The organism is Edaphosphingomonas laterariae, from assembly GCF_900188165.1.
Classification (GTDB): Bacteria; Pseudomonadota; Alphaproteobacteria; order Sphingomonadales; family Sphingomonadaceae; genus Sphingomonas_E; species Sphingomonas_E laterariae.
This window is the reverse complement of record NZ_FZOS01000024.1, coordinates 1-55,448: the sequence shown is the minus strand read 5'-3', so window position 1 is coordinate 55,448 and position 55,448 is coordinate 1. Positions and strand designations below refer to the sequence as shown.

At 65.0% G+C, this 55,448-nt stretch carries 52 protein-coding genes and 1 tRNA gene; 26 read left to right on the top strand and 27 right to left on the bottom strand.

The genetic code is table 11. The features are described from left to right. Positions 1-128: 128 nt before the first annotated feature. The 11 genes from CHB74_RS16630 to coxB form a co-directional block, all read right to left on the bottom strand. On the bottom strand, positions 129-998 hold the full coding sequence (locus tag CHB74_RS16630) for a class I SAM-dependent rRNA methyltransferase (protein WP_089220720.1): 870 nt from the start codon (positions 996-998) through the stop codon (positions 129-131). Beyond that, complete coding sequence (locus tag CHB74_RS16625) at positions 995-2,224, bottom strand: M16 family metallopeptidase (protein ID WP_089220719.1); 1,230 nt, start codon at positions 2,222-2,224, stop codon at positions 995-997. Before CHB74_RS16625 ends, CHB74_RS16630 begins: the two co-directional genes overlap by 4 nt. Further along, a complete protein-coding gene (thrC, locus tag CHB74_RS16620) occupies positions 2,221-3,621 on the bottom strand; it encodes a threonine synthase (RefSeq protein WP_089220718.1) in 1,401 nt (466 codons plus the stop codon). Before thrC ends, CHB74_RS16625 begins: the two co-directional genes overlap by 4 nt. A 111-nt stretch (positions 3,622-3,732) precedes the next feature. Further along, positions 3,733-3,981 carry a hypothetical protein gene (locus CHB74_RS16615; RefSeq protein ID WP_089220717.1) on the bottom strand — a complete coding sequence of 83 codons (249 nt, stop codon included), beginning with the start codon at positions 3,979-3,981 and terminating at the stop codon, positions 3,733-3,735. Between the two features lie 20 nt (positions 3,982-4,001). Continuing rightward, a complete protein-coding gene (locus CHB74_RS16610) occupies positions 4,002-4,586 on the bottom strand; it encodes an SURF1 family protein (RefSeq protein ID WP_089220716.1) in 585 nt (194 codons plus the stop codon). Next, positions 4,583-4,966 (bottom strand): DUF983 domain-containing protein, encoded by a 384-nt coding sequence (locus CHB74_RS16605; protein WP_089220715.1) that lies wholly within the window; start codon positions 4,964-4,966, stop codon positions 4,583-4,585. The genes CHB74_RS16610 and CHB74_RS16605 overlap by 4 nt, the downstream gene beginning before the upstream one ends. Before the next feature lie 78 nt (positions 4,967-5,044). Beyond that, entirely contained in the window at positions 5,045-5,890 is an 846-nt protein-coding gene (locus CHB74_RS16600) for a cytochrome c oxidase subunit 3 (RefSeq protein ID WP_089220714.1), read from the bottom strand. A 36-nt stretch (positions 5,891-5,926) separates the two neighbouring features. After that, positions 5,927-6,481, bottom strand: a complete 555-nt coding sequence (locus CHB74_RS16595) for a cytochrome c oxidase assembly protein (protein ID WP_089220713.1) — start codon at positions 6,479-6,481, stop codon at positions 5,927-5,929. A 118-nt stretch (positions 6,482-6,599) separates the two neighbouring features. Next, positions 6,600-7,511: a heme o synthase gene (locus CHB74_RS16590; protein ID WP_089220712.1), complete on the bottom strand. Its 912-nt coding sequence runs from the start codon at positions 7,509-7,511 to the stop codon at positions 6,600-6,602. Between the two features lie 92 nt (positions 7,512-7,603). Beyond that, on the bottom strand, positions 7,604-9,262 hold the full coding sequence (gene ctaD / locus CHB74_RS16585; RefSeq protein ID WP_089220711.1) for a cytochrome c oxidase subunit I: 1,659 nt from the start codon (positions 9,260-9,262) through the stop codon (positions 7,604-7,606). Positions 9,263-9,274: 12 nt separating this feature from the next. Next, a complete protein-coding gene (gene coxB / locus CHB74_RS16580; RefSeq protein WP_089220710.1) occupies positions 9,275-10,336 on the bottom strand; it encodes a cytochrome c oxidase subunit II in 1,062 nt (353 codons plus the stop codon). 180 nt (positions 10,337-10,516) lie between these two features. Between coxB and pyrE the strand changes: the two genes are divergently transcribed. The 6 genes from pyrE to CHB74_RS16550 all read left to right on the top strand — a co-directional run bounded on the left by pyrE (position 10,517) and on the right by CHB74_RS16550 (position 15,574). After that, complete coding sequence (gene pyrE, locus CHB74_RS16575; protein WP_089220709.1) at positions 10,517-11,101, top strand: orotate phosphoribosyltransferase; 585 nt, start codon at positions 10,517-10,519, stop codon at positions 11,099-11,101. After that, the gene (locus tag CHB74_RS16570) at positions 11,098-12,183 is read left to right on the top strand and encodes a serine hydrolase domain-containing protein (protein WP_089220708.1); all 1,086 of its coding nucleotides are present in this window, start codon (positions 11,098-11,100) and stop codon (positions 12,181-12,183) included. The genes pyrE and CHB74_RS16570 overlap by 4 nt, the downstream gene beginning before the upstream one ends. Before the next feature lie 13 nt (positions 12,184-12,196). After that, positions 12,197-12,925 carry a pyridoxine 5'-phosphate synthase gene (locus tag CHB74_RS16565; RefSeq protein WP_089220707.1) on the top strand — a complete coding sequence of 243 codons (729 nt, stop codon included), beginning with the start codon at positions 12,197-12,199 and terminating at the stop codon, positions 12,923-12,925. A gap of 112 nt (positions 12,926-13,037) precedes the next feature. After that, positions 13,038-13,439, top strand: coding sequence for a holo-ACP synthase (acpS, locus tag CHB74_RS16560; protein WP_089220706.1), 402 nt, complete (start codon positions 13,038-13,040; stop codon positions 13,437-13,439). Between the two features lie 79 nt (positions 13,440-13,518). After that, the gene (gene lepB / locus CHB74_RS16555) at positions 13,519-14,478 is read left to right on the top strand and encodes a signal peptidase I (protein WP_089220729.1); all 960 of its coding nucleotides are present in this window, start codon (positions 13,519-13,521) and stop codon (positions 14,476-14,478) included. A 13-nt stretch (positions 14,479-14,491) separates the two neighbouring features. After that, the gene (locus CHB74_RS16550; protein WP_089220705.1) at positions 14,492-15,574 is read left to right on the top strand and encodes an AI-2E family transporter; all 1,083 of its coding nucleotides are present in this window, start codon (positions 14,492-14,494) and stop codon (positions 15,572-15,574) included. Between the two features lie 265 nt (positions 15,575-15,839). Here the strand turns inward: CHB74_RS16550 and CHB74_RS16545 are convergent, their stop codons facing one another. After that, a complete protein-coding gene (locus CHB74_RS16545) occupies positions 15,840-16,454 on the bottom strand; it encodes an FKBP-type peptidyl-prolyl cis-trans isomerase (protein ID WP_089220704.1) in 615 nt (204 codons plus the stop codon). Between the two features lie 67 nt (positions 16,455-16,521). Further along, positions 16,522-16,728, bottom strand: coding sequence for a 30S ribosomal protein S21 (rpsU, locus tag CHB74_RS16540; protein WP_025295445.1), 207 nt, complete (start codon positions 16,726-16,728; stop codon positions 16,522-16,524). A gap of 236 nt (positions 16,729-16,964) precedes the next feature. On the opposite strand from rpsU, the gene CHB74_RS16535 reads away from it, so the two are divergent. The 7 genes from CHB74_RS16535 to CHB74_RS16505 all read left to right on the top strand — a co-directional run bounded on the left by CHB74_RS16535 (position 16,965) and on the right by CHB74_RS16505 (position 23,796). Then, positions 16,965-17,726 carry a class II aldolase/adducin family protein gene (locus tag CHB74_RS16535; RefSeq protein ID WP_089220703.1) on the top strand — a complete coding sequence of 254 codons (762 nt, stop codon included), beginning with the start codon at positions 16,965-16,967 and terminating at the stop codon, positions 17,724-17,726. A 122-nt stretch (positions 17,727-17,848) separates the two neighbouring features. After that, the gene (locus tag CHB74_RS16530) at positions 17,849-18,451 is read left to right on the top strand and encodes a DUF4129 domain-containing protein (protein ID WP_089220728.1); all 603 of its coding nucleotides are present in this window, start codon (positions 17,849-17,851) and stop codon (positions 18,449-18,451) included. After that, a complete protein-coding gene (locus tag CHB74_RS16525) occupies positions 18,448-19,656 on the top strand; it encodes a DUF4350 domain-containing protein (protein WP_089220702.1) in 1,209 nt (402 codons plus the stop codon). Before CHB74_RS16530 ends, CHB74_RS16525 begins: the two co-directional genes overlap by 4 nt. After that, positions 19,646-20,602, top strand: a complete 957-nt coding sequence (locus CHB74_RS16520) for an AAA family ATPase (protein ID WP_089220701.1) — start codon at positions 19,646-19,648, stop codon at positions 20,600-20,602. The genes CHB74_RS16525 and CHB74_RS16520 overlap by 11 nt, the downstream gene beginning before the upstream one ends. Further along, positions 20,599-21,912, top strand: coding sequence for a DUF58 domain-containing protein (locus CHB74_RS16515; protein ID WP_089220700.1), 1,314 nt, complete (start codon positions 20,599-20,601; stop codon positions 21,910-21,912). The genes CHB74_RS16520 and CHB74_RS16515 overlap by 4 nt, the downstream gene beginning before the upstream one ends. Then, positions 21,909-22,937: a stage II sporulation protein M gene (locus CHB74_RS16510; protein ID WP_425442303.1), complete on the top strand. Its 1,029-nt coding sequence runs from the start codon at positions 21,909-21,911 to the stop codon at positions 22,935-22,937. Before CHB74_RS16515 ends, CHB74_RS16510 begins: the two co-directional genes overlap by 4 nt. Then, entirely contained in the window at positions 22,930-23,796 is an 867-nt protein-coding gene (locus CHB74_RS16505; protein ID WP_089220699.1) for an RDD family protein, read from the top strand. Before CHB74_RS16510 ends, CHB74_RS16505 begins: the two co-directional genes overlap by 8 nt. A 45-nt stretch (positions 23,797-23,841) precedes the next feature. Here the strand turns inward: CHB74_RS16505 and CHB74_RS16500 are convergent, their stop codons facing one another. Both CHB74_RS16500 and CHB74_RS16495 read right to left on the bottom strand, forming a co-directional pair. Continuing rightward, positions 23,842-24,144 carry a hypothetical protein gene (locus CHB74_RS16500; RefSeq protein WP_089220726.1) on the bottom strand — a complete coding sequence of 101 codons (303 nt, stop codon included), beginning with the start codon at positions 24,142-24,144 and terminating at the stop codon, positions 23,842-23,844. 117 nt (positions 24,145-24,261) lie between these two features. Continuing rightward, positions 24,262-27,123, bottom strand: coding sequence for a M16 family metallopeptidase (locus CHB74_RS16495; protein WP_089220698.1), 2,862 nt, complete (start codon positions 27,121-27,123; stop codon positions 24,262-24,264). 203 nt (positions 27,124-27,326) lie between these two features. Here CHB74_RS16495 and clpB point away from each other — a divergent pair, with 203 nt between their 5' ends. Next, entirely contained in the window at positions 27,327-29,909 is a 2,583-nt protein-coding gene (clpB, locus tag CHB74_RS16490) for an ATP-dependent chaperone ClpB (protein WP_089220697.1), read from the top strand. A 57-nt stretch (positions 29,910-29,966) separates the two neighbouring features. Here the strand turns inward: clpB and CHB74_RS16485 are convergent, their stop codons facing one another. Next, positions 29,967-30,221, bottom strand: coding sequence for a hypothetical protein (locus tag CHB74_RS16485; protein ID WP_218821452.1), 255 nt, complete (start codon positions 30,219-30,221; stop codon positions 29,967-29,969). Positions 30,222-30,353: 132 nt separating this feature from the next. Beyond that, positions 30,354-31,643, bottom strand: coding sequence for an aspartyl/asparaginyl beta-hydroxylase domain-containing protein (locus CHB74_RS16480; protein ID WP_089220695.1), 1,290 nt, complete (start codon positions 31,641-31,643; stop codon positions 30,354-30,356). A 140-nt stretch (positions 31,644-31,783) separates the two neighbouring features. Here CHB74_RS16480 and CHB74_RS16475 point away from each other — a divergent pair, with 140 nt between their 5' ends. Continuing rightward, positions 31,784-32,818, top strand: coding sequence for a hypothetical protein (locus tag CHB74_RS16475; protein WP_245842984.1), 1,035 nt, complete (start codon positions 31,784-31,786; stop codon positions 32,816-32,818). Positions 32,819-32,907: 89 nt separating this feature from the next. Here the strand turns inward: CHB74_RS16475 and CHB74_RS16470 are convergent, their stop codons facing one another. Then, positions 32,908-35,823, bottom strand: coding sequence for a TonB-dependent receptor domain-containing protein (locus CHB74_RS16470; RefSeq protein WP_089220725.1), 2,916 nt, complete (start codon positions 35,821-35,823; stop codon positions 32,908-32,910). 264 nt (positions 35,824-36,087) lie between these two features. Here CHB74_RS16470 and CHB74_RS16465 point away from each other — a divergent pair, with 264 nt between their 5' ends. Next, the gene (locus tag CHB74_RS16465) at positions 36,088-36,636 is read left to right on the top strand and encodes a hypothetical protein (protein WP_089220724.1); all 549 of its coding nucleotides are present in this window, start codon (positions 36,088-36,090) and stop codon (positions 36,634-36,636) included. Between the two features lie 16 nt (positions 36,637-36,652). Here the strand turns inward: CHB74_RS16465 and CHB74_RS16460 are convergent, their stop codons facing one another. From CHB74_RS16460 to CHB74_RS16450, 3 genes are read right to left on the bottom strand one after another with little or no spacing between them, the layout of a single operon-like run. Next, positions 36,653-36,862, bottom strand: a complete 210-nt coding sequence (locus CHB74_RS16460) for a Trm112 family protein (protein ID WP_089220693.1) — start codon at positions 36,860-36,862, stop codon at positions 36,653-36,655. Next, positions 36,859-37,509 (bottom strand): LON peptidase substrate-binding domain-containing protein, encoded by a 651-nt coding sequence (locus tag CHB74_RS16455; protein ID WP_089220723.1) that lies wholly within the window; start codon positions 37,507-37,509, stop codon positions 36,859-36,861. Before CHB74_RS16455 ends, CHB74_RS16460 begins: the two co-directional genes overlap by 4 nt. Next, a complete protein-coding gene (locus CHB74_RS16450) occupies positions 37,509-38,405 on the bottom strand; it encodes a tetratricopeptide repeat protein (protein ID WP_089220692.1) in 897 nt (298 codons plus the stop codon). Before CHB74_RS16450 ends, CHB74_RS16455 begins: the two co-directional genes overlap by 1 nt. Positions 38,406-38,602: 197 nt before the next feature. Here CHB74_RS16450 and CHB74_RS16445 point away from each other — a divergent pair. Beyond that, a tRNA-Gly gene (locus tag CHB74_RS16445) sits at positions 38,603-38,677 on the top strand. A gap of 614 nt (positions 38,678-39,291) precedes the next feature. On the opposite strand, the gene CHB74_RS16435 is transcribed toward CHB74_RS16445, so the two are convergent. Continuing rightward, positions 39,292-40,224 (bottom strand): ArdC family protein, encoded by a 933-nt coding sequence (locus CHB74_RS16435; RefSeq protein WP_245842983.1) that lies wholly within the window; start codon positions 40,222-40,224, stop codon positions 39,292-39,294. 342 nt (positions 40,225-40,566) lie between these two features. Here CHB74_RS16435 and CHB74_RS21700 point away from each other — a divergent pair, with 342 nt between their 5' ends. Further along, positions 40,567-40,755 (top strand): hypothetical protein, encoded by a 189-nt coding sequence (locus tag CHB74_RS21700; protein WP_144033829.1) that lies wholly within the window; start codon positions 40,567-40,569, stop codon positions 40,753-40,755. 80 nt (positions 40,756-40,835) lie between these two features. Here CHB74_RS21700 and CHB74_RS16430 read toward each other — a convergent pair whose 3' ends face one another. Continuing rightward, entirely contained in the window at positions 40,836-42,011 is a 1,176-nt protein-coding gene (locus CHB74_RS16430) for a helix-turn-helix transcriptional regulator (protein WP_089220721.1), read from the bottom strand. 194 nt (positions 42,012-42,205) lie between these two features. Between CHB74_RS16430 and CHB74_RS16425 the strand changes: the two genes are divergently transcribed. From CHB74_RS16425 to CHB74_RS16415, 3 genes are all read left to right on the top strand, one after another. After that, positions 42,206-42,790 (top strand): hypothetical protein, encoded by a 585-nt coding sequence (locus CHB74_RS16425; RefSeq protein WP_144033828.1) that lies wholly within the window; start codon positions 42,206-42,208, stop codon positions 42,788-42,790. Between the two features lie 150 nt (positions 42,791-42,940). Continuing rightward, entirely contained in the window at positions 42,941-43,333 is a 393-nt protein-coding gene (locus CHB74_RS16420) for a hypothetical protein (protein ID WP_245842982.1), read from the top strand. A 282-nt stretch (positions 43,334-43,615) separates the two neighbouring features. After that, positions 43,616-43,804, top strand: a complete 189-nt coding sequence (locus CHB74_RS16415; RefSeq protein WP_089220688.1) for a hypothetical protein — start codon at positions 43,616-43,618, stop codon at positions 43,802-43,804. A gap of 573 nt (positions 43,805-44,377) precedes the next feature. On the opposite strand, the gene CHB74_RS16410 is transcribed toward CHB74_RS16415, so the two are convergent. The 4 genes from CHB74_RS16410 to CHB74_RS16395 form a co-directional block, all read right to left on the bottom strand. After that, positions 44,378-45,784, bottom strand: a complete 1,407-nt coding sequence (locus tag CHB74_RS16410) for a relaxase/mobilization nuclease domain-containing protein (protein ID WP_245842981.1) — start codon at positions 45,782-45,784, stop codon at positions 44,378-44,380. Between the two features lie 87 nt (positions 45,785-45,871). Next, positions 45,872-46,399 (bottom strand): plasmid mobilization protein, encoded by a 528-nt coding sequence (locus CHB74_RS16405; protein WP_089220686.1) that lies wholly within the window; start codon positions 46,397-46,399, stop codon positions 45,872-45,874. A gap of 543 nt (positions 46,400-46,942) precedes the next feature. Further along, positions 46,943-49,327 carry a type IV secretory system conjugative DNA transfer family protein gene (locus CHB74_RS16400; RefSeq protein WP_245842980.1) on the bottom strand — a complete coding sequence of 795 codons (2,385 nt, stop codon included), beginning with the start codon at positions 49,325-49,327 and terminating at the stop codon, positions 46,943-46,945. Further along, positions 49,327-49,812 (bottom strand): hypothetical protein, encoded by a 486-nt coding sequence (locus tag CHB74_RS16395; protein WP_089220685.1) that lies wholly within the window; start codon positions 49,810-49,812, stop codon positions 49,327-49,329. Before CHB74_RS16395 ends, CHB74_RS16400 begins: the two co-directional genes overlap by 1 nt. Before the next feature lie 190 nt (positions 49,813-50,002). On the opposite strand from CHB74_RS16395, the gene CHB74_RS16390 reads away from it, so the two are divergent. The 5 genes from CHB74_RS16390 to CHB74_RS16370 all read left to right on the top strand — a co-directional run bounded on the left by CHB74_RS16390 (position 50,003) and on the right by CHB74_RS16370 (position 55,357). Further along, on the top strand, positions 50,003-50,404 hold the full coding sequence (locus tag CHB74_RS16390) for a hypothetical protein (RefSeq protein WP_245842979.1): 402 nt from the start codon (positions 50,003-50,005) through the stop codon (positions 50,402-50,404). Positions 50,405-50,555: 151 nt separating this feature from the next. After that, positions 50,556-50,879: a HigA family addiction module antitoxin gene (locus CHB74_RS16385; protein WP_089220683.1), complete on the top strand. Its 324-nt coding sequence runs from the start codon at positions 50,556-50,558 to the stop codon at positions 50,877-50,879. A 46-nt stretch (positions 50,880-50,925) separates the two neighbouring features. Continuing rightward, entirely contained in the window at positions 50,926-54,126 is a 3,201-nt protein-coding gene (locus tag CHB74_RS16380) for a helicase-related protein (RefSeq protein WP_089220682.1), read from the top strand. Beyond that, positions 54,123-54,893, top strand: a complete 771-nt coding sequence (locus CHB74_RS16375) for a DUF4391 domain-containing protein (protein ID WP_089220681.1) — start codon at positions 54,123-54,125, stop codon at positions 54,891-54,893. The genes CHB74_RS16380 and CHB74_RS16375 overlap by 4 nt, the downstream gene beginning before the upstream one ends. A 23-nt stretch (positions 54,894-54,916) precedes the next feature. Continuing rightward, the gene (locus CHB74_RS16370; protein WP_245842978.1) at positions 54,917-55,357 is read left to right on the top strand and encodes a hypothetical protein; all 441 of its coding nucleotides are present in this window, start codon (positions 54,917-54,919) and stop codon (positions 55,355-55,357) included. Positions 55,358-55,448: the final 91 nt, after the last annotated feature.

The following is a 55,448-nucleotide window of genomic DNA, read 5'->3' as shown; positions in this document are numbered from 1 at the left end:
CAGCACTTCCCCTTCCACGCCAACCTCCAAAAGTCAGCGTTGAATCAGAAATCCAGTCCAACGTGAATCCCTAAAATGTCACTACAGCCTAGAGCATTCGAGCCGACGTAGTCGGATCGGAAACTGCTCTAATCCCGCACCCACCGCGCGAAGATCGCCGTCGGCAGCAGCAGCCCGCGCGCTTCTTCGCGCACGGCCATTTCGCCCACTTCCACGCGGCCGCCGAGATGCGCGGTCGCCTGTTTCAGCAGTTCGCCGATCGCCAGCGCCGACATGCGCACGGCGTAAACCGTCAGCACGAGGAACTTGGACTTCTCGTCGAGCAGGTTGACGCAATGGGTGATCAGCCCGGGCAGATGCTCCTCCAGCCGCCAGACCTCGCCATCGGGGCCACGGCCGAATTTAGGGGGATCGAGCATGATGCCGTCATAGCGGCGGCCGCGCCGCACCTCGCGCGCGGCGAACTTCACCGCATCGTCCACCATCCAGCGGATCGGCCGGTCGGCCATGTCGGACAGGAAGGCGTTGGCCTTGCCTGCCTCGACCGATTTCTTCGAGGCATCGACATGCGTCACCTTGGCGCCCTTCGCCGCCAGCGCCAGCGTGCCGACGCCGGTATAGCCGAACAGGTTGAGCGCCTCGTCCCCCTCGTCGATCCGGTCGCGCATCCACGCCCATTGCGGCGCCATGTCGGGGAAGAAAGCCAGGTGGCGGAAGGGCGTGTTCTGGGCGAGGAAGCGCACCTCCTCCCACTTCAGGTGCCAGCCGCCGCGCGGCACATCGCGCGACAAATGCCATTTGCCGCCGCCATCTTCGTCGGACGCGGCGATGAAATCGCCATCGGCTTCCCAATTGGGATCCGCCGGCGCCCACATCGCCTGCGGTTCGGGGCGGATGAAGCGGAAACGGCCATAGCGTTCCAGCTTGCGGCCATGGCCCGAATCGACCAGCCCGTAATCCGGCCAGGCTTCGGTTATCAGGGTGATCAGATCGTTCATGCCGCCTTCGCCAATTTGCCGCCCACGGTGGCGATCGCGCGGCCACCGCCAAGCGCCCGCTGCCCCGCCGCCCGCGCATCCGCCAGCGCCACCGCGTCGATCGCGGCCACGGTTTCGCTGGCCGGGACGATCCGGCCGTGGACGTGAATCTGCCGCGCGAGATGGTCGCACCGCGCCGCCGGGCCTTCCAGCCCCATCAGCAGCCCGGCCTTGGCCTGCACGCGCGCGCGCTCCAGTTCCGTATCGGTCATGCCCTCGGCCGTGCGGGCCAGCACCTCTTCGGCCAGCGCCAGCGCCTCGGCGCCCTGTTCGCGCCCAGCGGCGCAATAGACGCCGAACAGCCCGGTATCGGCATAGCTCTGCGCCCAGGCATAGACGCTATAGGCCAAGCCCCGCTGCTCGCGCAGTTCCTGGAACAGGCGCGATGACATGCCGCCGCCGGCGGCCTGCGTGAACAAGGCCAGCGCATGCACTGTCGGATCGCGATAGCCGACACCCTGCCAGCCGAGCGCGAGGTGAATCTGATCGAACCGCCGGCGATCATGCTTGCCGCCGATCGAGAAGCTGGCGCCCGCCGCCGGCGCCGCGCTGCCGGCGACCATGTCGCCGAAATGCGTCTCGGCCAGTCGCAGCAGCTCGTCTTCATCCACCTTGCCCGCCGCGGCCAGCACCAGCCCGGCCGGGCGATACTGATCCGCCACCCAGCGCTTGAGCGCGGCGATGTCGATCGCGGCAATGCTCGCCTCGTCGCCCAGCACGGGCACGCCCAGCGGCTGGCCGGGGAAGGCCGCCGCCTGCAGGTGATCGAACACGATATCGTCGGGCGTGTCGCGCGCCTCACCCAGTTCGGACAGCACGACCTGCTTTTCCCGTTCCAGTTCGTCCGCGTCGAAATGCGGCGCGCGGACGAGATCGGCGATCATGCCGGTGCCGAGCGCCAGATCACCGGCCAGCAGGCGCGCATGGAACACGGTGTGGTCGCGCGCCGTCCAGGCGTTCAGCGATCCACCGACATCCTCGATATCCTCGGCGATGGCGCGGGCATCACGGGTGCCGGCGCCCTTGAACACCATATGTTCGACCATGTGGGCGAGCCCGCCCAGCCCCGCCGGTTCGGATCGCGCGCCGACATCGGCATAAAGGCCGACGGCCAGCGTCTCCACCCCGTCCATCGGCTCGACCGCGACGGTGAGCCCGTTCGCCAGCCGATGGAGGCGGGCGGTCATCGCGCGGGGGTCGCCCGTTCCGCGATATACCCCTGGATCGCGTCGAGCGTCGCGGGAAGCGTCGCATAACGCTCTTCCCGTTCGAACAGATTGCCCACCCGCGCCGGCAGATGCGGGCGATTGCCGGTCGCGCGTTCCACCGCGTCGCGGAACTTGGCGGCATGCGCCGTCGCCAGCGTCACCACCGGCACGTCGCGGCCAAGATCGGCGCGGTGCGCGGCGGCAAGGCCGATAGCGGTGTGCGGATCGATGATCTGGCCGCTCTTTTCGGCGGCGCGGCGCATGGCGAGCGCCATGCCATCGGCATCGATGCGGGCGCTGGTGAACAGGTCCGCCGCCTGTGCGCGCATCGCCTGCGGGATCGCCAGCGTCTTCGACGCCTCGAAACCGGCCATCGTCGCGGCCAGCGCCTTGCCGTCGCGGGCGTGAAGATCGAACAGCAGCCGTTCGAAATTGGAACTGACCTGGATGTCCATCGACGGCGCCGCCGTCGGCGTGACCGTGCCCACCGAATAGTCGCCGGCCGAAAGCGCGCGGTGCAGGATGTCGTTGACGTTGGTCGCGACGATCAGCTTGGCCACCGGCAGGCCCATCCTGGCCGCCGCATAGCCCGCGAACACATCGCCGAAATTGCCCGTCGGCACTGAGAAGGCGATCGAACGGTCGGGCGCGCCCAGCCGCACGGCCGCGTAGAAATAATAGACGATCTGGGCCATCAGCCGCGCCCAGTTGATCGAATTGACCGCGCTCAGGCGGAAGCGGCCGGCAAAGCCCTGATCGGCGAACATCGCCTTCACCAGCGCCTGCGCGTCATCGAAGCTGCCTTCGATCGCGATATTGTGGACGTTGGGCGCCAGCACCGTCGTCATCTGCCGGCGCTGCACGTCGGACACGCGGCCCAGCGGATGGAGCATGAAGATGTCGACCTTGGCGCGCCCGGCGAGCGCGTCGATCGCGGCCGAACCGGTATCGCCGGACGTCGCGCCGACAACCGTCAGATGCGTGTCGCGGGTCGACAGGAAGCGTTCGAACAGCAAGCCGAGCAGCTGCAGCGCCACATCCTTGAAGGCCAGGGTCGGGCCGTGGAACAGTTCGAGCAGCCAGTTGGTCGGATCGAGCTGGACGAGCGGCGTCACCGCCTCATGGTCGAACCGGCCATAAGCGGCGGTGCAGAGCGAACGCAGTTCCTCGCGCGTCAGCGAATCCCCGACGAACGGCGCCATCACCTCGACGGCGGTGTCGACATAGGACAGGCCCGCCAGCTTGCGGATCGCCTCGGCCGAGAAGTGCGGCCAGCTTTCCGGCACATATAGCCCGCCATCGGCGGCAAGGCCGGTCAGGGTGACGTTCTCGAAATCGAGCGCGGGCGCGGCGCCCCGGGTGCTGATATAGCGCATAGTGCGCCGCGCTTAGCCGCGTGGACGCCCCGGGGCAACTTTTCTGGCACATCGCCCCGGATTGGGGCACGAAAATAACAGCTGGCGGCGGCAGGTGCCGACACCGATCAATCAGAGATCGGCCACGCCCTCGACGATCTTGCCGCCAAGCGCGCAGCCACCTTCGACGATGGCCGATCCGCATTCGAGCGCAGCGCCGGCCACGTTGGTCGCGACGTCCATCGCGCCGGCCGCCGCCTGCCACGCGGTTTCGATCACGGCGTCCACCGCGATCTCGATCGCGACATCCCCGGCGAGTTCCTTCACCTCGCCTATCGCGTCGGACTTGCGCTTGCCCGTATCGCCGGTCGATCCCGCCATGTCGCTCACCCCCGCCCCGACTACGCCGCCTTCCGCGTCCTGAGCGCGATAACGTAGATCACCAGCGCCACCGCCGCGAACAGGAACCATTGCACGGCATAGCCGCGATGATTGTTGGGGATATTGGCGGGCGACGGCTTCTCGCTCGCCTCCAGCCCCGGCGCGGCCTTGTCGGCGACGAGGATGAACACGCGGTCGCGATCGAAATCGATCACGCCGTCCACCGCGCCGGCGAGGTTGGCGGCCTTGGGCGCGTCCGAACTGCGCGACCAGCCATAATCCACCGCCATGCCCGGCCCTTCGCCGCCGCCGGTGCGGCACGATGCGATGTGGCGCCAGCCCTGTTCGCCCTGCCGGTTGCGCCCGGCCCGCGCATCCCACTTCACCACTTCGAGGCAATGGCCGGTCGCCCGCCGGAAGACGAGCGCCTCGTCCGGCACCGGCACCGCCGGGAAGGCCGTCGGCGGCAGCTTTTCGGCCGCCGCATATCTGGCGAGCAGCCCGTCCTTCCAATCGGCCCGATGGAGCTGCCAGATGCCCAGCCCCACCATCACCGCGACGGCGACGAGCACCAGCAGGGTCGGCCAGAATGGCAATCGCTTCATGGCTGCGTCCCTTCCTCGACATCCTCGACCAGCCGGCCCTCGCGCGCGGCGTTGCGATATTCGAGCGCCAGCAGCATGCCCTTGGCGAGGCGCAGCGTGCCCAGCACCGCTACGGCCGTCACCGGCACCCACAGCAGCAGGTGAACCCAGAAGGGCGGCTGGACCGACAATTCCAGCGTGATCGCCAGCACCGTCACCAGCGCGCCGACGCCCAATGTCAGAAAGGCCGCCGGGCCATCGCCGACATTGAAGCTGGCGTAGGACAGGCCGCAGGCGCGGCAGGCCGGCGCGAAATTCGCGATTCCCGCGAACAGCGTTTTCGCGCCGCAGCGCGGGCACAGGCCGTGCAGGCCGGATTCGAAGGGCGTGGGCGTTTTCATTGCAGTCCCGCCATAGCACAAGCGCCGCCCCGGCCTAGCCGGAGCGGCGCTTGCATCACCTGGATTTCCCCCGGCCTATCAGCCGTGGACCGGCGCGCCCCAGCCGCCCCAGACATAGACGGCGACGAAGAGGAACAGCCACACCACGTCGACGAAGTGCCAGTACCAGGCCGCCGCTTCGAAGCCGAAATGCTGCTTCGGCGTGAAGTGGCCCTTATAGGCGCGGATCAGGCAGACGATCAGGAAGATCGTGCCGACCAGCACGTGGAAGCCGTGGAAACCGGTCGCCATGTAGAAGGCCGCGCCATAGTTCAGGCCTTTGAAGGCGAACGGGGCATGGGCATATTCATAGGCTTGGATGCAGCTGAACACGAGGCCGAGGATGACGGTGAGCCACAGGCCCGTCTTGAGGCCCTTGCGGTCGCCGTGCAGCAGCGCGTGGTGCGCCCAGGTGACCGTCGTGCCCGAGCAGAGCAGGATCAGCGTGTTGAGCAGCGGCAGGTGGAAGGGATCGATCACTTCCAGGCCCTTGGGCGGCCAGATGCCCGCCGCCTGGGTGAGCGTGACCGCGCCTTCGCTGACTTCGACCGGGGCCGGGAACAGCGAGAAATCGAACCACGCCCAGAACCAGCCGACGAAGAACATCACTTCGGACGCGATGAACAGGATCATGCCGTAGCGCAGGTGCAGCTGGACCACGGGCGTGTGATCGCCGGCATGCGCCTCGCGGATGACATCCGACCACCAGGAGTAGAAGGTGAAGAGCAGCGCCGCAACGCCCGCGAAGAACACATAGCCACCATAAGCGGCTTCGTGCATCCACATGATGCCGCCGGTCGCCATGATGAGCGCCGCCAGCGATCCGACCAGCGGCCAGATGCTGGGCGGAAGAATATGGAAGTCGTGAGTCTTGGCTCCAGCCATCTTTCTCGTCCCCTGGGTATTCCCTTTGCCTGTCCCTTAACCCTCGTCGTCGGCGGAATCCACCGGGAAGAAGGTGTAGGAAAGGGTGATTTCGTTGATATTCTTGGCGTCTGGATCCTGCAGGATCTTCGGATCCACATAGAAGATCACCGGCATGCGCATGGTTTCGCCGGGCTGCAGCACCTGCTCGGTAAAGCAGAAGCACTGGATCTTCGTGAAATACTGCCCCGCCTGGCTTGGCGTGACGTTGAAGGTGGCGGTGCCCTTGATCGGCTTGTCGCTCAAATTCGTGGCGTTGTAGAAGGCCATGTCCCTTGCGCCCACGGCCACGCGCTGCACATGCTCCTCGGGCGCGAACTTCCACGGCATGCCGGGCTTCACATTGCCGTCGAAGCGGACGTTGACGATCTTGCCGACCACCGCACCCGGCGCCTTCGCACCTTCCGCCTTCTGGATCGTGCCGTTGAAGCCGGTGACCTGGCAGAACAGCCGATAGAGCGGCACGCTGGCGAAGCCGAGGCCGATCATCGCGCCCACCAGCGCCATGGCCATCAGCCCCACCCGGCGGTTGCGTTCGGCCAGCGTCGTCATGGTCAGGCCATCTTCGCGATCGAGATCGCGTAGAACAGGATCACCAGCGCGCCGAGGATCAGCGCCATCACCAGGGCACGGCTGCGCTGACGGCGGCGGATTTCATCATCGGGCAGATTCATGCGAGCACCATCCGGTCGGCGACGAGCGCGCCGAACAAAACGAAGAGATAGACGATCGAATAAGCGAAGAGCTGCCGTTCGGGCTTCATCTTCGCCTGGTCGGTTTCATTGTTGAAGCACACCCGCGCCGAAAGCAGCAGGAAGACGCCCGACAGGACCACGGCAGCAATGCCGTAGATCGCGCCGGTCATCCCCAGCGGCCAGGGCGCCACCGCGGCGGCGGCCATCGGCAGCGTGTAGAGCAGCACCTGGTTGCGCGTCGTGCGCGTGCCCGCCACCACCGGCAGCATCGGCACGCCGGCATTGGCGTAATCGGTACGCACGAACAGCGACAGCGCCCAGAAATGCGGCGGCGTCCACAGGAAGACGATGGCGAACAGCAGCACCGGCAGCAGATCGATCTGGTTGGTCGCCGCCGCCCAGCCGATCAGCGGCGGGAAGGCGCCCGCCGCGCCGCCGATCACGATGTTCTGCGGCGTCCGCCGCTTGAGCCACACCGTGTAGATCAGGACGTAGAAAAGGATCGAGGCGGTGAGGATGGCCGCCGACAGCACGTTCACCGCCAGCCCCATCAGCAGGACCGAGAAGGTGCCGAGGCCGACGCCGAAATGCAGCGCGGACTGGCGGTCCATCCGCCCGGCCGGCAGCGGCCGATTGGCGGTGCGCTTCATCTTCGCGTCGAGATCGGCCTCATACCATTGATTGAGCGCACCCGCCGCCGCCGCCCCGAGCGTGATGCACAGGATCGCAGTGAAGCCGATCACCGGATGGATCGAAACCGGCGCAGCCAGCAGCCCGCACAGCCCCGTGAACACGACCAGCGTCAGCACCCGCGGCTTGCACAGGGCAAGGAAGTCGCGCCAGTCCGCCGGTGCTGTGACCGTGCCGTTCATCGTCGTGCTGTTCATCTCAGTCCAAACGTCGCTGGCCGATTATACTAGGCCGCCGCCCCGGAAGATACCGGAGCGGCGGCGATCGTGGTTCAAGCTGCCGTCCGGTCTCAATCGACCTTCGGAAGCGTCTCGAACTGGTGGAACGGCGGCGGGCTGGACAGCGTCCATTCCAGCGTCGTGGCGCCTTCGCCCCACGGATTTCCTTCCGCCTTCTTGCCCGCGATCAGCGACCAGATGACGTTGATGAAGAAGATCACCATGCCCACGGCCATCACCTTGTAACCCAGGGTCGCGAGGTGATTGTACTGGCCGAACGCATCCGGATAGTCCGGGTAGCGGCGCGGCATGCCGTCGAGGCCGAGGAAGTGCATCGGGAAGAACAGCAGGTTCACGCCCACGAAGAACACCCAGAAGTGCAGGTGGCCGAGGAACTCATTATACTGCTTACCCCACATCTTGCCGAACCAGTAATAGAAGCCGGCGAAGAGACCGAACACCGCACCCAGCGAGAGCACGTAGTGGAAGTGGGCCACGACATAATAGGTGTCGTGCATATAGTTGTCGACGCCGCCATTGGCGAGCACGACACCCGTCACGCCACCGACGGTGAACATGAAGATGAAGCCCAGCGACCAGACCATCGGGGTCTTGAAGGTCATCGAACCGCCCCACATCGTGGCGATCCACGAGAAGATCTTGATGCCGGTCGGCACCGCGATCACCATCGTTGCGGCGGTGAAGTACATCTTGGTGTTCACGTCCAGGCCGGTCGTGAACATGTGGTGCGCCCACACGATGAAGCCGACCACGCCGATCGCGACCATGGCATAGGCCATGCCGAGATAGCCGAAGATCGGCTTCTTCGAGAAGGTCGAGATGATGTGGCTGACGATGCCGAAGCCCGGCAGGATCATGATGTACACTTCGGGGTGGCCGAAGAACCAGAACAGGTGCTGATAGAGGATCGGATCGCCACCACCGGCCGGATCATAGAAGGTCGTGCCGAAGTTGCGGTCGGTCAGCAGCATCGTGATGGCGGCGGCGAGCACCGGCAGCGCGAGCAGCAGCAGGAAGGCGGTGATCAGCACCGACCACACGAACAGCGGCATCTTGTGGAGCGTCATGCCCGGCGCGCGCATGTTGAAGATGGTGGTGATGAAGTTGATCGCGCCCAGGATCGAGCTCGCGCCCGCAATGTGGAGCGACAGGATCGCCATGTCGACCGACGGCCCGGGCTCACCATAAGTGGAAAGCGGGGCATAGACCGTCCAGCCCGTGCCGGCGCCGCCGAAGAAGGGCGAGGCGAGCAGCAGGATGAAGGCCGGCACCAGCAGCCAGAACGACACGTTGTTCATGCGCGGGAAGGCCATGTCCGGCGCGCCGATCATGATCGGCACGAACCAGTTGCCGAAGCCGCCGATCATCGCCGGCATGACCATGAAGAACACCATGATCAGGCCGTGCGCGGTGACGAGCACGTTCCACAGGTGGAGCGCCTCGTCGAAGGTGCCCGGGCCATGGAGCATTTCCAGCCAGGTCGGCAGATACTGGATCCCCGGCTCGGCCAGCTCGACGCGCATCAGGCCCGAAATCGCGCCGCCGATGATGCCGGCGATGATCGCGAAGATCAGGTAGAGCGTGCCGATGTCCTTGTGGTTGGTGGACATGAACCAGCGGGCGAAGAAGCCCGGCTTGTGATCCGCGTCGTGGTGCGCATGATCGTCATGCGCCTGGAAATGCGCGGGCGCTGCGGTTGCGTCTGTCATTATCTGTCAGCCTTAGTTCGTCGGCGCCGCAGCGGCGGCGTTGGCGTTGGCGACCGGGGCGGCGGCCGGCTCCTCGGCGGGAGCGGCGGCAGCCGTGGCGGCGGGTTCGGCAGCGGCGGACGCGGCAGCCTCTTCGGCCGCCTTTTCACCCGGCATCGTGCCGCCCTTCAACTTCACCCATTCCGCATAGCGGGCGGGTTCGACCACTTCGACGGCGATCGGCATATAGGCATGGCGCGCGCCGCACAGTTCCGAACACTGGCCGAAATAGACGCCGACGCGATCGGCCTTGAACCAGGTTTCGTTGAGACGGCCGGGAACGGCGTCCATCTTGGCCCAGAAGGCGGGAACCGCGAAGCTGTGGATCACGTCGTTCGAGGTGACGATCAGCTTCACGACGGCGCCGACCGGCACCACGATCCGTTCGTCGACGGCAAGCAGGCGGGGGCCGTCCGCATCGGTGCGGAAACGCTCGCCTTCCTTAACCTCGTCCTTCTCCTTCAGCATGTTGGAGACGATTTCGAAGTCGCCATTGTCCGGATACTGATAGGTCCAGTACCACTGGTTGCCGATCACCTTGATCGTCACATCGGCCTTGGGCTGATTATACTGGGCGGCGAGCAGCCGGATCGACGGCACCGCGATCACCAGCAGGATCAGCACCGGAACCAGCGTCCAGATCACCTCGATGAAGGTGTTGTGCGTGGTCTTCGACGGCACCGGGTTGGCGGCCGCGCGATAGCGGAACATCGCCCACAGCATCAGGCCGAGCACGAAGACCGAGATCGCGACGATGATCGGCACGAGAATCGCATCGTGGAGCCACTGGCCGTCTTCGCCCAGCTCGGTCACCTGCGGCTGGATCTTCCAGCCACCGGGAATCGGCTGGCCGATTTCGGCTTCCGGCGCAGCATGTTGGAAAACGGGCTTGGCGGCTGCATCGGCCGAATCCCCGGCGGCAGCGGTTGCCGCCGGCGCCGCGGACGCGGCGGGGGCTGTGGCATTCTGAGCCAGTGCGGCTGCGGGTGCAGCGGCCAGCGTCAGCGCCATCATCATGGTCTTCAATGTTCTCATCTCACCCCCGTAAGCACCGCTTCCCTTGCGGCTGTTCGTTTTTAGGGCCTCTCGCGATCGCGGCGCTTATAGTGTCGGGTGGCGCCTGCCTCAAGCACTGGAATCGCATAATCTCCAGCAGTTGATGCCAGCGCCGCGCAAGCCTATCTGGCACGGCAATCAACCGCCAGGAGGACCAAGATGACCGAAGAAGAGATACTGGCGGAATTCCGCGCTGCGGAGGCCCTTTTGGAGGGTCATTTCATTCTTTCGTCGGGGCTTCGTTCGTCGCGTTATTTGCAGTGCGCGCGCGTGTTGATGAACCCGGCTCGAGCGGCCAAGTTGGCAGAAGCGGCCGCTTTTCAAATCCCCGACAAGGTGAAGATCCAGCTCGGCGCGGTGGTATCGCCGGCGATGGGCGGCGTGATCATCGGGCATGAGATGGGCCGCGCGCTCGGCCTCGACGCGATGTTCGTCGAACGCCCGACCGGCACCTTCGAACTGCGCCGGGGTTTCCGCCTCCACCCCGGCCAGAAGGTGCTGCTGGTCGAAGACGTCGTCACCACCGGCCTGTCCTCGCGCGAGGCGATCAAGGCCGTCAACGCCGCCGGTGGCGAGGTGATTGCGGCGGCCGCCCTGGTCGACCGGTCGGACGGCAAGGCCGATCTCGGCGTGCCCTTCTACCCGCTCATCCGCCTGTCGGTGCCGACCTACGATCCCGAAAACCTGCCCCCCGAACTCGCCGCCATTCCGGCGATCAAGCCGGGAAGCCGGGCCGCCGCATGAAGCTGGCCGTCGCCGCGATCGCGCTGCTGTTCGCGGCCGGCGCGGCGCAGGCGGCGGACGGAGCCCGCGCCGATCAGGCGATCGCGGCCTCGGGCTTCCAGGGCGTCGCGCTGATCGGCGAAGGCTCCGCGCTCGTCTATGAGCGCGCGGCGGGCGAGGTCCGGCCTGGCGAACCGCATCGGATCGATTCGGTGTGGCGGCTCGCGTCGGTCACCAAGCAGCTCGCCGCGCTGATCATCCTGCAGGAAGTGGCGGCGGGCACGATCGACCTTGAGGCACCGGTGCGCACCTGGTGGCCGGAATGGCCCGCCCCCCATGCCGACAAGATCACGGTGCGGATGCTGCTGCGCCACGAAAGCGGCCTGCCCGACCCGTCGGCCGGCATGCCCGGCGGCGACGACGACGTACCTGCCTTCTACCGGCAACAGGGCGTGGCGGCCGATCCGGCCGCGGCCGCGTCGGGCTTTTGCGCGGGCCCGCCACGCACCCAGGCGCCAGCCGGATTCCATTATAATAATTGCGATTATCTGGTGCTCGGCGCGCTTGCCGAGAAGGTGACGGGCAAGAGCTTCGCCACCCTGCTCGACGAACGGATCGCCCGGCCGCTCGGCCTGGCCTCGCTTGGCCTATTCGCCTTCGCCGGGCCGCCCGCGCCGCATGTTTCCGGCCTTATCGCAAAGTATGTGGCCGAACCGGCGATCAATCTCGGCAGCTATGGCGCGGCGGGCGCCGCCTTCATGCGCCCGCGCGACCTGTGGCTGTTCGATCGCGCGCTGATGGAAAACCGGCTGCTCGATCGCATCCAGACCGCCGCGATGTGGACGGGCGATCCCGGCCTCGGCTTCGCCGCGCTTGGCGCATGGAGCTATGCCGCGTCGCTGCAGGGCTGCCCCGACGAAGTGGCGCTGGTGGAACGACGCGGATCGATCGGCGGCGTCCAGATCCGCAATTTTCTCGCGCCCCACGCCCGCGTCGCCGTGATCCTGTTCACCAATCGCGGCGATTTCGACTATGGCGAGGTCGGCGATCGATCGGGCTTCGCGCACGACATGCTCGCCGCCGCTCTGTGCCCTGCCCCATGAGGTTCGCTACGTGATGACCGACCGTCTCCGCCTCGGCGTCAACATCGATCATGTCGCCACCATCCGCAACGCGCGCGGCGGGGAACATCCCGATCCGGTGCGCGCGGCGATCATAGCGGCCGAAGCGGGCGCCGACGGCATCACCGCCCATCTGCGCGAAGATCGCCGTCATATCACCGATGGCGATATCGATCGGCTGATGGCGGGCATCGCGCTGCCGCTGAACCTCGAAATGGCCGCCACCGACGAGATGCTGGCGATCGCGCTCCGCCACCGCCCGCATGCCGCCTGTATCGTGCCCGAACGGCGCGAGGAACGGACCACCGAAGGTGGGCTCGACGCGGCAGGGCAGTTCGATCATCTCGCGCCGATCGTCGGCCGGCTGGCGGACGCCGGCATCCGCGTCAGCCTGTTCATCGAACCCGATCCCCGCCAGATCGAGGCGGCGATCCGCCTGAAGGCACCCGTCGTCGAATTCCACACCGGCCGCTACGCCCATGTCGCGGGCGAGGCGCGCGCCACCGAATTGCGCCGCATCGCCGATGCCGCGGCACTTGCCGCCAAGAATGGCATCGAGCCCCATGCCGGCCATGGCCTCACCTTCGACAATGTCATGCCGGTCGCCGCGATCCCGCAGCTGAAGGAACTCAATATCGGCCATTTCCTGATCGGCGAGGCGATCTTCACCGGGCTCGCCGCCAGCGTCGCGCGGATGCGCGAACTGATGGATCAGGCACGATGATCCTTTTCTACGCCCGTCACCCCAGCGCAGGCCGGGGTCGCAAGGTGGCTGGGCGCGCCCTTGCCGCACACGATCCCAGCCTGCGCTGCGATGACGGTTTGGGGAGGCAGCCATGATCGTCGGTATCGGTTCCGATCTCTGCAACATCGCGCGGATCCAGAATTCGCTCGATCGTTTCGGCGAACGCTTCGTCAACCGCGTCTTCACCGATGTGGAGCGGGCCAAGGCGGAACGCCGCACCCTCACCCGCGCCGCCACCTACGCCAAACGCTTCGCCGCCAAGGAAGCCTTTTCCAAGGCCGTCGGCACCGGATTTCGCGCCGGTGTGTTCATGAAGGATATCGGCGTGGTCAACGCGCCGTCGGGCGCGCCGACACTCGCGCTGACCGGCGGGGCCAAGGCAAGGCTTGACGCGCTGACGCCGGCGGGCCACGCCATCGAAGTGCATCTGACGCTGACCGACGACCACCCCTGGGCGCAGGCGTTCGTCATCCTCTATGCCCGCGCCCTGTGATCGCCAAGGATGCGATCGGGGCCCGTAACTGGCGTACCCATTTCAAGGAGTGGATCGCGTGAGCGATCGTGATGTGCTGATGAGTATCGAAGAGACCGTCCCCCCGGCCCCCGAAACGCCCGGCCCGACGCCGGGAAAGAGCGAGGCCGAGGCCAAGCCCGGAACCGACTGGTGGGCCGAAGCCAAGGGCGTGTTCTGGCTGGTGCTGGCGGTGCTCGGCTTTCACAGCTTCCTCGCCAAGCCGTTCTACATCCCGTCCGAATCGATGATGCCGACGCTCATCAAGGGCGATCGGCTGGTGGTGACCAAATATCCTTATGGCTGGTCCTACGTGTCGCCCAGCATCACGCGCATTCCGGGTGCGCCGGGCGAATGGCTCGGCCGGCTGACGGGGCAGGATTATCTGTCGATCCCCTTCATCCCCGGCCGCCTGTTCGGCCATCTGCCCGAACGCGGCGACATCGTGATCGCCAAGCCGCCGACGCAATATACCGATTATATCAAGCGCGTGATCGGCCTGCCGGGCGATCGGATCGAACTGCGCAACGGCGTCGTCATCCTCAACGGCGTGCCGGTGAAGCGTGATTTCCTGGCGCCGGCGATGATCCCGATCGACGCCAACATCCCGTGCGATTCCGACGACGTCTATCGCCTGCGCGTGACGGGACCGGACGGGCGCGAATATTGCCAGATGCCGCGCGTGCGCGAAACGCTGCCCAACGGCGTCAGCTACGACACGATCGACCTTGGCCCCGGCGGACGGACCGACGATTATCCGGCGCTGACCATCCCGGCCGGCCATGTCTTCCTGATGGGCGACAATCGCGATCAATCGGCCGACAGCCGCGTCGCTTCGGTCGAAGGCGGGCTCGGCGGGCCGGTGCCGGTCGAAAATCTCGGCGGCAGGGCGGAATTCATAACCTTCTCGCTGGACGGCACCTCGTCCTTCGTGAACCCGATCAGCTGGTTCACCGCCATGCGTGGCGGCCGGGCCGGCACCAGCCTGCGGCCCGAAAAGGCGGCACAACCCAGCGAATAAACGAGGCGGCCGGATGAGCGATCCCGCAGATTTTGCGCCGGAACAACCCGGCCCCTCCGACTTCCGCGATCCGACGACGGCGCGCGAGCTGAAACGCGCCGCCGTCTGGCTAGGCCTCGGCGTCGCCATCATCCTCGTCTGGTTCCTCGCCCAGCCGCTGCTCCTGATCGTCGCGGGCCTCGTCTTCGCCTCGATGCTCGATGGCGGCACAAGGCTGCTCGGCCGCGTGCTGCCGATCGGGCGCGGCTGGCGGCTGGCGATCGTTTGCCTGGCCACCATGTCGTTCCTCGTCTGGACCGTCTATTTCGCCGGCGCGTCGATCGCCGCCCAGTTCGAAACGCTGCAAAGCGTGGTCACCACCCAGTTCCACCACATCACCGAATGGGCCCATTCGATGGGCATGCTGCCGCACAACGGCGCCGCCATCCGCGATCAGATGCTGGGATCGATCGGGCAGGTCACCATGGCCGTCGGCTCCGCCTTGGGCGCGATCTCCAGCCTGGCGATGATCGTCGTCATCGGCATCTTCGTGGCGATCGAACCCCGCCTCTACGAACGCGGCGTCGCCTGGATGCTGCCGATGTCCAAACGCCGCGAATTCTACCAGACGTCGGCCGAACTCGGCTCCACCATCCGCCGGCTGATGGCCGGCCGCCTGCTCGGCATGGCGGTGGAAGGCGTCGGCACCTGGATTTTGCTGATGGTCGGCGGCGTGCCGATGGCGGCACTGCTCGGCATCCTCACCGGCCTCCTTGCCTTCCTGCCCAATATCGGCGCGATCATCTCCGGCGTGCTGCTGGTGCTGGTCGGCTTTTCCGCCGGCGTGGAACAGGGCCTGTGGGCGATCGGCGTCTATCTCGTCGTCCAGATCGTCGATGGCTATGTGATCGTGCCGATGGTCGCCAAGCGATCGGTCGATCTCGCCCCGGCGCTGGTGCTCGGCGCGCAGATCCTGTTCGGCGCACTGTTCGGCATTCTCGGCCTCGCGCTGGCCGATCCGATCGTCGCGATGATCAAGGTGCTGCTCGAGGAAAGCTCCGAAAACAATGCCGAGGAAGCCGGCCTCGGCGCCTCGCCGATCCTGCGCCCGAACTGATCGGGCGCGCGGCCGGGGCCGTGCAAGCCCCCCTTGCCTGCCCTGACCCGGCCTGCGCTGGCCCGGCCTACCGCACCCCAACACCGCATCGAACAACTCTAGCGGACGCCGCCGGCGTCCACGCGCACGGATCGGAGCCTCGCCGCTCCCCGCGCCATGCACGGATGGCCGGCAGGCGCCATCCCGCTGGTGCCCGCACAAAGAAAAGGGGCGCCGCGGCAAGCTGCCGGGCGCCCCTTTTTCTCAACCCTCTGTCCGGTCGGCGTTACATGCCCTCGGTCGGCGGGGGCACGACGCCGCCATGGGGATCACCGCCGCCCATGCCGCCCATCATGCCCTGCATCGCGTTCATCGCGCCGGGCTGGATCGCCACCAGCTCGAGATCGAACTGCAACACGGCATTCGGCGGAATCTCGCCATTCTGGCCCGCGCCCTGTTCGCCATAGCCAAGGTTCGGCGGCATCCAGAAGCGGTACTTGGCGCCCTGCTTCATCAGCTGGATGCCTTCGCTCCAGCCGGGGATCAGGCCGACAACCGGCAGCGTAGCCGGGCCGCCATGGCGCGCCGACGCGTCGAAGGTGACGCCGGTCTTGGCGAGCTTGCCTTCGTAATTGACGACGGTCAGGTCGGCGGGCGTCGGCTTGGCGCCGTCACCTTCCTTCAGAACCTCATATTGCAGGCCCGAAGCGGTGGTGACCACGCCCGAACGCTTGCCATTTTCGGCAAGGAACTCTTCGGGCGTCTGCGCCGCGACGATCGCCGACTTGGTGGTCGACCAGGCGACGGCAATGCCGGCGGCCGCCAGCAGGCCGATTCCGACCCAGAGCTTGACGAGCGAGCCCTTCTTGATCGGACGCAGCGGAACGGCGGTCACGGACATAAGGTACTCGCTCTGTCAGAAAGATCGGGAATCGTCATTGGCCCGCCACAGCGGGCCCGCACGCAGCTTACTTGACGCCGTCGCGCTCGGCGCGCTTGCGTTCCAGCTTGCGGGCGCGACGGATCGCCGCGGCGCGCTCACGCGCACGCTTTTCCGACGGCTTCTCGTAGTGACGGCGAAGCTTCATCTCGCGATAGACGCCTTCACGCTGCAGCTTCTTCTTGAGCGCCCGCAGCGCCTGGTCGACATTATTGTCGCGAACGATGATTTGCATAAGGCCGTCGATCTCCAGTCTTCGCTTCCAGCGGAGGGTCTCGGACCTCCCGATGAACATGAATAGGGTTCGCCGCGAACCCATGGGCCCGCGTCGCAAGGCGTGCGCCCTAGCAGCGGGGGGGTGATTCTTCAACCCGAAAAGGCGAGGCCTGTTCCACCGCGCCCTGCAAGCCAATGCTCGACAGCCGATCCGGGGGGCGGCACTATACTGACAAAATTGTCAGGAGAGACGCCATGGCCACCGCACAGCCCCTTCCCGGCGGCATAAGCGAAGCCGAATGGGCCGCACGCCAGCAGCTTGCCGCCTGCTATCGCGTGTTCGATCATCTCGGCTGGACCGAACTGATCTTCAACCACATCACGCTGCGCGTGCCGGGCGAGGACGGGGCCTTCCTGATCAACCCCTTCGGCCTTCATTTCAGCGAGGTCACGGCATCCAGCCTCGTCAAGATCGACATCGACGGCCAGATCCTTTCCGACTCGCAATGGGGGGTGAATCTCGCCGGGTTCGTCCAGCACGCCGCCTTCCATCGCCACCTGCCCGACGCGCATTGCGTGATGCACACGCACACCACCGCCGGCATGGCCGTTGCCTGTCTGGAAGGCGGGCTTTCGATCAGCAATTTCTACGCCGGGCAGGTGGCGGGCCAGATCGCCTATCATGATTTCGAGGGAATCACCGTCCGCGACGACGAAGCCCCCCGGCTGATCGCGAATCTGGGCGACAAGCGGCTGATGATCCTGCGCAACCACGGCCTGCTCTCGATGGGGCCGACGCTGCCGATCGCCTTCCTCCGGCTCTGGGCGCTCGAACGCGCCTGCCAGATCCAGATGGCATCCGCGCCGATGGGCCAACTGCGCGAGATACCGGCGGACGTGCTGATCGCCCACCAGCGCGACGAAGCCAAGCTCGTCCGCCCCGGCATGCCCGGCGAGGCGGAGTTCAACGCGCTGGTCCGCCTGGTCGATCGCAAGGATCCGAGCTGGCGGGACTGACGCAGCCCGCCCGGGGCGGCCGCCCCGCCCAACGCCGCCATTGCGCGGTGGCCGACATCGGCTAATCTCCGCCAGGTACAGGGGGTTGGGGCTTGGCGTCAGGGGCAAACGCAGGCGGCATGATGAACGAGGCGGATTTTTCCGCCGCGCATGATCGTCTGCGCGCCGATCCCGCCATCCAGTTCGACATGCCGGCGATCACGCCGCCCGATCCGCCGCCCGAATGGCTGATCCGCCTGCTCAAGGCGACCGGGCCCTATGCCGAATATATCGCCTGGGGCCTGCTGATCCTGGCGGGTACGGCGCTGCTCTATCTGATCGCGCGCCACCTGCTCGCCAACGGCCTGCCGTTCGCGCGGCGCGGCAAAATGGAAGCCGAAGCCGCCGAGCCCGAATGGCGCCCGGAAGCCGGCCCCGCGCGCCAGCTGCTTGCCGAGGCCGACGCGCTCGCCGCCGCCGGGCGTTATGCCGCCGCCGTCCACCTCCTCCTCCAGCGCAGCATCGAGGAGATCGAGCGCCGGCGCCCGCACCTGATCCGCCCCGCCTTCACCAGCCGCGACATCGCCGCCGCCAATGGCCTGCCCGGGCAGACGCGGCGCGTGTTCGCCGGCATCGCCGCGATCGTCGAGGCGAGCCTGTTCGGCGGCCGCGAGGTGGATGCGGCCGGCTGGCAGAAGGCGCGCGCCGCTTATGAGGATTTCGCGCTGCCGCAGGTCTGGCGATGAGCGCGGACGGCCACAACGCATCGCCCTTTTCGCCGCGCACGATGCTGTGGGTGGCGGCGGCCGGCATCCTGGCCTTCGCCGCCCTGTTGCTACTCGGCACCTATGCGCCCGATCTGCGCAACGGCCGCAATGGCGGCGCCCATGCGCTGTCCACGTCGGCCGTCGGCTTCCGGGGGATTGCCGATTATATCGATGATCTGCCGTGGGACATCGCATCCTATTTCGTCCGGCAGGATGACCAATGGGGCGATGTCGCCCTGCTTGTCCTGACCCCGGAAGCCGGGACCGACCCTGCCGAAATCGAAAAACGGCTGAAGGCGCGGGGCGAATCCGCCACGCTGATCGTGCTGCCGAAATGGCGGGTCGCGCCGCTGCCGGACAAAACGGCATGGGTGCAGAATGGCGGCCCATTGCCCACCTTCGCGATCGAACAGCTGGTCCGTCAGGTTCCCAATGTCGCGATCACGCGCAGCGCCGGCGGACAGTTGCGCGCGGCGGGCGAATTTCCCGCCGAAGGCGTCACGGGGGCGCCGGCCCAGTTGCAGACGATTTCGGGGCGCAACATCCGGCCGCTGATCGTTGATGGCGAAGGGCGCGCGGTGCTCGCCGAGATTGGCGATCGCGAGCTTTACATCCTCGCCGATCCCGATCTGCTCAACAATCAGGGCATGCGCAGCGCGGAAACCGCCCGCGCCGCGATCGCGATGCTCAACTGGCTCAACTCCACGGGTGCGGAGACGATCGACTTCGATCTCACCCTCAACGGCTTCGGCCGTTCGCCCAGCCTGCTGAAGCTCGCGTTCGAGCCGCCCTTCCTCGCGCTCACCATCGCGCTTCTCGGCGCCGCGCTGCTCGCCGGCATCCAGGCGATCTTCCGCTTCGGCCCGCCCGCCGGCGAGGTGCGCGAAATCGCCTTCGGCAAGCGCGCGCTGGTCGACAACAGCGCCGCCCTGCTCAAGCTCGCTCGGCGCGAACATAGGACCGGCGATCGCTATGCCGCGCTCACCCGCGATGCCGTGGCGCAGGCGACGGGCGCGCCGGCCCATGCCGACGATGCCGCGCTCGACGCCTATCTCGATCGGCTGGCATCGCCCCGATTTACCGAACTCGCCGCCGCCGCGCGCGATGCCGCCGATCCCGGCGCGCTCACCACCGCCGCGCGGGCGCTCTATCGCTGGAGAAGGGACGTGATCCGTGAAGGTTGAAGAGGTCAAGGCGCTCGCGGACGAGATTCGCGGCGAAATCGGCAAGGCCGTCGTCGGCCAGCAGGAAACCGTGGAGCTGATGCTCGTCGCGCTCTTCGCCTCGGGCCACATCCTGCTCGAAGGCCCGCCGGGCACCGCCAAGACCTTCCTCGCCCAATGTTTCGCACGCGCGATCGGCGTGGATTTCGGCCGCATCCAGTTCACGCCCGATCTGATGCCCGGCGATATCCTTGGCGCCAATCTGTTCAACTTCCAGACCAGCGCCTTCACGCTCACGCGCGGGCCAATCTTCACCGATCTCCTGCTCGCCGACGAAATCAACCGCACCCCGCCCAAGACGCAGGCCGCCCTGCTGGAAGCGATGCAGGAACGCACCGTCACCATCGACGGCGAAACCATGCCGCTCGGCAACCGCTTCATGGTGGTGGCGACGCAAAACCCGATCGAACAGCAGGGCGTCTATCCGCTGCCCGAAGCCCAGCTCGATCGTTTCCTGTTCAAGCAGACGGTGGATTATCCCGCCGCCGACGAGGAGCGGAAGATCATCGCCACGCATGGCGCCCGCTTCGGCGCGCCCCGCCCCGATGACTGGGGGATCGCACCGCGTGCCGATGCCGCGCGGATCGACGCGGCGATCGCCGCCGTGTCGGAAGTCCGGCTGGTGGACGAGGTGATCGACTATATCGTCGCGCTGATCCGCGCGACCCGCAACGTCGCCGATCTCGAAAGCGGCGCATCGCCCCGCGCCGGCGCGATGCTGGCGGCGGCGGCCCGCGCCCGCGCGGCGCTCGACGGCCGCGATTTCGTGATTCCCGATGATGTGAAGGCGCTGGCGCCGGCTGTGCTGCGCCACCGCGTCATCCTGTCGCCCGCCGCCGAAATCGACGGTCGCCAGGTCGAAAGCGTCGTCGCGGACATCATCGAGCGGATCGAGGCGCCGCGTTGATCTACCCTACCAGCCGCGCGATCTGGCTGGCGGCCGCGGGTGCGCCCGCGGCACTGGTGCTCGGCGTGCTGGTGCCCGGCTATTGGTATGTCGGCATCGGCTGGACGCTGTTCGTCTTCGCCCTCGTCGCGATCGACGCGGTCACCGGCGCATGGCCGAACGAGCCGCAGGCGATGATCGCCATCGCCAACAGCTGCGGGGTCGGCCACGAACTGCCGGCGACGATCGGCCTGCGCTTCCCCGGCGCCGCGCCACGCCACGCCGAAGCGATCCTCGAACTGCCCGAACTGCTCACCGCGCCATCCGGCGCGCGGGCCGGCATCGCCATCGCCGCCGGCCAGGGTGGCGCAACGCTGCCCCTGGTCGCAGCCCGGCGCGGCGTGGCGAAGCTCGGCGGGCTGTGGCTGCGCTGGACCGGGCCGATGGGCCTTGCCTGGAAGCAGCGGTGCGATCCGCAGGATGCACGCGTCATCGTCACGCCCGATATCCGCCCGGTGCGCGAACGCGGCGCACACCTGTTCCTGCGCAGCGCGATGCACGGCCTGATCGCCCAACTCGATCGCGGCGACGGCGCCGAGTTCGAATCGCTGGCCGATTTCGAACCCGGCATGGATCGCCGCGCGATCGACTGGAAGCAATCCGCCCGCCACGCCAGGCTGCTGGCCAAGGAATTCCGCACCGAACGGAACAATCATGTGGTGTTCGCGCTCGATGCCGGCCGAACGATGTGCGAGCCGCTGGATGGCGTGCCGCGCATCGACCGCGCGATTTCGGCCGCCTTGCTGTCGGCTTATGTCGCGCTCAAGCTCGGGGATCGGGTCAGCCTGTTCGGGTTCGACGCGCGCCCGCGCATTGCCAGCGGATCGGTATCGGGCGCGCGCGCCTTCGGCCTGATCCAGCGCCTTGCCGCCGAGCTCGATTATTCGACGGAAGAAACCAATTACACGCTCGCCCTCACCACATTGGGCGGCCGCCTCAACCGCCGTTCGCTGATCGTCGTCTTCACCGAATTTTCCGATCCGACCAGCGCGGAGCTGATGTTGCGCGCCGCCACCCGCCTGCTCGATCGCCATCTCGTGCTGTTCGTCGTCCTCGACGATCAGGAATTGACCGACATCGCCGCCGCCCCGCCCGAATCCGCCGACGATGTGAGCCGCGCCGTCACCGCCGCCGAACTGCTGCGCGAACGCCGCATCGTCGTCACCCGCCTGCGCCACGCTGGCTTCCATGTGCTGGAAAGCCCGCACAACCGCGTCGGGCTGAAACTGGTGGCATTTTATATCGATCTCAAGCGGCGGAACCTGCTGTGATCGGCGCCGCGCCACCCACCGCCGCCCAAGGCGATCCCGCCGCCACCGCGCGCCGTTTCCGCGAGGCGCATGAGGCCGATTGGCGACGGCTCGACGCCGTCCTCGGCCGGGCCGAGCGGGGGTCGCTGCGCTCGCTCGACACCGACGAGCTGATGGCGCTGCCCGTGCTCTATCGCCAGGCCTTGTCCTCGCTGTCGGTGGCGCGCGAAACGTCGCTCGATCGCGCGCTGGTCGATTATCTCGAAAGCCTGTGCGCCCGCGCCTATTTCTTTCTTTATGGCGTGCGCACGCCCGCGCGCACGCGGCTTGCCCAATTCTTCCGGCATGACTGGCCGGCCGCCGTCCGCGCGCTGTGGCCCGAAACCCTCGCCGCGCTCCTCCTCACCATCGCCGGCGCGATCGCGGCTTTCGTGCTGGTCAGCCATGATGCGAGCTGGTTCTTCTCGATCATCCCGCAGGATCTCGCCAATGGCCGCGATCCCACGGCTTCGGCGGCGCAGCTCAGGGAAACGCTCTATGGCAATGGCGACAAGGATGGGCTCAGCATCTTCGCCACCTTCCTGTTCACCCATAATGCGCAGGTCGCGATCTTCGCTTTCGCGCTGGGCTTCGCCTTCGCCCTGCCCTCGGCGCTGCTGATCGTCTTCAATGGCTGCATGCTCGGCGCCTTCTTCGCGCTGTTCGTGCCGCACGGGCTGGGCGTGGGGCTGGGCGGCTGGCTTGCCATCCACGGCACCACCGAAATCCTCGCCATCCTGCTCGCCGGTGCGGCGGGGATGCGGATCGGCCGCGCGGTCGCCTTTCCCGGCGCCAGCAGCCGGCTGCGCGCCGCCGCCGATGCCGGCCGCGCATCCGCCACGGTGATGGCCGGCGTCGTCATCATGCTGATGGTGGCCGGCATCCTCGAAGGCATTGGCCGCCAGCGGATCGACGCGGATGGGCTGCGCTATGCCGTCGGCGGCGGCGCGCTGATCCTCTGGCTGCTCTATTTCTACTCGCCGCGCGGGGGGCGGAACGATGACTGATCAGGGCGACGCCACCCTTCGCCGCCGCTTCATCACGCCCGAAGGCGTCGATCTCGGCCTCACGCTCGCCACCGCCGGCGAACGCGCGGCCGCCTTCATGGTCGATGCCGCGATCATCGTCGGCGGCCTGATCGCCGCCACGATCGCGCTGCTGATCGTCGGCGCCTGGTTCGGCGGGCAGACCGGCCAGCTCGCCATCATCCTCTGGCTGATCGGCTTCTTCATCGCCCGCAACGGCTATTTCATCCTGTTCGAAATGGGCGCGCGCGGCGCCACGCCCGGCAAGCGCCGCGCGGGCCTGCGCGTCGTCGCCCGCAATGGCGGGCGGCTGACCGGCGATGCGGTGATCGCGCGCAACCTGATGCGGGAGATCGAGGTCTATCTGCCGCTCTCCTTCCTCACCTACCAGACCAGCCAGGGGCTGGCCGATGCCGCCACCGCGCTGTTCGGGCTGGGGTGGAGCGGCATCTTCCTGTTCTTCCCGCTGATGAACCGCGATCGGCTGCGCGTCGGCGATCTGCTGGCCGGCACCTGGGTGGTCCACGCGCCCCGGACCGAGCTGGATCTCGACCTTATCGGCCGCGAGGCGCGCAGCCGCGCAGGCCCGGCCTATCATTTCACCGATGCCCAGCTCGACGCTTATGGCGTCTATGAACTGCAGACGCTGGAAGATGTGATCCGGCGAGGCGAATGGGCGACGATGCAGACGGTTGCGGAAACGATCCGCACGAAGATCGGGTGGGATGGCCCGGCGGGCGACGTGGAATTCCTCCACGCTTATTATGCCGCGTTGCGCCTGAAGCTGGAACGCGGCCTGCTGTTCGGCCGGCGGCGCGTCGACAAGTTCGACAAAAAATAGGGCGAGCCTTTCGGCCCGCCCCCTTGTCCCGGATATCTGGAAGGCTCAGGCCTTGCGCGTGCCGGACATCGGCGCGACGCCGAACGCGCCGAGCTTCACTTCGCCCTTCAGCGTGTCGCCATCCACAGTCGCCGTGGCGTCCATCACCATCGCCATCGGCACCTTGAGCTCCATCTTCCAGCTCAGCGTATCGCCATCAACCTTGCCGTCGATCACGTCGAGCGTCCCCATCGGCCCGGCATTGCTGCCGGTGAAGCTGTCGCCGTTGCTGACCACGGTGAACACCGATTTCTGCTCGCCCATCGGCGTCTTGGTCACGCAATCCCACTGGCCGTCGACATTCGCCATGATCATTCCTCCCGGCTGTTCCATTTCGTCCCGATCGCCTTTGCGCGGCGACCGGGGCATGGTGATGGGCATGAAGGCACTTGACGTTCACGTCAAGCATCTCCCGCCACCCGACGATCAGGAACCCGGCTTGGCGTCCTCGATCGGCAGGCCGATGCCCTGATCCTTCAGCTTTTCAAGCTGCGGGCGCACCTTGGCGGCATCGCCCACCACCACCCAGATCAGATCGTCGGGGCGGATCGCGGCGCGCGCGGCCTTGTCCATGTCGGCGGCGGTGATCGCGCGATAGCGATCGGCCAACCGCGTATAATAATCGTCCGGCCGGCCGAAGGCGTCGATCGACATCAGCCCGCCCAACAGGTCGCTGCTCGTTTCGAACGATCCGGGCAGCGAGCGGATCTGGTTGTTGATCGTCCGCTCATGTTCTTCCGCGTCGACGCCCTTGGTGGTCAGGAAGGTCTTCACATCGCCGATCGCCGCCGCGATCGAATCGCCGGTGCGGTCGGTCTGCACCGGGGCGATCAGGTAGAGCGGCATGGTATCGCGCACCATCGGCGCCGAGGTGAAGGCGCCATAGGCCCACCCCTTGTCCTCGCGCAGATCCATGTTGAGCCGCGACAGGAAGCTGCCGCCCACCACCTCGTTCGCGGCGGAGAAGGTCAGGGGATCGTCGACGCCTTTGAACGGCAGCAGCTGGCCCGCCATGATATAGGATTGCGGGCTTTGCGGCCGATCGATCAGCACGATGCGCGGCGGCCGGGCCATGCGGTCCATCCGGAACAGCTTGGCACCCTTGGCCACATTGGCGGTGGGCTGCCACTGGCCGAAACGGGCTTCCAGCAGCGGCTTGATCTCGGCCAGCGTGGTATCGCCGGCGACGAAGATCTTGCCATTGTCGGGCCGCAGCCAGGCATTGTGGAACGCGAACAGATCGTCGCGCGTCACGGCCTTCACGCCCGCCTCGGTGCCGCTGCCCGAAAGCGGCACGCCATAAGGATGGACCTTGCCATAGAGCAGTTCGGGAAGCGCGCGCCGGGCAATGCCGCGCGGCTGCGTGTTTTCCGCCGCGATCGACGTCACCAGTTGCGCGCGCAGGCGCTCCACCTCGGCCGGATCGAAGGCCGGGTTCCTGACGACATCGGCCAGCAGGTCGAGCGACGGTGCCAGATTGGGCTTGAGCGCGAACAGCGTCACGCTGGTCCGATCCATATTGGCGCTGGTGCCGATCGCCGCGCCCAGCCGCTCCTGCTCCTCGGCGATCTGGATCGAGTTGCGCGTCTTGGTGCCTTCGTCGAGCAGCGACAGCATCAGCGCCTGCGTGCCCAGCTTCGCCTTTGGATCGGCGGCATTGCCCGCATCGAACGAGAGCGCGATGCGCACCGTCGGCACCGTCGTCCGCCGCGCCAGCACCACCTGCATCCCGTTGGACAGGGTGGCCCGTTCGATCGCCGGGAACTCGAGGTCACCGATCGGCTGGACCTCGGGGAATTTGCTGCGATCGACGGCCGCGCCCGATGCCGCCACCGTGGCCGCGCCGCCTTCGGCCTTGGGATCGCGATAATAACGCGGCGCGCTGCGGATGCCGCCGGCAATCGCCACGTCCGCCTCGCTGCGTTCGCCCGGCTCCACCGTCAGGCGATAGGCCGGCCGCGTCAGCCACTTCGCCATCGCCGCCTTCACCGCCGCCGGGGTCACCGCCGCGATCTCGGCCAGATCCTTCTTATATTTGGCCGGATCGTTCGAATAGACCGCGCCCTCGGCCAGCGTCACCGCCTTGCCGCCAAAGCCGCCGACCGATTCAAGCCCGCCGATCACGCCGGAAACCTGCCGGGTCGCCGCGCGCTTCACCTCGTCCTCGGTCGGCCCGTTGCGGATATAATCGGCGACCAGCGCGTCGAGCTTGTCGGCCACCAGCTTCGGATCGACGCCGGGCTTCACGTTCGCCGTGATCTCGACGATCGACATCTTCTCGAATTCCTGCACGCCGGCCGAAATGCTGACGGCGGTCTTGTCCTGCCGCACCAGCGCATTATCGAGCCGCGACGAGGCCAGCCCGCCGAGCACCGCCATGCCGACGTCAAGCTTCGTCGTGTCCGGATCGTTCAGGCCCGGCACCGCCCAGCTGCGCATGATCCGCGTCGTCGCAACGCGATCCTTCATCACCTGATCCACCGCCTTCGGCAGCGTCGGGATCGTCACCTGCGGGCGCGTCGTTTCCGGCCCGCGCGGGATCGCCCCGAACCATTTCTCGACAAGCGGCCTGGCGGACTTGCCGTCAATGTCGCCGGCCAGCACCAGCACCGCATTGTTGGGGCCGTAATGCGCGCGGAACCAGTTCTTCACATCCTCCAGGCTCGCGGCCGAAAGATCCGCCATCGAGCCGATGGTCGAGTGGCGATAAGGGTGGCCTTCGGGGAACAGGGCGGCGAGCTGGGCATATTCCACCAGGCCATAAGGCTCGTTGTCGCCCTGCCTTTTCTCGTTCTGGACGACGCCGATCTGGTTATCGAGCTTGCCCTGGTCGATCGCGCCGAGCAGGTGGCCCATGCGATCCGATTCAAGGAACAGAGCCGTTTCCAGCGCGCCCGTCGGCACCGTCTCGAAATAATTGGTCCGGTCGAACCAGGTGGTGCCGTTCAGATCGGTCGCGCCCACCGCCTCGAGCGGCTTGAAGAAATCCATATTGGCGTTTTCGGACCCGTTGAACATCAGATGTTCGAACAGGTGGGCAAAGCCGGTCTTGCCCTTCGGCTCGTCCTTCGATCCGATATGATACCAGACCGAAACCGCAACGATCGGCGCCTTGCGATCCTCGTGCACGATCACGCGCAGCCCGTTGGCGAGCGTGAATGCCTCATAAGGAATGTCCACCGCCTGGACGAGCGAGGACACGGCCGCCGGTTCCGCCGCATGCAGCGCGACGGGGGCGGAGGTTGCCAGAAGCATTGCGGCAAGAGAGCCGGAGAATAAGCGCAGCATAAGCGGCTTTCCATTAGGGACGGCCGAACGGCCAATGCTGTATCCTAGCCATTCGGTCATTTCGGGCAAGCTACGGGAATCGACCGATGGTCGAGATGCTTCGACGAGCTTATCTGGACGGCGGGATTATTTTCGTTGCGGCTATGGCGCGATCTTGTGTTGCATAATAGCCACACCATATCGGCGAGCGAAAGGGAGGATCCATGAACCTCGAAAAATTCACCGATCGCGCCAAGGGCTTCCTGCAATCGGCCCAGACGGTCGCGATCCGGCTCAGCCACCAGCAGATCACCCCCGATCATATTCTGAAGGCGCTGCTCGAAGACGAGCAGGGCATGGCTGCTGGCCTGATTCGTACGGCCGGCGGTTCGCCCGATGCCGCCACGCGCGAAGTCGATGCCGCGCTTGCCCGCATTCCGGCGGTTTCGGGCAGCGGCGCGCAATCCACGCCCGGCTTTACCAACGATGCCGTGCGCCTGCTCGATCAGGCCGAACAGGTCGCCACCAAGGCGGGTGACAGCTTCGTCACGGTCGAACGGCTGCTGCAGGCGATTTCGCTCGCCACCACCACGGCCGCCGGCAAGGCACTGGCGCAGGCGGGGCTGAAGCCCGAAGCACTCAACCAGGCGATCAACCAGTTGCGCAAGGGCCGCAGCGCCGACACCGCCGGCGCCGAGGATCGTTATGACGCGCTCAAGAAGTTCGCGCGCGATCTCACCGAAGCCGCGCGCGACGGCAAGCTCGATCCGGTCATCGGCCGCGACGAGGAGATTCGCCGCACCATTCAGATCCTCGCGCGGCGCACCAAGAATAATCCGGTGCTGATCGGCGAACCCGGCGTCGGCAAGACGGCGATCGCCGAAGGGCTGGCGCTGCGCATCGCCAATGGCGACGTGCCCGATACGCTGAAGGATCGCACGCTGATGGCGCTCGACATGGGCAGCCTGATCGCCGGCGCCAAATATCGCGGCGAATTCGAGGAGCGGCTGAAGGGCGTGCTCGACGAGGTGCGCCAGGGCGAAGGCGACATCATCCTGTTCATCGACGAGATGCACACGCTGATCGGCGCCGGCAAATCCGAAGGCGCAATGGACGCGTCCAACCTCTTGAAGCCCGCGCTTGCCCGCGGCGAACTGCACTGCATCGGCGCCACCACGCTCGACGAATATCGCAAATATGTGGAGAAGGATCCGGCGCTCCAGCGGCGCTTCCAGCCGGTGTTCGTCGGCGAGCCGACGGTCGAGGACACGATCTCGATCCTGCGTGGGTTGAAGGACCGCTACGAGAGCCATCACAAGGGCGTGCGCATCACCGATGGCGCGATCGTCGCGGCAGCCACTCTCTCCAATCGTTACATCACCGACCGCTTCCTGCCCGACAAGGCCATCGACCTCATGGACGAGGCCGCCTCGCGTCTGCGCATGGAGGCCGAAACCAAGCCTGAGGAGATTGAAACTCTCGATCGCCGCATCATCCAGCTCAAGATCGAGCGCGAGGCGCTGAGGAAAGAGACCGACCAGGCCTCCAAGGATCGACTCGACTCGCTCGAATATGATCTCGCCCAGCTTGAACAGCAGTCGGCGGAGCTCACCACCCGCTGGCAGGCGGAAAAGGAGAAGATCCACGCCGAGGCCAAGATCAAGGAACAGCTCGACGCCGCCCGGCTCGAACTGGATCAGGCGCAGCGCGCGGGCAATCTGGCGCGCGCGGGCGAGCTTTCCTACGGGGTCATCCCGCAGCTCGAAAAGCAGCTCAACGACGCGCAGACCGCGTCGCAGGGCGCGATGCTGCGCGAGGAAGTGACCGCCGAGGATATCGCCTCGGTCGTCTCACGCTGGACCGGCATCCCCGTCGACAAGATGTTGGAGGGCGAGCGCGAGAAGCTCCTCGCCATGGAGGAGATGCTGGGCAAGCGCGTGATCGGCCAGAAGGACGCCGTGTCGGCCGTCGCCCGCGCCGTCCGCCGCAGCCGCGCCGGCCTGCAGGATCCCAACCGCCCGCTCGGCTCCTTCCTGTTCCTCGGCCCGACGGGCGTGGGCAAGACCGAACTGACCAAGGCGCTCGCCGGCTTCCTGTTCGACGATGACAGCGCGATGGTGCGCATCGACATGTCGGAATTCATGGAAAAGCACAGCGTCGCCCGGCTGATCGGCGCACCGCCCGGCTATGTCGGCTATGAGGAAGGCGGCGTGCTGACCGAGGCCGTGCGCCGCCGCCCCTATCAGGTGGTGCTGTTCGACGAGGTCGAGAAAGCCCATGGCGACGTGTTCAACGTGCTCCTGCAGGTGCTCGACGACGGGCGGCTGACCGACGGCCAGGGCCGCACGGTCGATTTCTCGAACACGCTGATCATCCTGACGTCGAACCTCGGCAGCCAGTATCTCACCAATCTTGGCGAGGGCGAGGATGTCGAGTCGGTCGAACCGCAGGTGATGGAGGTTGTCCGCGCCCATTTCCGGCCGGAATTCCTCAATCGGCTGGACGAGATCATCCTGTTCCACCGGCTGGCGCAGGAACATATGGGCGCGATCGTCGACATCCAGGTCGGCCGCGTCCAGAAGCTCCTGAAGGATCGCAAGATCGCGCTGTCGCTTACGGACGCGGCCCGCGCCTGGCTCGGCCGGGTCGGCTATGATCCCGTCTATGGCGCCCGGCCGCTGAAACGCGCGGTGCAGAAATATCTGCAGGATCCGCTCGCCGACGCGATCCTGAAAGGCGAGATCAAGGACGGCGCGCTCGTCACCATCGACGAAGGCGATGGCGCGCTGGCGCTCAAGACCGCCTGAAACGGCCGAGGGCGGGGATCACCCCCGCCCTCGCGTCCTTGCCAACATCACCCCGCGTCAATTGCCGCCGGCGCATCCCGGCCCGCCGGCGCACGACCCCGACCCGCCAACGATATCGGATGCATTGCGCTTGCCGTCCTCGGCCGCGCGCTGCCATTCGGCATTGGTGCGGCAAACCTTGCGCTTGCCGGCCAGGCTGCCGATGATCGGTTCGGATTTGCAGCGGATCGCATTGGGATCACGCTTGTTATCGGTGGCCGACGGCGCCGGCGGGGTTTCCGTGGCGAACGCCGGCTGGGCTGCCGCGATCATAAGCGAAGTCGCAAGCATGGCTCGAAACAACATGCACAAACTCCTGACAAGGTGATTCAGGCACAGCTCCCCCTGACCCGGCAATCGCCTCGATAATAAAATTAAGCCATCATATGGGATTGTCCAGCGACACTACAGCCCCTGTCCCATCGCGGGATTATGGCCGCTCTTGTCCGCCAGCTCGAAGTAACGGCACAGCAGATCGCGCTCCGCTTCGGTCAGGAACGGGTTCCAGACATCGAAGATCAGCACCGCGCGCAGCTCGTCACTGTCGTTCCAGGCCTCATGCTCGATCGTGTCATCGAAGGCCATGGCCTCGCCAAGCCGCCACTGGCGGGTTTCGCCCCCCACGCGCAGGCCGCAGCCATCAGGCACGATCAGCGGCAGATGGATGATGGTGCGGGTGTTGGTGACACCGGTATGCGGCGGGATCCGCGTACGCGGCTTCAGGATGGAAAAGAAGGCGGTCGGTGCCCGCCCCGGAATGCGCGCAAAGGGCGTCGCTTCCAACGCAGCCACGGTATTGGGGCAGAGCGCGCAGGCTTCCTCATTGGCAACGCCATATTCCCACAGGAAATAAGCACCCCAGTCGAGCGAGCCGTCGAGCCCGCTCCACTTGTTCTGCGGCGTGCCCGGGTCCATCGCGACATAAGGCCGCATGCCTCGCGAACGCGCGATCACGCCCTCCAGCTCGGTACGGATCAGATCGGTCTTGGCCTCCAGTTCGGCGAACCAGGGGAAAAGCGCGCGGTCGAAATATTCATGGGCCGGCAGGAACGGGAAATGAACTCCCGCGCATTCGTTGCGGTAAATCTGGCGCCGGCCGAACACATGGTCCAGGCAGGCGTCGAAGCGCCGCGTAGCCCCTTCGGGCAACGCGGCTTTCGCGGTGGCCATGCCGCCATCGATTTCCGAAGCGAATGCGTCCGTCTGCTTGATGACGAAAGCGCGCGCGCGATCGAGCGCCTCGCCCAGGGCCGGTGGCATCGGGTCGATCGCCGTCGCCAGGCTGAGCACCGCCTGCCAGGCCGGCACGGCCTGCGCATGTTCGCCCAGTCGCTCGTGCAGTTCGGCCTTGCGCAGCCTTGCCATGAAATGCCGCTGATCCACCGCCAGCACCTGATCGATGCTCGCGCGCTCGCCCTCATCGTCGCCGGTTTCGCGTTGCGCCCGCGCCAGGTTCATCCACAAGGCCGGCTCGCGCGGATCGGCCTCGGCCGCGCGGCGGAAAAAGCCGATCGCCCCCGCCAGATCGCGGGTCGCAAGGCAGACCATGCCGCGTGCGTTGAGCGCGTGCGGATTATCCGGCGCTTCAACCAGCACGGCATCGATCAACCGCACTTCTTCCACCTGATCGCCGCGCTGCCGCGCGGCCGTCGCGGCCGCCAGCAGGCGCGTCACTTCTTCACCCTGATGTTTCATTGGCCCCCACGGCCCGTTCTCCCCATTCGGAGACGATGTTGACCCTGATGTAAGGAGTAGAGCGAAGCTCTTCGGCGTGCAAGCGAGGCCGCGCAGGCTCGGCGCTTGTGCATCCTTTGCCGGATATGCGATCAACCCGCGTGACCGATTTTGCCTCCCTCATCACCCAGACCGTCCGCGACGCGGCATGGCTGCCCCACCGCTACGATCCCGGCCATGATGCGGTGCATTTCCAGCACGTGCCGCGCGATGTGCATCGCAAGGCGGTTTTCGCGACCGACGAGCATCTTCCCGCCGACGCCGAGAAGCGCGTGCTCCGTCGCGAGGATGTGATCGGCGCCGTGCCCGACGAGGCGCCGATGCACTTCATCTTCCATTCGGCCTTCTGCTGCTCGACCTTGCTGGCGCGCGTGTTCGACCGACCCGGCTGGGCGATGGGGCTGAAGGAACCTGTCATCCTCAACGATCTGGTCGGCTGGCGGCGGCGCGGCGGCGATCCGCGCACCGTCGCCATGGTGCTCGATCACAGCCTCAGGCTGCTCGGCCGCCCGTTCGATCCGGGGGAAGCGATCGTCATCAAGCCGTCCAACATCGTCAACAGCCTGGCGACCGCGATGCTGGCGATGCGGCCCAGCGCACGCGCGCTGCTGCTCCACGCGCCATTGCCGACCTATCTCACATCCGTCGCCAAAAAGGGCATGCAGGGCCGGCTGTGGGTTCGCGATGGCCTCGTCGGCATGCTGCAAGACGGCAGCATCAGCTTTGGGTTCGATCAGAAAGATTATCTGGGGCAAACCGATTTGCAGGTCGCCGCCATCGGCTGGCTTGCCCAGCACGCCATCTTTGCCGGTCTGATTGCTCGTTTTGGGCCGGATCGGGTGCGCAGCCTCGATAGCGAGACATTGCTGGCACGGCGGGAAGACGCCGTGCGTGCGTTGACCGCACATTATGGCATGCCGCTAACGGAGGCCGACCTGAGCGAACTGGCGCACGGACCCGTATTCCATCGCCATTCCAAGCTAGGCACGGATTTCGCATCCACCGACCGCAACCAAGAATATCGCGATGCAGCTAGCGCGCATGGCGACGAGATCGACAAGGTGGTCAGGTGGGCGATGGCTGTGGCCGAAAGCGCGGGCGTGCCCATGGTGCTGGACAGCCCTCTCGTCGCCTGATCCCTGCGGGGATCGACCGTCTAACACAACGCAAACAAAAAAGGGTGGGCCCGAAAGCCCACCCCCAATTTTTCTGGTGTTCGTGTCGCTTAGAAGCGGACGCGGCCACCGATCGAGAAGCGACGGCCCAGCGCGTCGTAGGTCGACGGATAGGTGTTGCCGCTGTTGTAAGTCGTCGAACCGATCGTGTTGCCAACGACCGGCGGCTTCTTGTCGAACAGGTTGGTGATGGTCAGCGTCACGTCGAAATTGTCCGTGAGCGTGAAACGCGTAGCGAGATCGAAGTAATCATACGCCTTGATACGGCGATAATCTTCGAGAACCGACTCATCCGAGCCGCCATCATCAATGATCTGCTGCGGTTCGAACTTCATGCTGTCGATATGGCGCCACGCCAGCGAGACATCAACGTCATCGAAGGAGAAGGTGGTGCGCATGTTCCAGCTGAATTCCGGCTGAAGCGAAGCACAGTTGACCGAATAATAGCCAACACATTCACGATTGAGCGAGCCCGGCTGCGAACGGAACTTCGAGCTGTTCGTCCAGTTGCCATTGAACGTCAGGTTCAACATGGCGAAATCGAACTCGTGACGATAGTTCCAGGTCAGGTCGATACCATCGGTCGCCAGCGTACCGAGGTTCGACAGGTTCGCCAGGAAGCCCGGCGTCGTCGACGGATCGCCGCTGAGCTGACCGGTCGCCGGATCACGACGGATGGCAAGGCAGGCCGGGTCGGTCGCCGAAGCACCCGTGATCGAGTCGAAGCAGGCCGAATAGAGATCGCCCGGCGTCGGCTGCGTGATCGCGTCCTTGATCTTGATGTTATAATAATCAAGCGTCATCGAGAAGCCGGGCAGGAAGGTCGGCTGGAACACCGCGCCGATCACGTAGCTGTTCGCCTTTTCCGGCTTCAGATTCAGGTTGCCGCCCGTCGTGATATTCGCCTGGCCGGCCGTCGGCGGTTCGATCGTGCCGATCTGACCCAGCGGAGCGCCCTGCGCAAGGCAGACTGCCTGCAGATTGGCATCGGCAAGCGGAGCGGTACCCGCGCAAGCGTCCACGCCCTGGTTCGTCAGCTGCGTCGAAACCGGGGTAAAGAGCTCGGCGATGTTGGGAGCACGAACCGAGCGCTGGTACATACCGCGAATCTTGATCGATTCGACGGGTTCCCAGGTACCGCCGGCCTTCCAGGTCGTCGTGTTGTAGCTCGGCGAGTTCGGAGCATCGACGCTGTAGCTCGAGTAGCGGATACCCGCTTCAAGCTGCAGGCTATGGAAGAAGGGCTTGTCGCTCACCAGCGGCGCGATCAATTCGCCATAGGCTTCATAGACGTTGTAAGCGCCATTGATGTTCGGCGCCGCACCGCCCGCACCGCCGAGTTCACCCGGCGTCTGCGCGAGAATGTCAGATTCGCGCGTGGCGGTATATTCGCGATACTCGCCGCCGATTGCGAACTGGATCGGATCTTCGGCGAAGGGGCTCGCAACGCCGATGTCGCCGTTCACGAGCGCACGGAACTGCGCAAGCGTCGTGCGGACGGCAACCGTCGAATTGCCGGTCAGGTACGGGATTTGATCAGCAGTGATGCTGCCATCCGGACCGAAGACATTGACCGGAACGCAACCAGCATTCTCGCTCAGGCAGGTCGTGGTGTTGGTGGCGAGCAGGGCATCGCGCAGACGCGAAGCCAGCACGTAGCCGCGCTGCGTCTGAACATTTTCGCTCTCACCATACGACCCAGCGATATCGAACCCGATCGAATCGGTGATGTCGCCGCGGATACCGGCACGATAATCGAAGATCGTCGTCACATAATCGCTGATGCGAGGACCGACTTCGGTCGTGCGACGGAACAGCGCCGTCGTGAAGGTGTCGTAGTTCCCATCGGTCGGATCCGTCGCCAGCGCCGCCGCATCGCACTGGGCGGTGCTCAGGCCGTTCGCTGCGCAGAACTGGGCACGCGCCGCCGCCGGCAGATACGGATTGCTGTACGGAATCTCGACGGGCGTACCGAAGGCGCCCGACGGCGCGATGATCGTCGACACCGTGTTCTTCGAGAACAGGCCCCGCGTGTAGAGCTCGATGCCGTCGCTAACTTCGTAGCTTGCCTGGCCGAACATGTTGAAACGCTCGAACGGCGTCTGGAACACGTTGTACGGGTTGAAGTTGAACGTGGCGTAGGTCGGAACCAACGAACCGGTCGTCGGGTCGATCTGGAGCGTACCGCCGCCGGGCACCGACATGCGCGAAGGCACGGTGGTGCCGGAACCTTCGATATTGCCGGTGTACGAGTTGATGCTGTTGATCGAGAAGTCGCGCTGGTTCTGGTAGACCGCGTCCGACTGCTGGTAACCGACGCTGAACACCGCGTTGCCGCGGCCGTCGTCGAAATTGCCGCCAATCGTCAGGTCGGCGCGGAAAACGTTGCCGTCGCCCTGGCCGGTAATCTGGTTGGTAACGTTCAGCTCAATGCCGGCGAAGTCCTTCTTCGTGACGAAGTTGACGACGCCCGAGATCGCGTCGGCGCCATAGGTGGTCGAAGCACCACCGGTCAGCGCGTCCACGCGCTCGACCAGCGCGAGCGGGATGTTGTTAAGGTCGACGCGGCCGAAGATGTCGCCCGGGACGATGCGGGTGCCGTCGAGCAGCACGATGTTGCGGTTCGAGCCGAGGCCGCGAAGGTTGACGAACGAGGCGCCGCCGTTGCCGTTGTTGACGGCCGAGCCGATGCTCGGAACCGCGCCCGGCAGGTCGCGCAGGATTTCTTCGGCCACGTTCGACTGGCGAAGGGCGATTTCTTCCGCGCCGACCACCGAGACCGGGCTGGTCGCGACGATGTTCGGGTTCTTGATGAGCGTGCCGGTGACGACGATCGTGCCGGCATCTTCAGGCGCATCGGCGGCAGCCGTGTCCTGGGCGAAGGCCGGCTGCGCGACGAGCGCGAGGCCGATGACCCCCGAGCTCAGCGCCGACCGGCTGAGAAATTTCTGCGTCTTGGTCACTATCCAGTCCCTTATTCTGGAGTGTGCTGGGCTGCTTTCGCCGCCCCAATCACAACCTTCCGGCAGCCAATGCGCGGCAAACCACGCAGACCCCCCTTCCGGCATGGTTGCGGTTGATGCCGGATGCGCTTTAGCCTTGTAAAGCTGAGGTTCATGTAACAGGGCCAGTTCGGCGTGTGCTGTCGCACAAATGCAACAGTGCCCGGCACGGTCGCCAGGGCCCCGATCGGTGTCAGAGAAATTTTCCTGCGTTTTATGGAGGAATGGATGAAATTTTCGGCAAGCAGCTGGATCGTTGCCGCCTGTGTCATTGCCGCACCGGCCCATGTTTTCGCTGCAGAGCAGCGCGAGGATCGGCCGGAAATCTTCCGCAAGCTCGTCGACTGCCGCGCCGTCGCCGACAATGCACAGCGCCTCGCCTGCTATGACGCACAGGTCGCCGCACTGGACAGCGCCGAGGCCAAGAATGAGGTCGTCGTCGTCGACAAGGGGCAGATTCGCGAAGCCAAGCAGACGCTTTTCGGCCTCAGCCTGCCGACGCTGAGCATCTTCGACAGCAAGGACAAGGAAAAGGCCCAGGTCGAACAGGTCACCGAGATCGAGACCACGATCAAAAGCGCCGCGCCGATCAAGAATACGGTCGATCGCTGGGTGATCGTGCTCGAAGATGGTGCGCGCTGGATCCAGACCGAAAGCAAGCGCCTGTCGCGCAGCCCCAAGCCCGGCATGCCGATCAAGATTCGGCAGGCTTCGATGGGTGGCTATTTCGCCAATATCGGCGGCCAGGCGGCGATCCGCGTTCGCCGCGAAAACTGATTGGCCGGGCGCCGCCCTAAATCCGGCGGGCGGCGTCCACCAGCAGCACCGGCACCCCGTCGCGGATCGGGAAGGCGAGGCCGGCGGCCTCCGACACCAGCTCGCCCGCGGCGGCATCGTGACGCAGCGGACCCCGCGTCACCGGGCAGACGAGAATCGCGAGCAGCTCGGGATCGATGTCATGAACATCGCGCGACGGCCCGTCACCGATTGACCCGCCGCTCATTGAAACGTCGTCCGGTCGCCATCATCCTCGTCGCGCAGCCGGAAGAACTGCATGAACTGGATGATCAGGTCGGCCCGGTCCTCGATCGTCGGCGCCTCGAGCAGCGCCTGCTTGGCCACCGCATCGAACGGCGCGATCTGGGCGATGCCATTGACCAGCGCCTCGTCATCGAGCCGGCCGACGGCGTCCCAGTCGACGACATAGCCGCGCGCCGCTGCAAAGCGCTTCGATTCCTGCTCCAGCGCGGCGCGCATCATCAGCGCCAGCGGCTCGGCATCCACCTCGTCCTCCTCGAACCCGTCGAATCGCGCCTCGATCTGGCGGAACAGCGTCGGGCGATCGAGTTCGCCGACCATGCGGAAGCGGCTGATGCCTTCCAGCACAATGTTGAACCGCCCGTCGGGCAGCGCCTCGACATGCGCGATCCGGCCGACGCAGCCGACATCGTAGAGCGCCGGCGGCCGGCCGTCCGCGCGCTCATCCTCGCGCGGCTGGATCATCGCGATCCGCCGGTCGCGCGCCAGGGCGTCGGTCACCAGCGCGCGATAACGCGGCTCGAAGATATGGAGCGGCAGCAAAGCGCGCGGGAACAACAGCGCCCCGGCCAGCGGGAAGATCGACAGGCGGACGGCGGTCCGCTCGGTCATCATGTGAACAATATGGCGGAAAGCCGCCGCCGCTGCGCGCTGACCCACGGATCTTCCAGCCCGACCGCCTCGAACAGCTTGAGCAGCCGCTGCCGGGACGCCCCGTCATTCCACGCGCGATCGCGCGCGATGCTGTCGAGCAGCACGTCCGCCGCACCATCGCGATCGCCGGCCGCCATCAGCCCGCCGGCCAGTTCGTAAAGCGCCTCATGGTCGTCGGGATTGGCCGCCACCCGGGCCCGCAGCCCGCCGAGATCATCGACCGGGGATGCCTCTTTCGCCAGCGCCAGCGCCGCGCGAACCCGGACGATGCCGGCATCCTTGGCCTTGTCGTCGGGCACCGTCGCCAGCACCGCCTCGGCCTCCTCGCCCCGTCCGAGCGCGAGCAGCGCACGCGCCAGCCCCGCGATCACCGACACGTCCTCCGGCGCCATCTCGGCCACCTGGTTGAAAATCGAAAGCGCGCGCTCGGCATCGCCCGAATCGAGCACCTCCTCGCCCATCGCCACCAGCGGCGCGATATCCTCAGCCAGCTGCGCATCGGCGCCCTGCACCGGCAACTGCTTCAATATCTGGTCGAGCATGCCCTTGAGCTGGCTTTCGGTCCGCGCCGGCGTCAGGTCCGCCACCAGCTGGCCCTGGAACAGCGCATAGACGGTGGGGATGGATTGGACACGGAACTGCGCCGCGATCAGCTTGTTGGCGTCGACGTCGATCTTGACCAGCTTCACGCCGCGCCCGGCATAATCCTCGGCCACCTTGTCGAGCACCGGGCCCAGCGCCTTGCACGGGCCGCACCATTCGGCCCAGAAATCGAGGATGACGAGCGATGTCATCGACGGTTCGACAACGTCCCGCTTGAACGCCTCGATCGCCTCGCGCTCTGCACCACTCATACCCAAGGTCGCCACCGGCCGCTCCTGTCCCCGAAATCCTGATCCCCATATGTGGTGGAATAAGCGCCGCTGCCAACCCCCGCGGCGCCCATCGGCCGTCGATCGAACTTTTTGTGCGAAGGGGGGTTGCCGACCCGAAAACCCTCGGCTAATAGCGCGCCTCACCCCGCCGGGAACCACCCGGCAACGGCGCCAGAGCGGGCGTAGCTCAGGGGTAGAGCACAACCTTGCCAAGGTTGGGGTCGAGGGTTCGAATCCCTTCGCCCGCTCCAAATCTTTGGATTTCACCAAACATTTGAAAAACATGGACAAAAATCGGCGATTTTTGCCTGTGTAGGTACTGTGTAGAAAAATTTGCGGAATCGTCGCGCAGCCACACGCGAAAAATCTGCTTCTACCCTCCCCAATATCGCCCATCAAAGCATTCTCGTCTCTGGTTGATTCGAGCCTTCTCGTGGGCCATCTCTCGGTCAACTCGGCTATGGCGCGAAGCGCCTCTACAATCAGGTGAGCAGCGGCAGGATCGGACAATGCGGGCGAGGCGCAGACAAGACGAAGAACGCATGAAAGCGCGAGCGCGCCGCGTCATGGCCCTTTGGGCGCGTGGCCTCTCCGATGCGCCTGCGCATTCGCCGCGCGCGGTCGGGCGCAATGCCTCTACGCATTGCCGCCCGTGTTCCTGCTGGCTGTGCAGCGGCCACAAGGACGTGCCGCGCAAGCGGGAGCGCGGTTTCGAGGATTATCAGGGCTGAAAGCCCCTGCGGGCGCGGCCCCAAAGGCCGCGCCGTCCGCTCAGGGGTGGGTCGGGCGGGAAAAGGAATGGCCGCCGTCACCATGACGGCGGCTCCGCCAGATGCCGGAGGGTTGCCCCTCCGGCGTTGCCGTTTTAGGCGGCTTCCTTCACCTCGTGGGGCTGCGGCTGCAAGCTGTGGAGATAATCGGCGGCGCGCTGCGCATGGGCGGCGGCGCTGAAAATCGCGCGCTTGTTCTCTTTCAGCACCTTGAGCCAGTTTCCGATATAGGCGGCATGCTCGTCACGGGGTTCCGGCGACAGGCTGAGGTCGGCACAAAGGAACGCTGCGCCAAGCTCTGCGACAAGTTCCTCCATCGCATAACCTTCATCGCCCCAGCGCTTGCGGCCAAAGTCACGCTCCAATCGGTTCGCGCCCTTCGTCCAGTGGGTCATTTCATGGGCAAGGGTGGCGTAATAGGCTTCGGCCTCGCGGAAGGCTTCAAAGGGCGGCATTTGCACAAAGTCCTGCGCGGGGCTGAAAAACGCGCGGCTGCCGCCGTGGCGTATATCCGCACGGGTGGCGGCAAAGAAAGCCTCCGCATGCGCGATGCGCTGCACGGTGTCGGCGGGACGCTCGGCCAGCGCATAGAATTGCGCGGGCAGTCCTTCCACCTGCTCGACGTTAAAAACGGTATATCCCTTCATAAACGGAATATCGCGCTCGGACTTCTGCCCGTTCTCGTCGGTTTCAGTCTTGGTGATAGTGTTGGCGTAAACGACAAGGTTGCCTTTCTCGCCCTTGCGGACGTTGCCGCCTAGCTCCTGCGCCTGTTTGTAGGTCATCCAGATAGGCGCGTTATATCCGCGCTCACAGGCTGCGCCCCAGAGCATCAGGACGTTGATCCCACGGTAGGGCTGACCATTCGCGCGCAGCGGGCGGGTAATGCGCCCTGCGGCATGTTCGGCATTCCACGGCTGGAACCACGGACGGACGCCATTCTCCAATGCGGTCACAATGTGGGCGGTTACTCTCTCATAAACATCTTGTTTCATTGCCTTTTCTTCCTTGGCTGATGGGTTGCGCATGCAACCGACTAGCCACGCGGCAATGAGCGGGGATTCAGCCGTCCAGACCGGAAAACGGGGGGTGGCGCGGGCCGGAGCGCAGCGACTACACGGCCCCCGTTTTCCGCCCCTTGGGGCTTGGTCTTGACGGTGAAGGGCGGCACGCCCCCAAAGAAAGAAGGAATGCGGATGAAGGCCGCGCACTATCCGCGCGCGGGATTGTTACCGGATGGCTGAGACGCGGCTGCACAGCGGCTCGGTGCCGCAAGGCATAAAGCCCAATCCGGCGAAGGCGGACGCGCCCTCGACATCAACAAAAAGTAATAATACAATTTAGAAAAATAACTATTTTCAGGATAAGTCATGAATAAGGTAATCGTTTATCAAATTGAGAGCACCAAATCTCGTTTTGAAGCTCTTCACAATGAATTATTAGAATCTTTTTCGAATAAGGATGGAATTTCTCCTAAATATCTTTCAGATGTCAATTTTCTCTACTGGTCGTTTTGTGAGCAACTGGAAGATTTCTTATCATCAAATTCGAGAGAATGAATTCTTATGACCGCCGCGTAATGCAACGATGATGCGGCCTATGCGACGTGGCAAACAAGGGCGCTAAATTGGATGACATCTCATTCGAGTGGAGGCCGATCCGCGCGTGCTGGCTCGTCGAAGGCTGTTGAAATGCTGCGCGCCAGCAAGGCCGCCGCTTCCGCTTGCCGATGCGTACCTGTCTTGGCGAGGATGCGCTTGAGATGGCTGCGCACGGTGGAAAGCCCGATGCCCATATTTACGGCTATATCTTCAAGCGAGGCTCCGCGCCCAAGTGCTGCGGCAACGACACCTTCGGTGCGGGTTAAACCAAAGAGTTCGCGCAGTCGCGCCACGGCGATTGGTGCTTCGGGGTCACGGATAAATACCAGCACGGCAGGCCGCTGTTCGCCAAAGGCGGAAGCTGAGGGGCGCAGGGGCGCAACCTCTAGCGCCAGCGGCATGCGGTGCGGACGTGGAATGGAGAGCGCCGCACCGGGCTTGGCGATCCTGCCCCGCGCGGTATCCATCGCGCCCTGCAACAGAGACAACAGCTTGCCGTGCAGCGCAGGCGGGCGCAGCGCCAGCCTACCGCGAATAACGGCCAGTTCCACATTCTCGCGCAGCATCCGCTCCGCCATGCTGCTGGCCTGAATGACACGGCCCGCACCGTCCACCATCAGGACGCCGGTATCCAGCCGGTCGAGCGCCTGCAAGGCGGCGGCATGGGATTGTGATACCGCTGCGAAACGCTGCCCGAGACGCAGCGCCCGCTGCAAGTGCGGCAGCACCAACGCCGCCTGTCGTCGTTCGTAGGTAGTATAGGCTCCGGCATCTTGCGGCCTGTGAATGCCGAGAACGCCAATCGCGCCCTCGGCTGAGGGGAACACCGCCCCGAGCATGTGGTGAATATCCAGATGCCGGAGCCATTCCTGATAAAAGCCACTCCGCGCCTGTTCCTCGGGTGTCACCAACTCCTCATCCGTGATGATCCGCGACATGCCGTAGGCGACGCTGCGCTCCACCCATAAATCCTTGCGGTGCCAGTCATCCGCCCAGGCCTGCTCGCGCTCGGCCACCATGAGGTTGTCCGTACATTCCAGCAGGTTCACGCGCGCGCCTTCGCCGTGAAGTTTAAGAACGGTACTGGTCGAGCCGAGGGTTTCCGCGATGCGGTTCGCGGTGCCTGACCACAAGGCGTCATCTATGGCCGCATCGTAAAGATGGGCAATCAATCCCGAGACGCGGGACGATTCATAGAGTTCTTGTGACGCCATGGTCGTGTAACGCCCCCTCATTCATCCCATAGTTCCGGTTAACTTAGACCGCCTGCGAATAACCTTGCCTGAACAACACGGCGGGATAGCGCTCTGCCGTCCTGCCGTGCCTGATTTCTCCCCTGTTTAGGGGACGAATGGGCCTCCGCGCCACCTTAACCATAGCGGGAAGGATTTTCACGCGCGGAGATGTCATGAGCAAAACCCGTTCCCTTGTCGTGCCGTTGCTGCTCGCGGCGGGGCTTGCCGCCTGCGGCCAGAACGCCGCGACGGCGGAGAATGCCGCCGCTACGGAGAGCACGGTAGAGGCAGAGTCCGGCAACACGGCGGGCATAGCTGCCGCTGACGTCGATACTGCCGCAAACCAAGCCGCCGCGCCCGCGACACCAGAAGCCGTTCCGGCCAAGGCGCAAGCGGCTACCATCGCGGCGCTGCCGCTCAAGCGCGGTTACTACGTCGAGAGCGATACCCCGTGCGGCCAAGCTTCCAACGCCACCACGACGCTGCTGCGCCGCGAAGGCATCGGCGGCGCGCGGGATTTCTGCGAGTTCAAGAAAATCGAGCCAACAGGGCCGAACACCTACCGCGTGACGGAAGCCTGCGGGGACTTGCAGGACAGCGCCCCGCCGGAAACCAGCACCTCCATCTATACCCTCACGGGGGATACGGCCTTCACCTCGAAGAGCGAGCACGGCTGGGAGCGTAGCGCCCGATATTGCGCCCAGTCGAGCATGCCGCCCGACTGGCGCGCCAACGATATCAGCGATGTGACGGGCTGATACGCGGCAGCCAATGGGTGAACGGTCTCAAGGCCGAAGCCAAGCGCAAGGCGGATGCGCAGGCGCAAGCGCCGAAACTCTAGGACGCCGGGTGCGGGAATTTTGAGCCGTAAAGGGATTGATATGGGACTGACCACATTGAGCGGAGCCGTGAGCGGCATCCGTCATTCGACCGAAACGCGGGGCACGGTAGGCCGCAATGGCGGCTCCGTGAAAACCGGACAGGTCATCGCGTTTCGCGTGGGCGAGCGCTCCGCACAAATCAAGCTGGCCGATGTGCCGGATATCCGCGACGGGGATGAGGTAACGCTGGCCGGACGCGAGAAGAACGGCGTGTTCAAGGCGCTCGCCTTGCGCAACGACAAGACGCGCGCCGTCTACAGCATCCCGACGACGGTGGGCTATCTAATGGGCGCGACGCTCCTCGCGCTCGGGGTGATGACGTTGGTGTTCCTGATCGGCGTCGTGTTCATCGCGGGTGGCCTGTGGACGCTCTACGAGGCGTATAACTACACGCAAGCGGCGAACATGCTCAGAGCCTGAAGGGCGGCCCACCGCGCGCAGATGGAAAGCAAGCGTCTGTGCTCCGGCAAAACGAGCTTTGGAGTCTAGATAGAGTGGGCGCTGGCAATCTCCCTGCGGGTCCACCCCCATACGTCCTGTTCATCATGCACCCTGCCAGCGGCGTTGCCTGCTGGGCGCAAGCCCGTGCGGGCTCCTTCTCTCCGTTGCGGTCCTTCGGATGCACCCGGCAATCCCGCTGGCGTCATCGGGGGGCATGAAAGGCCGTAGTGGTTGCGGCCTCAAGCAATAGGGAGACAGCCCATGCGCCTCATCGTCGCTTCCGAACTCGACAACCTGCCGGAAACCGCTCTGCACTCCAAATTCTACCGCGTGCAGCAGGAACTCGCCTTCACCGAGCCCGCCACCACCGAGCGCACGAACGCGCTGGCGTCCCTCGAAAACATCAACCGCGCGATTATCACCCGTCGCATCAAAGGGCCGGGCTTCTAGCCCGGCCCGCAAGAGAAAACCGCCAGCGGGAAAACGCTGGCGGCTTTCTGGCGTTTGATGGCTAAGGCCCCATCGGCTTATTGAATCTCCCGCGCAGCGATGGCGGCTTGGGCGCTGATGGCGATGCGGCTGGTTGCTGCGCAGATTTCAGCGGTGGTGGAGGCAGGGGTTTCGGTGCAGGCGGCGGAGACGGCTGCGCCAGAAATTTCGACCTAAATCCCGTGCGCGCGAGAAGTGCGCGCAAGCCGCGTGCGCGGCGGTTTTTCACGCTGCGCTTCTTGGCCGGATTCATGAAACGCGAGAGCACGCGGCGCACCGTCGGCATGAACGTGGGCACAAGCTCGGGCGGGTCTTCAAACCCATCACTGTCCTTCGCAGTTGTACCTGCGCCCGCCTGTTCCGGCGATGGCGCGTCGTCGAGATGCAGGAAGCGCGATACGGCAACGGAGATTGCCGCGATGTCGGGAAACCAGTCGAACAGCCCTCCGGCGGCGGCTTCGCCCTGTTGTTCTGTGGCAACCTTTTTCTTCTTTTTCTTGCGGCCCGGTTCTGGTTGCAGGAAACGCGAGCCGCTTACTTTGCGGGTCTTGGCGGCGGTTCCGCCGCGCGCCCCTCCTGCCGTTGCCGTTCCGCCTCGCGGCGGTCTTCTTCGACCTGCGCGAGCAATCGCGCCGCGCGGGCTGAATCTTCGGCGTAGCGGATACGCTCGCGCGCAAACCCTGCCTGCTGGTCGCGCCGCTGCTGGTCGTGGCGCTCTTTCAATTCCTCGATATGTTCGGCCCGATCCTGCCGGATGAGTGCGCGAAGGTCGGCGCGCTCGATGGCCTGCCGCTCGCGCAGGTGTTTCCATGCGGTGTCGCGCTCAAGGCGTTTCTCCGCGCCGCGTCCCGGATTGAGGCGGTTTTGCAGGGCTTCGATATAACCCTCGATGCCGGACAATTTCCCATCACGGATGAAGCGTTCGCGCTGGGCCTGCTGCTGGCGTCTTAGCCCCTCTATCTTTTCCCGCGCTTCAAGGAAGAGCACATGCCGGAGTTGGCGCAGTTCTGCACTGTGCCATGTGGCGAGTTTGCCCGCCTCGGCCTGTTCGCGGGCGGCCAGCGCCTCAGCGACGGCGGGCGCGAGTTCCGGTGTTCCGGAATCCTGCTTCTGCGCGTCCGGTGTATCGCCCTGCGCCTCCGGCGCTGGCGCGAGATCTTCGACCGGCGGGCGCTGCATCTCGAATGCGGGCGGCTCGGTATCCTTCTGCCGGTCGCGCTGCTGGGCTTTGGCTTCGTTGGCGGCGGGGAGGCTATCGCACTCAACATCCGCCATGAAGGCCCGCGCCTCGGCGGCCTTCATTTTGAGTTCGCGGCTCAGGCTGTAAACGCTGCCCTCCGGCCCGACGAGCACGAAGTCCTTGCTGTCGCCCCGCGCCAGTACATAGCCCACTTCTTCCACGGCGGCCTTAAACGCCATGCCACTGTCACAGGATGATTTGAGCGCCGCGAGCTGCGCGCGGCGCTCTTGGGTGGAAAGGCCGCTGCGTTCAGCCTGTTGATGCTCCGCATGGCTGACATCCGCGCGCGGGAACTCCGGCTGCTTGGCGCGGTCGCGCTTGGCGTGTTTACCCGGCACATGCTCATGGCCGAACTCGCGTTCCAGCTTCAGGCTGGCGCGCTCATGGGCGAGATAGTTGTTGCTATCCGAGCGCATGGTCATGGTTTCGAGGTCGGTGCGGCACCAGACGATATGGATGTGCTGGCGGCCTTTCTTTTCATGCAGGACGACGGCGCGGGGCTGGCCGTCCAGTCCGAGTTCCTGTTCCAGCACCTCGACCGCACGCGCCCATTGCTGGGGCGTCATCTCATAGCGGGCGTCGGGGTCGATATTGACGTGATAGAGGCCCTTCTTGCCGCGCGTGCCCTCCGAGAGGGTCTGCCAGTCGCGGAAGGTCGCGGCGAGGTCATCGAGGCCGGAGTGTAGTTCCAGCACCTCCATGCGCTCGTTGGTGTCCGTGCGCTGAAGGTGGGCGGCAAGCTGGCGGGGTCCGGCGCGTGAGCCTCCTTTGATAATCATGCCGCTGCCTCACGGTTTGGGCGGCGGGATGAACTTGGACAATCCCGCAGGCGGGGCGGCCTCCGGCGCTGCCGGTGCCGGGATTGGAGCCGGTGCAGATGTCGAGGCCAGCGGCGGTGCCGCCGCTGGGGCGCTATCCGGTTCCTTGCCAAGCGCGCCATAGATGAGGGCGCGAAGGCGCGCGAAGTCGGCCAGCGCTTCGCGCAGGTCCGGCAAGACGGTTTCCGCCTCGCCGCCTGTATGCAGGTAGCGGGCAATCTGGTTCAGATTGCTGCCGGTCTTGCCAAGGTGGCCGAGAATTTGACGCAGCGCAGCACTGTCGGCAGGGATGCGACGCTGCGCGCGGGGACCGGCTTCGCCGATGAGCGCCGCACGGGCGAAGGCGGCGGCGGCCATACCCGCCCTGTCGGCGCGGGCGAGAAACGCCGACTTCTCGTCGGGCGTGACGCGGGCATAGATGGTGGCGGTGCGTTGCCGCCGTTCCGACTTGCGCCGCCCGGAAGGGCTGTGCTCTGAGCCGCTATCGCTCAAGCGCATCTCCTTTCTGCCGGACGTGTCCGGCTGCGGGGTCGAGGGGGTATCCCCCTCCGTCAGGGTGCAGGGGCATGAAAGCCGCCTGCGCGTCGTCCAGAGCGCGCAAGCTCTGGCCGTGGGTGCCGGGACGCGGAAGTCTCCGGCGAGTGGTCGAGGGGTGCGATAACCCCTTGTCTGGTTCCAAGGACGACGTGCCTTGGTGGGTGCCGAGGGCAAAGCCCCGGTCATGGGTCGCAGGGAGCACGAAGGCTCCCCGCACGGGTGCAGGGGTGTGAAACCCCTTGCTCGGGAGGGATGCAACGGGAGGGCGAAGCGCCTTCCTTGCCAAGCCAGCACCTTCAGGTGCGGGGTGTGGACGGTCAGTCCGCACATGGCTTGCACACTCTCCTAAGCCATAACTTAGGATAGCACGGGACGTGCTGGGGTGTGAGGTAGCCAGCGCATGCGGCAAGGCGGGATATCGCCGCCTGCATACAATCGTATGCGACTCGCTCAGCGCGGGATGAACCGCAGGATAGCACGAACGCGGGCTGTGCGGCGAACCTTTCATCGCGCGCGGCCCTCTTCGCCGCCGCCCGTGCCGAGCACCTCGCGGGCCTCGTTAAGCATCTGCGCAAAACGGGCGGAGCCGCCGGTGTCGGGATGCACCTTCTGCATCAGCCGCTTCCATGCGGCCCGCACCTCGGCGGCGGTTGCGCCTTCCGAGAGGCCGAGAAGGTCGAGCGCTTCCGCGCGCGTCATTTTGCCGTTGGGCTTTGCGGCGCGCTGACGCGCGCCGCCGGACTGGCGGCCATTCTGGCCGCCGTCCGATTTGCCGCTCCGCACGAAATACGGGTTGTCGTCATAGGCTAAGGGCGGCTCCCAATAGAGATGCGGATAGGCGCTGGCCAGCGACGCGAAGGCGTCGGGGAGCCGCCAGTAATCCACGGGCCGGACGTAGTGCGGACGGTCTGTGGGGTTCAGGACAATCGCCACGTCACGGCCCAAGGCCAGCACCTCGTCGGGCATGAGCAGCGGGCGGCCTGTTTCTCCGTAGTTGAGGTTTTCGCTATGCCCGCCGCCGCCGGGGCCGAAGTTCTGCCCCTCGCCATGGCCGACCGTCTGCACGGTCACTTTGCCCAAGGTTTCGGAGAGGTAGTTCGCGCTCTCAAGGTCGTTGACGTTGCAAAACCATTTGAAGGCGCAGTTCGAGAGTATGGTTCCTGCCGCCGCGCCATAGAGGTCTTTGAGCTGGTCGAGGCCCTGCACAATGAGGGTGAAGTCGATGCCGTAGCCCGACATGGTGGCGATATCGCGGGGCAAATCCTCGATGCGCCCCAGCGCCGGAAACTCGTCCATCAAGATCATGCAGCGGTGCGGCGGACGCCCGCCCAGCGGATAACGCTTGAAGGTGTGCATGGCCGCCGTGGTCATGAGCCGGAGCCATGTGCGCTGGGTGTCGATACGGTCGGGCGGGATGACCAGATAGACCGTCACTGCTTCCCGTATCAGGTCGGCCATGTCGAAGGATGATGTGGCGGTGGCGGCTTTGACCTGCGGGTCGGAGAGGAACTTGGTGGCCTCAGACAGGTTGGACATGATGCCCGAATAAGTTTCCTGCGCGAGGTCGAGGTACGGGCTGACCATCTCCCGTATCGCCCCGCCGAAGGCGCTGCTGGCCGCCATGGGCACCAGAAACCTGTCCGTAAAATCCTTGCGGCTCAGGCTTACAATCTCCCGCGCGCGGGCGAGCGTCTTTTGCTCGCCCGGCTGGTCGGTGATCCACAAGAGCACGGCGGTCAGGACGTTGGCCGCGCTGCCCTGCCAGTAGCGGTCTTTGTCGCCGGGAGGCGACGGACAGACCGCCCCCGCGAGCGCCTGCGCCACCGCGACGGCGTTGGGGTCGTCGCGCACCAGCACGTCCAGCGGATTGAAGGTCGCGGGGGCAAGGCCACGCTCTTTAAAGGTCTCCGCCAGTTCGCCCCACGGGTTGATGACGTGGACGGCGCTATTGAGGGTGCTGCGCCGGATGCGCGCCGTGATGACGGCGTTCTCGCCCTTGGGGTCGATGACGATGGCCGAGCCGCCGTAGCGTAGGAGCGTTGGCACGATGACGCGGGTGCCCTTGCCCGTGCGGGTGCGCGCGACAATCAGCGTATGGTGTTCGGGCGTCGAGAGCACGGGCGCGCCCGACTGCTGCTCGATGGGGATAGCTGAAAGCTCCGGCGCGCTGCTCTTCCCGAAAAACACGCCCCGGAAGCCGTCATATTCATCGGCAAGGCTGCTCCGCACCTCGGCATAGCGGGCGGAGCCGTAATTGTCGGACAGGGCGGGTTTTGGCTTCGGTTTGCGCCGTTTGTCCTTCACGAGCCAAATCAGGCCGACCACGCCCACGAGCAAAGTCAGCGGGCCGAACAGGCTGGCGAACAGCCTGCCGAGAAGGTCCATGCCCTCGCGGAACAGGCCCACGGCCATATCCTTGGCAATCCCTGCAAGCTCGGTGACGTAGTTCCAAGGGGTCGGCTCTTTGGGCGGGGCGTATTGCGCCCTGAGCGCCGCCATGCGCGCGCGGGCGATGCTGTCGGTGGCGCTGCTCAGCATCAAGTCTTGGCCTGTGCCGATGCCCTGCCATTTCCGGCGCAGGGCGGTTTCCGCTGATTGCAGTTCAGCGGCGCGGCTGCGCCATGCCGCCGCGTCAATCTCGCCTGCCTTGCGGCGATACTCGCCCTCCGCAAGCTCCACGCGGATATCGGCCAGCAAGGCCGCATCGCGATCAAAGACGCGCTGCTGCGCGGGCGGTAGCACCAGCCCGCGCGGCTCGCCGCCCTGCCGGAATATCGGGTTATCCTTCTGCCAGCTTGGCACGTTCTCTTGTGCAGCGGCTGGCATTGGCACGGCGGCAAGCGCCAGCGATAAGGCGACGGCCCGCATGGGCTTCGTCGCCGCGCGCATCAGAACGGCCCTCCGTCAGCGGGCGGCGTCCCGTTCGCCGCGTCGTCGGTTGGCACCGCCAGTTCCGGCGCGCCTTCGGCGGAGCAGACGGCGTTCCACAGTTCCGCATAGTGTGGATGGCTGGTCGGGTTGGTTACGATGGTATGCAGCAGATTTTCGAGGTGATTGCTGACAATCTGCGTCAGCAAGCGCGACGGCGGCGCGGGATTCCGCCCGACTCGGGCCGAATCGAGTTTCTCGATGTGCGCGAGAAGCGCGAGCAATCCCGGTTGCACCTCGACCGTCACGGATACGGCGTCGCCCGCGTCATTCATCGCGGCGGAAAGCACGGCTTCCAAGCTGCATACATCCGTATGCGCGGCGAAGAGGGATTTGAGGTGGGCGAGCTTCGGGTGCGACGGCGCATCGGGCGTATTGCCTACGCCTTGTTCCCAAGCGCTTAGCGCTTCATCTACGGTTGGTGAGCTCGGCTTGTCCTCCGGCATGTGGCCCCCGTTAGTAAACATACGCCTGTATGTTTGTGCGGAGCGGCAACCCGTCCCGGTAAATCTTTGCAATGTCCTGCCTCGTGGACAGGACGTTGCAGATGTACTTGCGCACAAACGTCTTTACCCTTCACAATCTAAAGAGACAGGGGGCGCGTCAAGCTTACCATACAGAGGCGCGCATGCGCAGATGCCCGAGCGGCACTGCGCCCGCGAAGCGCCCCGGATTGGGGGAGATGTGAAATGGCTGTCCTGCGGCACTGAATTCATCGTTGCGGACGTGATCCGTTGGCGCGAGCCGGTCTGGAAACCGCAGCCGCGCCATTCCAAGAAAAGGCCAGTCATCACCGGCCATCGCGTCATTACAGGGCAAATCGTCAAGATTGACCGGGGCGGCTGGGTGCATATCGAGGTGACGGCCTGCACAGTCGAGCCAGCGCCCCAATGGCTGCGCCCGCTCTATCCGCTCAAGCGCGGCGAAGCGATACGCCGCCAGCGCGGGAAAATCGGCCAAGGCAAGATAGACCGCATGGCATGGAGCGACGAAACCGCCCGCGCCGCCATTGTCGGTTCGCGCTTCGTGAAGGTGTGAAGCCGCGAGGGCACGGCTATGAACGTGCCGTTGTGCCGGAAGCCGGACACGGCTCACGCTTCAAAGGTTATGTAAAGCGTGTCTTTACAGGCAACGATCCGTCCGATAGGCTGAAAGTCGATTCAAGGGGCAATTCAACCGGATACCGCACATGCCAAATCAGGCCGATGTTCGGCTAAAGGAACCCGCCCATCCGGGCGGCTTCGTGAAGCATGAAGTGCTGAAACCGCACGGCCTGTCCGTGACAGATGCAGCCGAAGTGCTCGGCGTTACACGGCCTGCGCTATCTGCCCTGCTTAACGAGCGGGCGCATCTGTCTTCGGAAATGGCGCTTCGGATCGAGAAGGCGTTTGGTGTCTCCATGGAGACGCTGATGCGAATGCAGAACAGCTACGACATCGCCCAAGCGCGCAAGCGGGCGGGAGACATCAAGGTCGAGCGATATTCAGGACTGAACACGAAGGGGCGGGCATGACGGGGCTTAGTTTCAAGGGCAAAGAGTTTGTTAGAGCGGATCGCTGATGAAACTTCTGCGTAACACCGGAAATGAGCGGGTTATTGATCGGCTGCGAGAATGGCTTCAGCCGGATTCCGCGGTTGATCTTATGTCGCCGGAGTTCTCGCTCTACGCATTTGCCGAAACCCACGATCATTTGAAGAAGGCCGGACGCTGCCGCCTTCTGCTCGGCTCAGACGCAGCCCTTGCTGAAACCCTTTACGGCGGATCAGGTGACATTGCCGCGCGCGGCAAACTCCAAGGGCGTTGGCTGGCCAAACAAGCCGGTGAATGGCTGAACAAGCACGCCGAGGTTCGGCACGTGCCGACAGCTCCACCTCAATCCATGATCGTCGTTTCTAGCAACGACGACCGCCACGTCCTGACCGGCACATGCCCGTTCACGACCGAAGGTCTGGGCATCACGCCCGGCGACCAGCTTGGCCTTGTTCAGTTGTCCGATACGGACGCGGAAGCTGCGGCGTATGCTGATTGGTTTCAAGTGAGTTGGAACGCCCTTAAGCCGACAGGAAGCCAGCTTGCTGCCCGTCTCGACGATGCAGCAAACCAGCGCCCGCCTTCGCTCCTGTATTTTAAGGTGCTCTACGAGCTTTTCCGCGACATCGGCGAGGAGCTTGACGAGGAGCGGATTATCAAATCCGCCACCGGTATTCGGAACACCACCGTCTGGAACAAACTTTTCAAGTTCCAGCGAGACGGCGTGGTCGGCGCTATCGACAAGCTAGAGCGCATCGGCGGCTGCATCATCGCCGACAGTGTCGGCCTTGGCAAAACCTTCGAGGCCCTTGCTGTCATCAAATACTACGAGCTGCGCAACGACCGCGTCCTTGTCCTCTGCCCCAAGCGTCTGCGCGATAACTGGACGCTCTACAAGGCCAACGACCGTCGCAATATCCTCGCGTCAGACCGCTTCAACTACGACGTGCTCAATCACACCGACCTGTCTCGCGAGGGCGGCATGTCGGGTGACATCGACCTTAGCCACGTCAACTGGGGCAATTATGACCTTGTCGTGATCGACGAGTCCCATAACTTCCGCAACAAGGCGACCCATAAGGATCGCGATACCCGTTACGACCATTTGATGAAGCGCATCATCAAAGCGGGCGTCAAAACCAAGGTGCTCATGTTGTCGGCCACGCCCGTCAACAATCGCCTTGCCGACCTCAAGAACCAGATCGCCTTTATGACCGAAGGCAATGACCTCGCACTCGCGGGCCACGGCATCCAGAGCATCGAGGCGACCATCCGCAAGGCGCAGACGCAGTTCAACCGCTGGCTGGACCTGCCCGAAACCGACCGCCGCCCGACGCGGCTGATGGACATGCTCGGCTTCGATTATTTCAAGCTGCTCGACCTGCTGACCATCGCGCGTTCCCGCAAGCACGTCCAACGCTATTACGGCACCGAGGAAACCGGCCAGTTCCCAGAACGCTTACGGCCAGTCAACATCAAGGCCGATGTGGACCTTGCCGGAGAATTCCGGCCTATCCGCGAGATCAACAACGAAATCAGGCGGCTCACGCTCGCTGCCTATGCGCCGCTGCGCTACGTTCTTCCGCACAAGCAGTCCGTCTATGACGAGAAATACAGCACCAAGATCAGGGGCGGCGAAAGCTTTTTCCGGCAGGTGGACCGCGAGGAAAGCCTCATCCACCTGCTTCGCGTCAATATTCTTAAGCGTATGGAAAGCTCCGTCGCGTCCTTCGCACTGACCATCAAGCGCCAGCTTGCGGACGTGAACGCGCTGTTGGCAAAGCTCGACGCCCACGATGAGAGCGTGGACGAGGTTTCCATCGACGATATTGATATAGACGATCCCGCCTTCGAGGCTCTGCTGATCGGGCGCAAGGTCAAGGTCTTGCTGCATGACGTGGACCGTGTTCGCTGGCGGCAGGATTTAATCGAGGACCGCAACCGGCTCGCCACGTTGCTATCTGCCGCGCAGGCTGTCACGCCGGAGCGCGACGCTAAGCTGGCCGCCTTGCGTGAGGTGATCGCCGGCAAGGTCGCCACGCCGATCAACGGCGAGAACCGCAAAATCCTGTTGTTCACGGCCTTCGCGGACACGGCGGACTATCTCTACGCACAGCTTGCGAGCTGGGCAAAGAACGAGCTTGGCCTCGAAACCGCTGTCGTCAGCGGCACGGGAGCGAACAAGACGACCCTGCGCGGGCTGCGTGGTGACATGAGTTCAATCCTCTCCGCTTTTTCTCCGCGCTCGAAAGAACGACCGGAGGAAATGAGCGCCGAAGGCCAGATCGACCTGCTCATTGCCACCGATTGCATCTCCGAAGGCCAGAACCTTCAGGACTGCGATTTCCTTACCAATTACGATATTCACTGGAACCCTGTGCGGATCATCCAGCGGTTCGGGCGTATCGACCGTATCGGCTCGACTAACACCCGCATCCAGTTGGTCAATTTCTGGCCCAACATGGAGCTGGACGAGTATCTAGACCTCGAATCCCGCGTCAGCGGGCGCATGGTGCTGCTCGACGTGTCCGCGACTGGCGAGGAAAACGTCATCGAGTTTCAGGCCGGAAACCAGATGAACGACCTCGAATATCGCCGCGCCCAACTGCAAAAATTGCAGGACGCTGTGATCGACCTTGAAGACTTATCGAGCGGCGTCTCCATCGCCGACCTCACGCTCAACGATTTCCGCATCGACCTTGCCGGATATATGCGCGAGCACCGGGAGCGGCTGGAAAGCCTGCCGCCCGGCACCTACGCCGTGGTGCCCGCACCCGACGCATCCGCGCCCGAAAACGATCTGCCTTCCGGTGCCATTTTCTGCCTGCGGGCTGTCGGTGAGGCGGCGGAGAGCGCCGCCGAACCCGGCTATCCGCTGTGTCCCAACTTCGTTGTCCATGTAAGCGACGATGGCGAAGTGCTGTTGCCTTACACGCAGGCCAAGCAGGTGCTCGACCGGCTCAAGAAGGCTGCCATCGGGCGCGACCTACCCGATGCTGAAGCCTGCACGCGCTTTGACAAAGCTACCAGATACGGGCGCGATATGGAGGATTATCAAGTGCTTCTGGCGCGTGCTGTCGCCTCCATCGCTGGCAAGAGCGAGGAGCGCGCCGTCGCCAGCCTCTTCAGTCCCGGCGGTACCCACGCCCTGAAAGGCGAGTTCGCCGGTATCAACGATTTCGAAGTTGTCGCCTTCCTTGTCATCCTGCCGGAAAGCGGGGCCGCATGACGGCGGGCGCAGGTTTTCTTACCATCGTTAACGCGCTGGGGCTTCCGCCCGGCGCGCGCGTCGATGCACGTGTGCCCAAGAAGCTGTTGGTCGAACAAGGTGCGCCGACCGCCGCCGACAAACGCGCCATTCAGGACGGCATCGACGAACTGCAATGGTTTGCCGCGTGCAAGCCCGCCACCATCGGCGTGCCGAGCTTCGCCGACGATACCCGCGAATATCTTGAGATCGCCGTTATTGGCTGTGCTTTCCGTCCCGGTGCCAAGGCTGCGCGGCTAATCGAGCTGATCCACCGCGCCATTCCCTATCCGGTGCTGCTTATCACCGCCGACGAGAACGGCCTTGCCGTGTCGGCGGCGCACAAGCGCCATGCGCAAAATGAAGCTGGCCGCACGGTGATCGAGAATGTCATCGCAGCCAGCGGCCTCCGCGCTGACGCGGTAGATACCGTGCAGGTCGCGTTTCTGAAAAGCCTTGGGCTAGCGCAGCAGCCACGCGCCGACCTGTACGCCCTTTATGCGGGATGGATCGCCCGGATTGAGGCCGTAAACGCCGCCCGCCTGACGGGTGCGTTCGCCGCGACCGACGATCAGGAAGCCATCGACCGCCGCCGCGCCGCGCTCAACGCCCATGTGCGGCTCTCCAAAGAAATCGAAGGTCTGCGCGCCAAGGCCAAGCGCGAGAAGCAGCTTAGCCGCCGCGTGGACCTGAACCTAGAAATCCAACGGCGCGAGGCCGACCTCGCTGCCTATGCAAACCAACTGTGACTCTAAGGGGGAATCCATCTCACATGTCTGAAATCAAGAAACTCGTTTTGGATGACCCCGCCACCAAGAGCGCCGACATTGTGGCCGAAAACGTCGATGCCCTGAAAGCCCTGTTCCCCGATGCTTTTAAGGAGGGGAAGATCGACTTCGACGTGCTCCGGCAACTGCTAGGCGGAGCCGTGGACGAGAAGGACGAAAAATACGGCCTCAACTGGCACGGCAAGCGTAAGGCTCGGCAGATAGCCCTCACGCCGTCCACCGGCACGCTGTTGCCGTGCCCTGAGGAAAGCGTCGATTGGGATACAACGCAGAACCTGATGATCGAGGGCGACAACCTTGAGGTGCTGAAACTCTTGCAGAAGAGCTATGCGGGCAAGGTCAAGCTCATCTACATTGATCCTCCGTACAATACTGGCAACGATTTCGTTTATCCAGACGACTTTAAGGACAGCCTCAGAAACTAGGCCACGTGGACAAAGGGTAGCCACAGCAATGCTGATGCGAGGCTGACGAAGCCGAGATAGGAGCTTTTGCTTTTGTCGTAGCGGGTGGCGA

Coding starts and splice junctions, on each gene's coding strand:
- CHB74_RS16630 (WP_089220720.1), bottom strand. CDS start 998: ATGAACGATCTGATCACCCTGATAACCGAAGCCTGGCCGGATTACGGG.
- CHB74_RS16625 (WP_089220719.1), bottom strand. CDS start 2,224: ATGACCGCCCGCCTCCATCGGCTGGCGAACGGGCTCACCGTCGCGGTC.
- thrC (WP_089220718.1), bottom strand. CDS start 3,621: ATGCGCTATATCAGCACCCGGGGCGCCGCGCCCGCGCTCGATTTCGAG.
- CHB74_RS16615 (WP_089220717.1), bottom strand. CDS start 3,981: ATGGCGGGATCGACCGGCGATACGGGCAAGCGCAAGTCCGACGCGATA.
- CHB74_RS16610 (WP_089220716.1), bottom strand. CDS start 4,586: ATGAAGCGATTGCCATTCTGGCCGACCCTGCTGGTGCTCGTCGCCGTC.
- CHB74_RS16605 (WP_089220715.1), bottom strand. CDS start 4,966: ATGAAAACGCCCACGCCCTTCGAATCCGGCCTGCACGGCCTGTGCCCG.
- CHB74_RS16600 (WP_089220714.1), bottom strand. CDS start 5,890: ATGGCTGGAGCCAAGACTCACGACTTCCATATTCTTCCGCCCAGCATC.
- CHB74_RS16595 (WP_089220713.1), bottom strand. CDS start 6,481: ATGACGACGCTGGCCGAACGCAACCGCCGGGTGGGGCTGATGGCCATG.
- CHB74_RS16590 (WP_089220712.1), bottom strand. CDS start 7,511: ATGAACAGCACGACGATGAACGGCACGGTCACAGCACCGGCGGACTGG.
- ctaD (WP_089220711.1), bottom strand. CDS start 9,262: ATGACAGACGCAACCGCAGCGCCCGCGCATTTCCAGGCGCATGACGAT.
- coxB (WP_089220710.1), bottom strand. CDS start 10,336: ATGAGAACATTGAAGACCATGATGATGGCGCTGACGCTGGCCGCTGCA.
- pyrE (WP_089220709.1), top strand. CDS start 10,517: ATGACCGAAGAAGAGATACTGGCGGAATTCCGCGCTGCGGAGGCCCTT.
- CHB74_RS16570 (WP_089220708.1), top strand. CDS start 11,098: ATGAAGCTGGCCGTCGCCGCGATCGCGCTGCTGTTCGCGGCCGGCGCG.
- CHB74_RS16565 (WP_089220707.1), top strand. CDS start 12,197: ATGACCGACCGTCTCCGCCTCGGCGTCAACATCGATCATGTCGCCACC.
- acpS (WP_089220706.1), top strand. CDS start 13,038: ATGATCGTCGGTATCGGTTCCGATCTCTGCAACATCGCGCGGATCCAG.
- lepB (WP_089220729.1), top strand. CDS start 13,519: ATGAGTATCGAAGAGACCGTCCCCCCGGCCCCCGAAACGCCCGGCCCG.
- CHB74_RS16550 (WP_089220705.1), top strand. CDS start 14,492: ATGAGCGATCCCGCAGATTTTGCGCCGGAACAACCCGGCCCCTCCGAC.
- CHB74_RS16545 (WP_089220704.1), bottom strand. CDS start 16,454: ATGTCCGTGACCGCCGTTCCGCTGCGTCCGATCAAGAAGGGCTCGCTC.
- rpsU (WP_025295445.1), bottom strand. CDS start 16,728: ATGCAAATCATCGTTCGCGACAATAATGTCGACCAGGCGCTGCGGGCG.
- CHB74_RS16535 (WP_089220703.1), top strand. CDS start 16,965: ATGGCCACCGCACAGCCCCTTCCCGGCGGCATAAGCGAAGCCGAATGG.
- CHB74_RS16530 (WP_089220728.1), top strand. CDS start 17,849: ATGAACGAGGCGGATTTTTCCGCCGCGCATGATCGTCTGCGCGCCGAT.
- CHB74_RS16525 (WP_089220702.1), top strand. CDS start 18,448: ATGAGCGCGGACGGCCACAACGCATCGCCCTTTTCGCCGCGCACGATG.
- CHB74_RS16505 (WP_089220699.1), top strand. CDS start 22,930: ATGACTGATCAGGGCGACGCCACCCTTCGCCGCCGCTTCATCACGCCC.
- CHB74_RS16500 (WP_089220726.1), bottom strand. CDS start 24,144: ATGGCGAATGTCGACGGCCAGTGGGATTGCGTGACCAAGACGCCGATG.
- CHB74_RS16495 (WP_089220698.1), bottom strand. CDS start 27,123: ATGCTGCGCTTATTCTCCGGCTCTCTTGCCGCAATGCTTCTGGCAACC.
- clpB (WP_089220697.1), top strand. CDS start 27,327: ATGAACCTCGAAAAATTCACCGATCGCGCCAAGGGCTTCCTGCAATCG.
- CHB74_RS16485 (WP_218821452.1), bottom strand. CDS start 30,221: ATGATCGCGGCAGCCCAGCCGGCGTTCGCCACGGAAACCCCGCCGGCG.
- CHB74_RS16480 (WP_089220695.1), bottom strand. CDS start 31,643: ATGAAACATCAGGGTGAAGAAGTGACGCGCCTGCTGGCGGCCGCGACG.
- CHB74_RS16465 (WP_089220724.1), top strand. CDS start 36,088: ATGAAATTTTCGGCAAGCAGCTGGATCGTTGCCGCCTGTGTCATTGCC.
- CHB74_RS16460 (WP_089220693.1), bottom strand. CDS start 36,862: ATGAGCGGCGGGTCAATCGGTGACGGGCCGTCGCGCGATGTTCATGAC.
- CHB74_RS16455 (WP_089220723.1), bottom strand. CDS start 37,509: ATGACCGAGCGGACCGCCGTCCGCCTGTCGATCTTCCCGCTGGCCGGG.
- CHB74_RS16450 (WP_089220692.1), bottom strand. CDS start 38,405: ATGAGTGGTGCAGAGCGCGAGGCGATCGAGGCGTTCAAGCGGGACGTT.
- CHB74_RS16435 (WP_245842983.1), bottom strand. CDS start 40,224: ATGCGCAACCCATCAGCCAAGGAAGAAAAGGCAATGAAACAAGATGTT.
- CHB74_RS21700 (WP_144033829.1), top strand. CDS start 40,567: ATGAATAAGGTAATCGTTTATCAAATTGAGAGCACCAAATCTCGTTTT.
- CHB74_RS16430 (WP_089220721.1), bottom strand. CDS start 42,011: ATGGCGTCACAAGAACTCTATGAATCGTCCCGCGTCTCGGGATTGATT.
- CHB74_RS16425 (WP_144033828.1), top strand. CDS start 42,206: ATGAGCAAAACCCGTTCCCTTGTCGTGCCGTTGCTGCTCGCGGCGGGG.
- CHB74_RS16415 (WP_089220688.1), top strand. CDS start 43,616: ATGCGCCTCATCGTCGCTTCCGAACTCGACAACCTGCCGGAAACCGCT.
- CHB74_RS16410 (WP_245842981.1), bottom strand. CDS start 45,784: ATGGAGGTGCTGGAACTACACTCCGGCCTCGATGACCTCGCCGCGACC.
- CHB74_RS16405 (WP_089220686.1), bottom strand. CDS start 46,399: ATGCGCTTGAGCGATAGCGGCTCAGAGCACAGCCCTTCCGGGCGGCGC.
- CHB74_RS16400 (WP_245842980.1), bottom strand. CDS start 49,327: ATGCGCGCGGCGACGAAGCCCATGCGGGCCGTCGCCTTATCGCTGGCG.
- CHB74_RS16395 (WP_089220685.1), bottom strand. CDS start 49,812: ATGCCGGAGGACAAGCCGAGCTCACCAACCGTAGATGAAGCGCTAAGC.
- CHB74_RS16390 (WP_245842979.1), top strand. CDS start 50,003: ATGCCCGAGCGGCACTGCGCCCGCGAAGCGCCCCGGATTGGGGGAGAT.
- CHB74_RS16385 (WP_089220683.1), top strand. CDS start 50,556: ATGCCAAATCAGGCCGATGTTCGGCTAAAGGAACCCGCCCATCCGGGC.
- CHB74_RS16380 (WP_089220682.1), top strand. CDS start 50,926: ATGAAACTTCTGCGTAACACCGGAAATGAGCGGGTTATTGATCGGCTG.
- CHB74_RS16375 (WP_089220681.1), top strand. CDS start 54,123: ATGACGGCGGGCGCAGGTTTTCTTACCATCGTTAACGCGCTGGGGCTT.
- CHB74_RS16370 (WP_245842978.1), top strand. CDS start 54,917: ATGTCTGAAATCAAGAAACTCGTTTTGGATGACCCCGCCACCAAGAGC.